Annotated in this window: 52 protein-coding genes and 1 pseudogene (2 of these 53 only partly in view); 32 read left to right on the top strand and 21 right to left on the bottom strand. The window is 71.7% G+C overall.

Features of this window, described 5'->3' with window-relative positions; genetic code table 11:
* The 4 genes from KV394_RS06175 to KV394_RS06160 form a co-directional block, all read left to right on the top strand.
* Positions 1 to 629, top strand: the 3' portion of a protein-coding gene (locus KV394_RS06175; protein WP_247982570.1) for an ROK family transcriptional regulator. Its footprint begins 541 nt before the window's first position; only the last 629 of its 1,170 coding nucleotides appear in the window; its start codon lies off the left edge, out of view; the stop codon is at positions 627 to 629.
* Positions 626 to 1,672: a Gfo/Idh/MocA family protein gene (locus KV394_RS06170; RefSeq protein WP_247982569.1), complete on the top strand. Its 1,047-nt coding sequence runs from the start codon at positions 626 to 628 to the stop codon at positions 1,670 to 1,672. The genes KV394_RS06175 and KV394_RS06170 overlap by 4 nt, the downstream gene beginning before the upstream one ends.
* Positions 1,669 to 2,691 carry a Gfo/Idh/MocA family protein gene (locus KV394_RS06165; RefSeq protein WP_247982568.1) on the top strand — a complete coding sequence of 341 codons (1,023 nt, stop codon included), beginning with the start codon at positions 1,669 to 1,671 and terminating at the stop codon, positions 2,689 to 2,691. Before KV394_RS06170 ends, KV394_RS06165 begins: the two co-directional genes overlap by 4 nt.
* Before the next feature lie 273 nt (positions 2,692 to 2,964).
* The gene (locus KV394_RS06160; protein ID WP_247982567.1) at positions 2,965 to 3,759 is read left to right on the top strand and encodes an SDR family NAD(P)-dependent oxidoreductase; all 795 of its coding nucleotides are present in this window, start codon (positions 2,965 to 2,967) and stop codon (positions 3,757 to 3,759) included.
* A gap of 51 nt (positions 3,760 to 3,810) precedes the next feature.
* Here the strand turns inward: KV394_RS06160 and KV394_RS06155 are convergent, their stop codons facing one another.
* Positions 3,811 to 3,981: a KOW domain-containing RNA-binding protein gene (locus tag KV394_RS06155; protein ID WP_247982566.1), complete on the bottom strand. Its 171-nt coding sequence runs from the start codon at positions 3,979 to 3,981 to the stop codon at positions 3,811 to 3,813.
* A gap of 292 nt (positions 3,982 to 4,273) precedes the next feature.
* Here KV394_RS06155 and KV394_RS06150 point away from each other — a divergent pair, with 292 nt between their 5' ends.
* Positions 4,274 to 5,278 carry a magnesium and cobalt transport protein CorA gene (locus KV394_RS06150; RefSeq protein WP_136030501.1) on the top strand — a complete coding sequence of 335 codons (1,005 nt, stop codon included), beginning with the start codon at positions 4,274 to 4,276 and terminating at the stop codon, positions 5,276 to 5,278.
* Between the two features lie 64 nt (positions 5,279 to 5,342).
* Entirely contained in the window at positions 5,343 to 6,209 is an 867-nt protein-coding gene (locus KV394_RS06145; RefSeq protein WP_136030503.1) for an alpha/beta fold hydrolase, read from the top strand.
* A gap of 9 nt (positions 6,210 to 6,218) precedes the next feature.
* Here the strand turns inward: KV394_RS06145 and KV394_RS06140 are convergent, their stop codons facing one another.
* Positions 6,219 to 6,746, bottom strand: coding sequence for a hypothetical protein (locus KV394_RS06140; RefSeq protein WP_206252051.1), 528 nt, complete (start codon positions 6,744 to 6,746; stop codon positions 6,219 to 6,221).
* A gap of 54 nt (positions 6,747 to 6,800) precedes the next feature.
* Between KV394_RS06140 and KV394_RS06135 the strand changes: the two genes are divergently transcribed.
* Entirely contained in the window at positions 6,801 to 7,532 is a 732-nt protein-coding gene (locus tag KV394_RS06135) for an SGNH/GDSL hydrolase family protein (RefSeq protein WP_247982565.1), read from the top strand.
* Positions 7,533 to 7,612: 80 nt separating this feature from the next.
* Here the strand turns inward: KV394_RS06135 and KV394_RS06130 are convergent, their stop codons facing one another.
* A complete protein-coding gene (locus KV394_RS06130) occupies positions 7,613 to 8,650 on the bottom strand; it encodes a lactonase family protein (RefSeq protein ID WP_247982564.1) in 1,038 nt (345 codons plus the stop codon).
* 133 nt (positions 8,651 to 8,783) lie between these two features.
* Here KV394_RS06130 and KV394_RS06125 point away from each other — a divergent pair, with 133 nt between their 5' ends.
* Genes KV394_RS06125 through KV394_RS06115 form a run of 3 tightly spaced genes read left to right on the top strand, consistent with a single transcriptional unit; the run spans position 8,784 to position 12,298 of the window.
* Complete coding sequence (locus KV394_RS06125; protein WP_247982563.1) at positions 8,784 to 9,524, top strand: Type 1 glutamine amidotransferase-like domain-containing protein; 741 nt, start codon at positions 8,784 to 8,786, stop codon at positions 9,522 to 9,524.
* Positions 9,525 to 9,554: 30 nt separating this feature from the next.
* Positions 9,555 to 10,910 carry an anaerobic C4-dicarboxylate transporter family protein gene (locus KV394_RS06120; RefSeq protein WP_136030513.1) on the top strand — a complete coding sequence of 452 codons (1,356 nt, stop codon included), beginning with the start codon at positions 9,555 to 9,557 and terminating at the stop codon, positions 10,908 to 10,910.
* A 20-nt stretch (positions 10,911 to 10,930) separates the two neighbouring features.
* A complete protein-coding gene (locus KV394_RS06115) occupies positions 10,931 to 12,298 on the top strand; it encodes a threonine/serine exporter family protein (protein WP_136030515.1) in 1,368 nt (455 codons plus the stop codon).
* A gap of 74 nt (positions 12,299 to 12,372) precedes the next feature.
* Here the strand turns inward: KV394_RS06115 and KV394_RS06110 are convergent, their stop codons facing one another.
* From KV394_RS06110 to KV394_RS06100, 3 genes are all read right to left on the bottom strand, one after another.
* On the bottom strand, positions 12,373 to 12,969 hold the full coding sequence (locus tag KV394_RS06110; RefSeq protein ID WP_247982562.1) for a DUF305 domain-containing protein: 597 nt from the start codon (positions 12,967 to 12,969) through the stop codon (positions 12,373 to 12,375).
* Positions 12,970 to 13,042: 73 nt separating this feature from the next.
* The gene (locus tag KV394_RS06105) at positions 13,043 to 13,501 is read right to left on the bottom strand and encodes a DUF6153 family protein (RefSeq protein WP_247982561.1); all 459 of its coding nucleotides are present in this window, start codon (positions 13,499 to 13,501) and stop codon (positions 13,043 to 13,045) included.
* A gap of 43 nt (positions 13,502 to 13,544) precedes the next feature.
* A complete protein-coding gene (locus KV394_RS06100) occupies positions 13,545 to 14,096 on the bottom strand; it encodes an ECF transporter S component (RefSeq protein ID WP_168442881.1) in 552 nt (183 codons plus the stop codon).
* A gap of 116 nt (positions 14,097 to 14,212) precedes the next feature.
* Between KV394_RS06100 and KV394_RS06095 the strand changes: the two genes are divergently transcribed.
* On the top strand, positions 14,213 to 16,753 hold the full coding sequence (locus tag KV394_RS06095; RefSeq protein ID WP_247982560.1) for a LuxR C-terminal-related transcriptional regulator: 2,541 nt from the start codon (positions 14,213 to 14,215) through the stop codon (positions 16,751 to 16,753).
* Between the two features lie 55 nt (positions 16,754 to 16,808).
* Here the strand turns inward: KV394_RS06095 and KV394_RS06090 are convergent, their stop codons facing one another.
* From KV394_RS06090 to KV394_RS06080, 3 genes are all read right to left on the bottom strand, one after another.
* Positions 16,809 to 21,113, bottom strand: a complete 4,305-nt coding sequence (locus KV394_RS06090) for an isopeptide-forming domain-containing fimbrial protein (RefSeq protein WP_247982559.1) — start codon at positions 21,111 to 21,113, stop codon at positions 16,809 to 16,811.
* Positions 21,114 to 21,366: 253 nt separating this feature from the next.
* Positions 21,367 to 23,883, bottom strand: a complete 2,517-nt coding sequence (locus KV394_RS06085; protein ID WP_247982558.1) for an FtsX-like permease family protein — start codon at positions 23,881 to 23,883, stop codon at positions 21,367 to 21,369.
* Positions 23,883 to 24,650 carry an ABC transporter ATP-binding protein gene (locus KV394_RS06080; protein ID WP_247638100.1) on the bottom strand — a complete coding sequence of 256 codons (768 nt, stop codon included), beginning with the start codon at positions 24,648 to 24,650 and terminating at the stop codon, positions 23,883 to 23,885. The genes KV394_RS06085 and KV394_RS06080 overlap by 1 nt, the downstream gene beginning before the upstream one ends.
* 351 nt (positions 24,651 to 25,001) lie before the next feature.
* On the opposite strand from KV394_RS06080, the gene KV394_RS06075 reads away from it, so the two are divergent.
* Positions 25,002 to 25,682, top strand: coding sequence for an Abi family protein (locus tag KV394_RS06075; protein WP_247982557.1), 681 nt, complete (start codon positions 25,002 to 25,004; stop codon positions 25,680 to 25,682).
* A 187-nt stretch (positions 25,683 to 25,869) separates the two neighbouring features.
* Here KV394_RS06075 and KV394_RS06070 read toward each other — a convergent pair whose 3' ends face one another.
* Positions 25,870 to 26,388: a hypothetical protein gene (locus tag KV394_RS06070; RefSeq protein ID WP_247982556.1), complete on the bottom strand. Its 519-nt coding sequence runs from the start codon at positions 26,386 to 26,388 to the stop codon at positions 25,870 to 25,872.
* A gap of 593 nt (positions 26,389 to 26,981) precedes the next feature.
* Between KV394_RS06070 and KV394_RS06065 the strand changes: the two genes are divergently transcribed.
* From KV394_RS06065 to KV394_RS06040, 6 genes are all read left to right on the top strand, one after another.
* A complete protein-coding gene (locus KV394_RS06065) occupies positions 26,982 to 28,214 on the top strand; it encodes a sensor histidine kinase (RefSeq protein WP_247982555.1) in 1,233 nt (410 codons plus the stop codon).
* Positions 28,202 to 28,840, top strand: a complete 639-nt coding sequence (locus KV394_RS06060; RefSeq protein WP_247982554.1) for a LuxR C-terminal-related transcriptional regulator — start codon at positions 28,202 to 28,204, stop codon at positions 28,838 to 28,840. Before KV394_RS06065 ends, KV394_RS06060 begins: the two co-directional genes overlap by 13 nt.
* A gap of 121 nt (positions 28,841 to 28,961) precedes the next feature.
* Complete coding sequence (locus KV394_RS06055) at positions 28,962 to 29,312, top strand: PadR family transcriptional regulator (protein ID WP_136032205.1); 351 nt, start codon at positions 28,962 to 28,964, stop codon at positions 29,310 to 29,312.
* A gap of 1 nt (position 29,313) precedes the next feature.
* Positions 29,314 to 29,682 (top strand): DUF1048 domain-containing protein, encoded by a 369-nt coding sequence (locus tag KV394_RS06050; RefSeq protein ID WP_136032206.1) that lies wholly within the window; start codon positions 29,314 to 29,316, stop codon positions 29,680 to 29,682.
* Positions 29,679 to 30,446, top strand: coding sequence for an ABC transporter ATP-binding protein (locus KV394_RS06045; protein ID WP_136045059.1), 768 nt, complete (start codon positions 29,679 to 29,681; stop codon positions 30,444 to 30,446). The genes KV394_RS06050 and KV394_RS06045 overlap by 4 nt, the downstream gene beginning before the upstream one ends.
* Positions 30,443 to 31,210, top strand: a complete 768-nt coding sequence (locus KV394_RS06040; protein ID WP_136032210.1) for an ABC transporter permease — start codon at positions 30,443 to 30,445, stop codon at positions 31,208 to 31,210. The genes KV394_RS06045 and KV394_RS06040 overlap by 4 nt, the downstream gene beginning before the upstream one ends.
* A gap of 105 nt (positions 31,211 to 31,315) precedes the next feature.
* Here KV394_RS06040 and KV394_RS06035 read toward each other — a convergent pair whose 3' ends face one another.
* Together KV394_RS06035 and KV394_RS06030 are read right to left on the bottom strand one after the other, a co-directional pair.
* Positions 31,316 to 31,678, bottom strand: a complete 363-nt coding sequence (locus KV394_RS06035; RefSeq protein ID WP_136035321.1) for a hypothetical protein — start codon at positions 31,676 to 31,678, stop codon at positions 31,316 to 31,318.
* A complete protein-coding gene (locus KV394_RS06030) occupies positions 31,675 to 32,322 on the bottom strand; it encodes a cutinase family protein (protein ID WP_247982553.1) in 648 nt (215 codons plus the stop codon). The genes KV394_RS06035 and KV394_RS06030 overlap by 4 nt, the downstream gene beginning before the upstream one ends.
* A gap of 339 nt (positions 32,323 to 32,661) precedes the next feature.
* Between KV394_RS06030 and KV394_RS06025 the strand changes: the two are divergent.
* A pseudogene (locus KV394_RS06025) lies at positions 32,662 to 32,772 on the top strand (ABC transporter permease); the annotation flags it as partial.
* Between the two features lie 215 nt (positions 32,773 to 32,987).
* Positions 32,988 to 34,304 carry an alpha/beta hydrolase gene (locus tag KV394_RS06020; RefSeq protein ID WP_247982552.1) on the top strand — a complete coding sequence of 439 codons (1,317 nt, stop codon included), beginning with the start codon at positions 32,988 to 32,990 and terminating at the stop codon, positions 34,302 to 34,304.
* Positions 34,305 to 34,343: 39 nt separating this feature from the next.
* Here the strand turns inward: KV394_RS06020 and KV394_RS06015 are convergent, their stop codons facing one another.
* The 7 genes from KV394_RS06015 to KV394_RS05985 all read right to left on the bottom strand — a co-directional run bounded on the left by KV394_RS06015 (position 34,344) and on the right by KV394_RS05985 (position 42,734).
* Positions 34,344 to 35,819, bottom strand: coding sequence for a lipase maturation factor family protein (locus KV394_RS06015; RefSeq protein ID WP_247982551.1), 1,476 nt, complete (start codon positions 35,817 to 35,819; stop codon positions 34,344 to 34,346).
* A 124-nt stretch (positions 35,820 to 35,943) separates the two neighbouring features.
* Complete coding sequence (gene bsh / locus KV394_RS06010; RefSeq protein ID WP_282187145.1) at positions 35,944 to 36,738, bottom strand: choloylglycine hydrolase; 795 nt, start codon at positions 36,736 to 36,738, stop codon at positions 35,944 to 35,946.
* A gap of 107 nt (positions 36,739 to 36,845) precedes the next feature.
* Positions 36,846 to 37,625, bottom strand: a complete 780-nt coding sequence (locus KV394_RS06005) for a CPBP family intramembrane glutamic endopeptidase (protein ID WP_247982550.1) — start codon at positions 37,623 to 37,625, stop codon at positions 36,846 to 36,848.
* 156 nt (positions 37,626 to 37,781) lie between these two features.
* Positions 37,782 to 38,687 (bottom strand): glycine betaine ABC transporter substrate-binding protein, encoded by a 906-nt coding sequence (locus tag KV394_RS06000; protein ID WP_136045054.1) that lies wholly within the window; start codon positions 38,685 to 38,687, stop codon positions 37,782 to 37,784.
* 244 nt (positions 38,688 to 38,931) lie between these two features.
* Positions 38,932 to 39,900: an ABC transporter permease gene (locus KV394_RS05995; protein WP_247982549.1), complete on the bottom strand. Its 969-nt coding sequence runs from the start codon at positions 39,898 to 39,900 to the stop codon at positions 38,932 to 38,934.
* Positions 39,900 to 41,204, bottom strand: coding sequence for a quaternary amine ABC transporter ATP-binding protein (locus tag KV394_RS05990; RefSeq protein ID WP_136032223.1), 1,305 nt, complete (start codon positions 41,202 to 41,204; stop codon positions 39,900 to 39,902). Before KV394_RS05990 ends, KV394_RS05995 begins: the two co-directional genes overlap by 1 nt.
* 330 nt (positions 41,205 to 41,534) lie before the next feature.
* Positions 41,535 to 42,734, bottom strand: coding sequence for a class I SAM-dependent methyltransferase (locus KV394_RS05985; RefSeq protein WP_247982548.1), 1,200 nt, complete (start codon positions 42,732 to 42,734; stop codon positions 41,535 to 41,537).
* Positions 42,735 to 42,824: 90 nt separating this feature from the next.
* Between KV394_RS05985 and KV394_RS05980 the strand changes: the two genes are divergently transcribed.
* The 7 genes from KV394_RS05980 (at position 42,825) to KV394_RS05950 (ending at position 49,351) form a co-directional block, all read left to right on the top strand.
* Positions 42,825 to 43,811, top strand: a complete 987-nt coding sequence (locus tag KV394_RS05980; RefSeq protein ID WP_247982547.1) for an ABC transporter ATP-binding protein — start codon at positions 42,825 to 42,827, stop codon at positions 43,809 to 43,811.
* Complete coding sequence (locus tag KV394_RS05975; RefSeq protein ID WP_247982847.1) at positions 43,811 to 45,433, top strand: ABC transporter permease; 1,623 nt, start codon at positions 43,811 to 43,813, stop codon at positions 45,431 to 45,433. The genes KV394_RS05980 and KV394_RS05975 overlap by 1 nt, the downstream gene beginning before the upstream one ends.
* Positions 45,434 to 45,437: 4 nt before the next feature.
* A complete protein-coding gene (locus tag KV394_RS05970; RefSeq protein ID WP_247982546.1) occupies positions 45,438 to 45,977 on the top strand; it encodes a GbsR/MarR family transcriptional regulator in 540 nt (179 codons plus the stop codon).
* Between the two features lie 85 nt (positions 45,978 to 46,062).
* Positions 46,063 to 46,452 (top strand): GntR family transcriptional regulator, encoded by a 390-nt coding sequence (locus KV394_RS05965; protein ID WP_247982545.1) that lies wholly within the window; start codon positions 46,063 to 46,065, stop codon positions 46,450 to 46,452.
* Positions 46,449 to 47,363, top strand: coding sequence for an ABC transporter ATP-binding protein (locus KV394_RS05960; RefSeq protein ID WP_136045128.1), 915 nt, complete (start codon positions 46,449 to 46,451; stop codon positions 47,361 to 47,363). The genes KV394_RS05965 and KV394_RS05960 overlap by 4 nt, the downstream gene beginning before the upstream one ends.
* Positions 47,363 to 48,046 (top strand): hypothetical protein, encoded by a 684-nt coding sequence (locus KV394_RS05955; protein ID WP_136032232.1) that lies wholly within the window; start codon positions 47,363 to 47,365, stop codon positions 48,044 to 48,046. The genes KV394_RS05960 and KV394_RS05955 overlap by 1 nt, the downstream gene beginning before the upstream one ends.
* A gap of 171 nt (positions 48,047 to 48,217) precedes the next feature.
* Positions 48,218 to 49,351, top strand: a complete 1,134-nt coding sequence (locus KV394_RS05950; protein WP_240753165.1) for an FUSC family protein — start codon at positions 48,218 to 48,220, stop codon at positions 49,349 to 49,351.
* 103 nt (positions 49,352 to 49,454) lie between these two features.
* Here the strand turns inward: KV394_RS05950 and KV394_RS05945 are convergent, their stop codons facing one another.
* The gene (locus KV394_RS05945; RefSeq protein WP_136036253.1) at positions 49,455 to 50,045 is read right to left on the bottom strand and encodes a winged helix-turn-helix domain-containing protein; all 591 of its coding nucleotides are present in this window, start codon (positions 50,043 to 50,045) and stop codon (positions 49,455 to 49,457) included.
* A 72-nt stretch (positions 50,046 to 50,117) separates the two neighbouring features.
* Between KV394_RS05945 and KV394_RS05940 the strand changes: the two genes are divergently transcribed.
* Positions 50,118 to 51,419, top strand: coding sequence for an MFS transporter (locus KV394_RS05940; protein ID WP_247982544.1), 1,302 nt, complete (start codon positions 50,118 to 50,120; stop codon positions 51,417 to 51,419).
* 18 nt (positions 51,420 to 51,437) lie between these two features.
* On the opposite strand, the gene KV394_RS05935 is transcribed toward KV394_RS05940, so the two are convergent.
* Entirely contained in the window at positions 51,438 to 51,671 is a 234-nt protein-coding gene (locus KV394_RS05935; protein ID WP_247982543.1) for a type II toxin-antitoxin system HicB family antitoxin, read from the bottom strand.
* 464 nt (positions 51,672 to 52,135) lie between these two features.
* On the opposite strand from KV394_RS05935, the gene KV394_RS05930 reads away from it, so the two are divergent.
* The 4 genes in view from KV394_RS05930 to KV394_RS05915 are tightly spaced (at most 45 nt apart) and all read left to right on the top strand, a layout consistent with a single transcriptional unit that may run on beyond the window.
* Positions 52,136 to 52,765: an RNA polymerase sigma factor gene (locus KV394_RS05930; protein WP_247982542.1), complete on the top strand. Its 630-nt coding sequence runs from the start codon at positions 52,136 to 52,138 to the stop codon at positions 52,763 to 52,765.
* Positions 52,762 to 53,217 carry a hypothetical protein gene (locus KV394_RS05925; RefSeq protein WP_206252075.1) on the top strand — a complete coding sequence of 152 codons (456 nt, stop codon included), beginning with the start codon at positions 52,762 to 52,764 and terminating at the stop codon, positions 53,215 to 53,217. The genes KV394_RS05930 and KV394_RS05925 overlap by 4 nt, the downstream gene beginning before the upstream one ends.
* Positions 53,218 to 53,253: 36 nt before the next feature.
* Complete coding sequence (locus KV394_RS05920; protein WP_247982541.1) at positions 53,254 to 54,825, top strand: S8 family peptidase; 1,572 nt, start codon at positions 53,254 to 53,256, stop codon at positions 54,823 to 54,825.
* A gap of 45 nt (positions 54,826 to 54,870) precedes the next feature.
* A protein-coding gene (locus KV394_RS05915; RefSeq protein WP_247982540.1) for a CHAT domain-containing protein crosses the window boundary here: on the top strand, positions 54,871 to 57,029 show its 5' portion. 289 nt of this gene lie beyond the right edge of the window; only the first 2,159 of its 2,448 coding nucleotides appear in the window; the start codon lies at positions 54,871 to 54,873; its stop codon lies beyond the right edge, outside the window.

The following is a 57,029-nucleotide window of genomic DNA, read 5'->3' as shown; positions in this document are numbered from 1 at the left end:
GCCCGGTCGCCGTCGACAACGGCGTGCGTCTCGCCGCGGTCGCGGAACACCACCTCGGGGTCGCGCAGCTCGTCGACGACGTGATCTACCTGTCGGTCGGCAACCGCATCGCGATGGGCCTCATCCTCGGCGGACGCCCCCGCCGCGGCATCCACAACGCGGCGGGCGACATCGGACGCCTGGCCTTCCGCGGACTCAACAGCGAGACCGGGCAGATCCCCTGGCGCACGGCCCCCACCGCCGCGGAGGTGTTCGCCCTCGCGCGGGAGGGCGACCCCGGGGCACGCGAGGAGCTCGACGCGTTCATCGACGAGCTCGCGCACGGCATCGCCACGCTGATCCTCACGGTCGATCCCGCCATGGTCGTCATCGGCGGCGGACTCTCGGCGGCGCACGAGCAGCTGCTCGACCCGCTGCGGGCCGCGCTCCCCAGGCACCTCGGGCTGCCGTTCCAGGTGCCGGTCGCCGAGGCGCGACTGGGCGCGGAAGCCGCAGCGCACGGTGCGGTCGTGCACGCGTTCCAGCGGCACCCCGCCGAGATCTCCGGCATCGACGACATGCCAGCCCCGCCCATCACCCCCCTGCCGCACGAGCCGGTCACCGGCGACGACACCGAGGAGAAGCAGTGAGCACGTTGACAGTCGGACTCATCGGCGCGGGCGGCATCTCCCGCGTGCACGCCGACGCGTGGCGGGCGCTGGGCGTGCGGGGCTACGTGACCTCGCTCGACGGTGCCGAGGAGATCGCCGCGGAGTACGGCTTCGAGCTGGTCGCCGACGTCGACGCGCTGATCGAGCTGGTCGACCTGGTCGACATCGTCACGCCCAGCAGCACGCACGCCGACTTCGCGCTGCGCGCCATCGCCCGCGGTCGCGACGTGATCTGCGAGAAGCCGCTCGCCGCGACCGCCGAGGCCGCCGCAGAGGTGACCGCGGCCGCCGCTCGCGCCGGTGTCCGACTGTTCCCCGCGCACGTCGTGCGGTACATGGGCGAGTACGCGCAGATCAAGGCGGGCATCGAGGCCGGGCGTGTGGGCGAGCTCGCGGTGCAGCGGTTCAGCCGTGCGGGCTCCGCGCCGCAGACCGGGTGGTTCTTCTCCGAGCGGGCGGGCGGCGGCGTGATCCGCGACCTCATGATCCACGACATCGACCAGGCGCTGTGGTTCGCCGGACCGGTCGCCAGCGTCTACGCCGTGCAGAACCCGCCGACGGTGGACGACCGCGTGCCCGCGCCCGTGACCGCGCACGTCGTGCTCACCCACCGCAACGGCGTGCTCAGTCACCTGCACGCGAGCTGGGTGCAGCCCGGCATGCCGTTCCGCACGAGCGTCGAGGTCGCGGGATCGGCGGGCCGTCTGCGGTACGACAGCGCCGAGGACCACACCCTCCGCACCGACGCCGTGGTGCCCGAGGGCGACGCCGACTACCTGCCGCCGATGTCGCCAGAGGAGAGCCCGTACTACGCCGAGATCGCCGACTTCGTGGCCGCGATCCGCGAGGGCCGTGCGGCGCGCGTCGCCCCCGCCGACGGGATCGCCGCGGTCGCGGTCGCCGAGGCCGCCTACGCCTCCATCGCCTCGGGCTCCGCGGTCGCCCTCCCCGGGGAGACCACCGCGGCCGACTCCACCGCTCCCGATCCCGCCGCGCCCGCCACCGAGGAGGCCACCCGATGACCGCCCCCGCCCCGCTGCGCATCGCCGTCCTGTCGTTCGCGCACACGCACGCCCTCAGCTATGTGCACGCGCTGAAGGAGATGCCCGGCGTCGAGCTCATCGCGACCGACCCCGACGGCGCGGCCGCGCCCGACGACGCACCCCGCGGCGCGGAGCTCGCCGCCGAGCTGGGCGTGGCCTACGTCGACACGTACGACGAGGCCTTCGCGTGGAAGCCGGACGCCGTCGTGATCGCGGCCGAGAACTCCCGGCACCGCGCCCTCGTCGAGCGTGCTGCGGCGGCGGGCGTGCACGTGCTGTGCGAGAAGCCGCTGGCCACCACGGTCGAGGATGCGATCGCCATGCGCGACGCGTGCGAGACCGCGGGTGTGCTGCTCATGGTCGCCTATCCCGTGCGGTTCTCCCCCGCGGTGCGCGACGCGATCGCCGAACTGCGCAGCGGACGACTCGGGCGCATCCTCGGCGTGACCGGCATCAACAACGGCAAGCTCCCGCAGGACAGGGCCTGGTTCACCGACCCCGAGCTCGCGGGCGGCGGCGCGCTCGTCGACCACGTCGTCCACTGCGCCGACCTGCTCGACGAGCTGCTCGGCGAGCGAGCGGCGTCCGTGCGCGCCGTGTCGAACCGGATGCTGCACGCGCAGCGCGAGCTGTCGGTGGAGACGGGCGGGCTCGTCACGATCCAGTACCCGGGCGGCGTGGTCGCCACGATCGACTGCTCCTGGAGCTGGCCGATGAGCTCGGCCACGTGGGGCGGCCTCACGCTGCAGGTCGTCGCCGAGCGCGGCACCGTCACCGTGAGCCCGTTCGCGAAGGGCGTCGCCGGGCATGACGCGCACGGTGAGACCTGGAGCCCGGTCGGCGCCGACCTCGACGCGCTGCTGCTGGAGGAGTTCGTGCGTGCCGTGCGCGACGGCCGTCAGCCGCAGCCCGACGCCGGGGTGGGCATCCGCACGGTCGAGATCGTGAAGGCCGCGCAGGCCTCCGCCGCCCGCGACGGCGAGGTCGTGCACCTCTAGCCGGCGCCCACCCGCTCGATGCGGGCTCAGAATCGCGCCTTCAGGGCACCGCACACGCACCTTTTCGACCCTGGCACCACCGCGGCGGACACACCCGCTCGACGCGGGATCGAAACCGTCCCCGCGGAGCCCGCCCCCGGCACCTTTTCGATCCCGGCACACGGCTCACGCCCGGCACCCGGCACCCGGCCCCCGGCACACGGCAGGAGGTACGCGGGCATGGATGGAGGTGCGTCGGTGTTGCAGCAGACAGCACCGACACGGAGGAGCATCATGCGCATCGATCTGACCGGAAAGACCGCCCTCGTCACGGGCTCCACCCAGGGCATCGGCCGCGCCATCGCCACGGCCCTCGCCGACGCCGGGGCCCGCGTGGCGGTCAACGGCCGCAGCGCCGACACGGTCGCGGCGGTGGTCGCCGAGCTGCGGGAGGAGAATCCCGAGCGGAGCCTGGTGCCCGCGCCGGGCGATGTCACCACCGACGACGGCGCCGCGGCGGTGCTCGACACCACGGGCGACGTGGACGTGCTGGTGAACAACCTCGGGATCTTCGGCGCGACCCCGGCACTCGACATCTCCGACGACGAATGGCGCCGCTACTTCGAGGTGAACGTGCTCGCCGCCGTGCGACTCATCCGGACGACGCTGCCGGGCATGATGCAGCGCGGCTGGGGGCGGGTGCTCGACATCGCCAGCGACTCCGCCGTCGTGATCCCCGCGGAGATGATCCACTACGGCATGTCGAAGACGGCGCTGCTCGCGGTGTCGCGCGGCTTCGCGAAGGAGGCGGCGGGCACCGGCGTCACGGTGAACTCGGTGCTCGCGGGGCCCACCCACACGGGCGGCGTGGAGGACTTCGTGTACTCCCTCGTCGACCAGGACCTGCCGTGGGACGAGGCGCAGCGCGAGTTCATGCGCCTGCACCGCCCGCAGTCGCTGCTGCAGCGGCTGATCGAGCCGGAGGAGATCGCGAACATGGTCGCCTATCTCGCCTCGCCGCTCGCGTCGGCCACGACCGGCGCGGCGGTGCGGGTCGACGGCGGCTACATCGACGCGATCGTCCCGTAGCCGCCGCGGCGAGCGGCCCCGATCGGGCTCCGCCGCGACCGGGTCGCCAGGTCAGGGCGCGAAGACGGTCAGATCGCCGGCTGCGTAGTAGTTCTGCGTCATGGCGTCAATGCGCACGAGGTAGCGCTGGCGCTTCTCATCGAACGACACCACGGTGCCCACGGTGCCGGTCATGGGCGATCCGGTGATCTGCACCATGTCTCCGATGGCGAACTCGTTCATGTGTCTCCCTGTCCGGACGGTCGAACCTCCGCCGGGCCCCCGTCCAGGTTCCGGGAGTATGCTGGCACGTCGGGTCGTGTGACCCCCGAGAGTCCGGAAGGCGGTGATGGCGATGTCCGACGATAGTAACGACGCCGCCCTCGCTGCGTCGCGACTCCCTGCGCTCTCGCGTTGACCTCCCGGTCCGCGTCCGCACGTCCTGTTCCGCAGCCGTCGGCGGCGTCTCCCGCCCCCTGACGAATCCGCGCACGGAGCCTCCGCTGCCGTGCGCTCGCGAGAACGGAGCCGCATCATGGCGCTCATCGACAACGGCGTGTACGTCCACGGTCGTCGCGTGGAGACCCCGAGGAACCTGGACGAGACCTACCGCATGCTCGACGCGGCGGGCGGCATCGCCTGGATCGGCCTCTACCGCCCCAGCCCGGCGGAGGTCGAGTCCGTCGCGCGCGAGTTCGACCTGCATCCCCTCGCCGTGGAGGACGCGCTCTCCGGGCATCAGCGCTCGAAGGTGGAGCGCTACGGCGACACCCTGTTCGCGGTGCTGCGCCCGGCCCGCTACCGCGACAAGGAAGAGTCGATCGAGTTCGGCGAGCTGCACCTGTTCGTCGGGCCCGACTTCGTGGTGACCATCCGGCACGCCGAGTCGCCCAACCTCGCCGCCGTGCGCTCCCGCATGGAGGCGAACCCGGAGCTGCTGGCGATGGGACCGGAGGCCGTGCTGTACGCGATCCTCGACGAGGTGGTCGACGGCTACGAGCCGATCGTCGCCGGTCTGCTCAACGACATCGACGAGATCGAGGACCAGCTGTTCGGCGACGGCGCGGACGACAGCGCACTGTCCCGCCGCATCTACGAGCTGTCCCGCGAGGTGATCAACTTCCAGCGCGCCGTGCACCCCCTCAGCGGGATGCTGGAGTGGCTCCGCCGCGGGTCGGAGAAATACCGCATCGACGAGGAGCTGCAGCGGTCGCTGCGCGACGTGCTCGACCACACGATCCGCGTCAACGAGCGGGTGGACTCGTTCCGCGCGATCCTGGAGAACGCCCTCACGGTGCACTCGGCGCTGGTCGCGCGGCGGCAGACCGAGGCGGGCCTGGCGCAGAACGACGAGATCAAGAAGATCTCCTCCTGGGCGGCGATCATCTTCGCCCCCACGCTCGTCGGCACGGTGTACGGCATGAACTTCGACGTGATGCCCGAGCTGCACTGGGCGTTCGGGTACCCGATGGCGATCGGGGCGATGGCGGCGTTCGCGGTGGGCCTGTACGGGGTGTTCAAGTACAAGAAGTGGCTGTGACCGCCCCTGGTGGAACGTCCGTGACGGCACGTACGATCCACGGGGACGCGCGAAGGAGATCCACATGACGCAGCACACCCTGGAACTGCCCGACGTGGATCTCGTGTACGACGTGCACGGCCCGTTGCCCACGGCCGACGGGCGCCGTCCGCTGGTCATGATCGGCCAGCCGATGGACGCCAGCGGGTTCCAGGCCCAGGTGGCGCTCTTCCCCGACCGCACCGTCATCACGTACGACCCGCGCGGCCTGGGGCGCAGCGTGCGGCACGACGGGGGCGTCACCAACGAGCCGGAGACGCAGGCGGAAGACGTGCACGCGCTGATCGAGGCGCTCGGCGCCGGACCGGTCGACCTGTTCGCGAGCAGCGGCGGCGCGGTGACGGCGCTCGCCCTGGTCACCGCCCACCCGCACGACGTGGCCACCCTGGTCGCGCACGAGCCGCCGATCGATGCGGTGCTGCCCGACGCCGAGGCCGCCCGCCGCGCCAGGGCCGCCTACACCCGCGCGTATCAGGACCGCGGCTGGGGCGCCGGGATGGCGGGCTTCCTGGCGATGACCTCGTGGGAGGGCGAGTTCACCGAGGAGTTCCTCGCGCAGCCGCTGCCCGACCCCGCCGCGTTCGGGATGCCCGCCGACGACGACGGATCCCGCGACGATCCGCTGCTGTCGGAGCGGTCGTGGGCGGTCGTCGACTACACGCCAGACATCGCGGCGCTACAGGCGGCACCGACGCGGATCGTGGTGGCGGTGGGCGAGGAGTCGCTGACGGGGTACACCGGACGGACCGCGCTCGCGCTGGCCGAACGGCTGGGCCAGCAGGCGACCGTCTTCCCCAGCCACCACGGCGGCTTCCTGGGCGGGGAGTCCGGTTATGCGGGCCAGCCCGAGGCGTTCGCCGCCACGCTCCGTGAGGTGCTCGACGCGGAATGACGGGGGCGCTCAGTCCTCGTCGGAGCGGCTGATCTCGTCGAGGAGGTCGTCGAGGGTGTCGAACTCCACCGTCTCGGAGCCGTCGAGCGCACGCACCTCGACGCCGTCGACCTCCAACTCCTCGTCGAGCTGCACCAGGATGCGCGACTCCGGGAACTGCTTCGGAGCGACGAACGCGAGCAGCACGGCATCGGCGAACACCACGACCGACGTGGCCTCCAGGTCGTCGCGCAGATCGATCTGCTCGACCACGGGTTCGTCGTCCACCGCGTCGTCGATGTCCGACGCGACCTCGTCGACGATCGCCCGCCACCGCGACTCGTTCACCGACAGCACGCGCTCCAGCGTGGCGACCAGCGCGTCATCGTCGACCTCGTCGTGCTCGTCCAGCTCCGGATCGACGTTCACCGAGACCGTGGCGCCCGCCGCGTCGATCCCGGCGCGGCCGTACACCAGGCCGTTCTCCGCGACGGGGTCGTCGAGCAGACCGGAGTCGGCGATGCGGGCGAGGAGACGGTCGAGCGCAGACGAGGTCATCCGTCCAGTCTCCCGCATCCGGGGTCGCCGTGGTCGGCCGATAGGCTCGGAGCCGTGCCGAACGCCGAATCCCCCGCCCCCGCTTCCGCCACCGCCGACCTCCAGCGCCTCACCGCCGCCCTGGCCGATCCGGCGCCGCTGAACTGGCTGATCACGGGCGACTCGATCACCCACGGGCTGGTGCACACGCAGGGCGGACGCAGCTACCCCGAGCACCTGCACGAGCTCATCCGCGGCGAGCTCGCCCGCGTGCGCGACATCGTGATCAACTCGGCGATCAGCGGCAACCGCATCGCCGACATCCTCGACGACTGGGACCGCCGCGTCGCCTCCTGGAACCCCGACGTGGTGACCCTCATGATCGGCACGAACGATGTGTCGACCGGCGGCGAGCGCCCCGTGCTCTCGGCCGCCGAGTATGCGGAGTCGCTGCGGGAGTTCGTGCGGCGTGCGCGCGACCTCGACGCGGTCGTGGTGCTGCAGACGCCGCCCGCGGTGGACGGCCTCAACGCCCCGGAGCGGTCGCGGATCGCCGAGTTCGCCGAGGCCGTGCGGCGCGTCGCCGCGGAGGAGGACGTGCTCCTGGTCGACCAGTACGCCCGCTACGCCGAGCTGGGGAACGGCGGGGTGCCGTGGGGCCTGATGGGCGACCCGTTCCACCCGAACTCGGCCGGGCACGCGGCGCTCGCACTCGAACTCGCGCGCGCCCTCGGCCTGACGCCCGCGGGCAGCCGCACCCTGCCGCTGCTCGAGGCGCAGGTCGGCGCCGCCCGCCTCAACGCCTGACCCCGAGCCCGCGGGCAGCCGCCCGAGCCACCGGAACCGCCGGCGCCCCGAGCTGCCCGAGCGCTGACCGCAACGTCGGCTCAGCGCCGCGGCGGCAGCGGCTCGATCCAGATCGCGCCGGGCACCCGGGTCTCCGCGGCGACCTCGGCCGTGGGCACCCCGTCGCGCAGGCGCAGCGCCACGACCGCGCCGTCGGCGGAGTGCACCGCCAGCAGGTGCCGGCCGGTGAGCACGAGATGTTCCGGCCGGGAGCCGCCACCGGGCACCTCGGACACGCGCACCAGGCGGTCGCCGTCGATCCGGGCGGTCAGGATCGTGTCGGCGCCGCGGTTCGCGACGTGCACCAGGCCGCGCACGGGATCGTGCACCACCGTGCTGGGCGCGTTCGACCCGCCGGAGCCGTGCGCGGTCGCAGGCAGCACATCGAGCACGCGGCGCTCGGTGACCGAGGCCAGCACGAGCGTCGAGCCCAGCTCGCCCGAGAGCGCGACCCGTCCGCCGCCGAGGTCGGCCACGTGCCGGGGTCCCGTGCCCGCGGGGAGCTCCAGCGGCGCCCGCTCGGCGAGGGTCGTCGGGTCGAGGATGCGCAGCACGTCCGCGCCGAGGTCGGTCACGCCGATGCCGGCGGCGAGCGCGAGGGCGTCGTGGGCGTGCGGGCCGTCCTGTCGTTCGGGGTCGGGTCCACCGCCGGTGAACGCGGCCACTCGGGCGGCCGCGGCGAAGCCGCCGTCCCGGTCGAGGTCGACCACCCCGAGCGCCCCGTTCCCGTACCCGGGGATCAGCAGGCGCCGCGAAGCCGCGTCGAACCGCACCCGGCACGGCAGCTCCACCCCCGGCAGGGCGAGGCTCTGCCGCACGACCCAGTCGGCCGCGCCGTCGCCGGGCCCGCGCGTGAGCCGATGCAACGCGCCCTCGGGGGTGAGGCCCGCGGCGTACAGGGAGCCGGACGGGTGGGCGGCGAGCGCGAACGGCCGGTCGAGCGCGACCGCGGCGCCGCGCGCCTCCCACCGTTCGGTCTCGGGATGCCAGACCAGCGTCCACAGCGCCGGGCGCTCGGACATCGCGCACACCGCGAACTCGCTCGATGCCACCGTGGGCCCTCCCGCCGTCGTCGACACGTCCCCTCCCACTATGGCGTGCGCCGACGGCCGCACCGTCCCTCACGTCGAGCGGGTGAGGAGTGCTGGACGCGCCGGGTCGCGCACCACTATGTTGACGCCTGAGAGCAGCCGTCGAACCGGGGGGTCACCGATGTCACATGTTGTCGCAACCGGAGCCGGGAAGGCCATGATGGAGCGCCGGAACGATCCGACGCACGACTACATCCTGAGACTCACCGGCAAGGACAGACCGCGGGTGCTGTTCGTCGGCACCGCGACGGGCGACGACACCGCCTACATCGTGAGCTTCTACTCCACGTACGACTCCGACCGGTGCGCGCCGCACCACCTGCCGCTGTTCCACCGTGCGGTCGACGACCTCGCCGGGTTCGTGAAGGGCTTCGACGTGATCCACGTGGGCGGCGGCAACACCGCCAACATGCTCGACGTGTGGAAGCGGCAGGGACTCGACGAGATCATGCGCGAGATGTGGGAGGACCCGGCGTCGAACGTGGTGTTCACCGGCGGCAGCGCGGGCGGGATCTGCTGGTTCGAGGGCGGCACGACCGACAGCTACGGCCCCACGCTGCAGGTGCTGCCGGAGGGCCTTGGCTTCCTGCACGGCAGCTTCTGCCCGCACTACGACGCCGAGGACCAGCGCCGGCCGCTGTTCCACGCCTCCCTGCTCAGCGCGGAGCTGTCGACCGGCTACGCGGTGGGCAACCTCCAGTCGCTGCACTTCGAGAACTCCGAGTTCGTGACGGCGATCAGCCCGGTCGACGACCCCCTCGCCCTGCGGGTGGAAGCGGTGGACGGGCGGATCGTCGAGACCGAGCTGCCCGTGCAGGTGCTCACCGGTACCGGGCCCATCGCCACCGGACCCTCCTCCTGACCGGGCCATCCTGATGATCGGGGCATCGTCATGAACGACAACGTCTTCCTCCTCATCGCCCAGCTGATCGTCGTCGTCCTGGCGATCTTCATGGGCACCCGCACCAGCGGGATCGGCCTGGGCGTGTGGGGCCTCGTCGGCGTCGCCGTGCTGGTGTTCGTCTTCGGCGAGGCGCCGGGCAACGCCCCCGTCGACGCGGTGTTCATCGTCATCACCGTGATCACGGCCGCCTCGACCATGCAGGCCGCCGGAGGCATCGACTGGATGGTGTCCGTCGCGGCGAAGGTCATCCGCAAACGCCCCAAGTCGGTGGTGTTCCTCGCCCCCGCGATGTCGTTCCTGTTCACGGTCGGCGCGGGAACGGGCAACATCTTCTATCCGCTGCTGCCGGTGATCTACGACGTGTCGTACCAGCAGAAGATCCGTCCGGAGCGGGCGCTGGCGGTCTCGGCCGTGGCCTCGCAGGTCGGCATCCTGTGCTCCCCCGTGTCGGCTGCGACCGCCTCGATGGTGGTGCTGCTCGCGCCGCAGGGCGTGGACCTCGGCGGGCTGCTGCTCATCATGTGGCCGGCCTCCATCGCGGGACTCCTCGTCGCGGCGCTCGTGATGATGCGCCACGGCAAGGACCTGGAGGACGACCCGGAGTACCAGAAGCGCCTGGCGGACGGGCAGATCAAGCCGCCGGTCGTCGACGCGCACGAGAAGACGCTGCCGAAGACCGCGGTGCTCTCCGCATCGCTGTTCCTCGCGGGCGTCGCGGTGATCGTGTTCTTCGGCCTGTTCGAGAATCTGCGACCGGTGATCGGCACCGATGACGGTGGCGACCCCGTGCGTCTGAGCGTGACCGTCATCATCGAGGTCACCATGGGCATCATCGCCGCCCTCATCTTCGTGTTCTGCAAGGTGAAGGCGGCCGACGTGCCCAAGCAGCCCACGTTCCCCGCCGGCATCGTCGGCGCCATCGCCCTGTTCGGCATCGCGTGGCTGGCGAACACCTTCGTCGCCGCGAACCAGACGCTCATCGTCGATGGACTCGGCTCCGTGGTGTCGGGGTCGTCGGCGTTCCTGGGCGCGCTGCTGTTCGCGCTGGCGCTGTTCGCGGTCGCGATGCTCACCACGAGCCAGTCGAGCGCGACGAACGCGATCGTGCCGATCGGCATCACGATCGGGCTGCCCGCCCCGCTGCTGGTGGGCCTGTGGCCGGCGACCATGGGCATCTACACGCTGCCCGCCAACGGCAGCCAGGTCGCCACGGTCGCGTTCGACCAGACCGGCACGACCAAGATGGGCAAGTTCGTGGTCGACCACTCGTTCCAGCTGCCGAACCTGGTCTACGTCGGCACCGCGATCGTGGTCGGCGTCGCCCTGTCGTTCCTGTTCGCGTGACATGACCGCGGTGGGGTGACATGACCGACGTCGTCGACCGGTCGGCGCTGCGCCAGTTCCTGCTCGGGCTGGCGCAGGGGATGAACGCCTCGGCGGAGTCGGTCGACCGCATCCGCGACACGATCGCCGAGGTGGCGCGCGCGTCCGGCGGCGACGACACCGACTTCGTGGTGCTGCCGACGATCATCATCGTGGAGACGGGCGACGAGGAGGAGGAGCGCGTCGCCATCCGTTCCGCGACCAACGCGTCGTTCCGCTTCGACCAGATCGCGGCACTGTACGAGCTGATCGCGCAGGCCCGCACCGGCGCGGTCGCGCCGCGCGACGGCATCCGGCGGCTCAACGAGATCGGCGCGATGCGACCGCGCCTCGGCTGGTTCACGCGCACGCTCGGGCACGCGATCCTCACCACCGGGCTCGCCCTGCTGCTCGCCCCCACCTGGCAGGGCGCGACCGTCGCGTTCGTGCTCGGTTTCGGGATCGGGCTGCTCAAGCTCGTGCGCTCGCCCACGCTGCAGCTCATCATGCCGATCGCGGCGGCGTTCGTGTGCGCGACCGCGGTGTTCCTGCTCGCGGAGGCCGTGGAGGTCGGCGACCCGATCCGCGTGCTGATCGCCCCGCTGGTCACGTTCCTTCCGGGCGGGGTGCTGACCACCGCGACGGTCGAGCTCGCCGCCGGCCAGATGATCTCCGGGGCGTCGCGGCTGGTCTACGGGTTCGTGCAGCTCGCACTGCTGGCGTTCGGCATCCTCGCCGCGGGTGCCGTGGTGGGGGTGTCGTCCGATTCGTACGAGCCGCTCGATGCCTCCTCGTTCCTGCCGTGGTGGGTGCCGCTGCTGGGGATCCTCGTGTTCGCGCTGGGCAACTACCTCCATTTCTCGGCGCCGCCGTCGACCTTCGGATGGGTGCTGCTCGCGCTCGTGGTCGCCTACGTGGGCCAGTGGGCGGGCACCGAGTTCATCGATCCGGCCGTGGGCGGCTTCGTCGGCGCGCTCGCGGTGACCCCGGTGGTGTTCTGGATCGCGGGGCTGCGGCACGGGGCGCCGTCGCAGCTGACGTTCCTGCCGGCGTTCTGGCTGCTCGTGCCGGGGGCGGCCGGACTGGTCGGACTGACCGAGGCGTTCGCGACCGACAACGGCCTGGCCGACTTCGCCGCCGCCCTCGTGTCGGTCATGTCGATCGCGCTGGGCGTGCTGATCGGCACGGCCCTGTACCGCGTGGTGCACCACGGCGCCGAGGAGTTCGTGCAGTTCGCGGTGGCTCCGCCGCCCGCTCCCGACGACACCCCCGCGCCCACGCTGTGGCAGCGGCTCGCGCACCCGCTGCGACGGGTGGCGCGCCGCGTCGGGAGGGCCGAGCGGACTCCGCCGCGCCCGGATCAGCGATAGCCCTCGCGGCGATGTCCGGCGGCGGGGGACGGGGTGAGCCCCGCGCCGCGCGAGGGCGACGCGGGGCTCTCGCGTCAGAGGCTCGCGAGGATGTCCTTCATCTCCGCGATCTCGGCCGTCTGGGCGTCGACGATGTCCTGCGCGAGCGCCACCGCATCGGCGTTCTCGCCGTCCGCGAGCTGCACCTCCGCCATCTCCACCGCGCCCTCGTGGTGCACGATCATCTGCTCCAGGAACAGCCGCGACGCCTCGGGCCCGGTCGCGGCCTCGAGCGCGGCGAGGTCGTCGTCGCTCATCATGCCGTCGCCGTGGTCCATGGCGCTGGCGTCGGCCGCGTCGACACCCCAGTCGTCGAGCCAGCCCTGCAGCTGCTCGATCTCGGGCCCCTGCGCGGCCGTGATGCGTTCGGCGAGGTCGACCACGCGCGGGTCGACGCCGTCCTTCGCGAGCACGATGTCGGACATCTCGACCGCCTGCTGGTGGTGCACGATCATCATCGACGCGAACATCGCATCCGCGTCGTTCGCCCCGGCGGCCGGGGCGTCACTCGGGGAGTGGTCCATGCCGGAGTGGTCGGCGGGGCCCGCGGGCTCGCTCGACGCGCAGCCGGCGAGCGCGAGCGACCCCGCGATCACGAGGGCGGCCGCGGTACGGGTGGTTCGATTCTTCATGGGTCTCTCTTCTCGGTCTTCTCGATCGGATGGGCGAACGCGGTCGCGGTCGCCCCGGGCGCACGACGGCGCCTCAGGTCCGGCTGATGCAGAGCACGTGAAGAGACGGAGGTCGCGGGATCGGCAGGGTGCCGCGCGCGCGGAGGACGACCGTGGCCGCCGGTGCCGCGAGGGCCGGGGACGCCCGGTGGCGCAGGAGCAGGAGGAGCCCGCCGAGCAGGGCCAGCACGCACGCGGCGGCGCCGTCCGCTCCCCCGGCCGACGGCGCGGCGAGGTCGTGCGACGGCGGGGTGCTGCCCTCGTGGGAGGCGAGCGGCGCGGCGCGGTCGCCGCGGTCGTGGGCCGCGGAGCCCGGGCGGTCGTGGGCGGCGTCGCCGTGGGGCGCCGTCGCGACGACCGCGGCGTGACCGGGGCCGTGCGCCCCGGCGGTGCCGTGCAACCCGAGCGCGTGCATGCCGAGCAGCCCGAGCAGCACTCCGCCCGCGAGCACCACCGCGAGCAGTGCCCCGCGCAGCGCCCGTCGATCGGTCATGCCCCGATACTACCCGCAGGGGGTATAGGTATTCGGGGCATGTTCAGCGGACGACGCCCGCGCGGGCCAGCAGCCTCCGCACCGCGATCACGACCCCGGCGACCGCGACCTCCCCGACCACGCGCGCGGCCAGCGTCGCCACGAGCACCGCGGGCACCAGGTGCTCCGGCGAGAACACCGGCAGCGCGACCAGGAACAGCGCGATCCCCGCGACGGCCCCGGCCGCCAGGATCCGCCCTGCCCCCACCCGAGCGTCGCGCCGCAGCGGGAGCACGAGGTCGAGCACCAGACCGCCGAGCAGGAGCGGGACCAGCCCGAGTGGTCCGATCGGCGACACCGCGACCGTGAGCGCCCCGGCCACGAACGCCGTCAGCGTGGCGGCGCCCGGCGTGCGCGTGACCACGCGCGCCAGGAACGGCAGGGCCGTGTGCACAGCGGCGACCAGGGCGTAGGCCGGGGGCGAGGCGGCCGCGAGCACTCCGGTGACGGGAACGACCGCGAGGAACACGAGCGCCTGGATCGCACCGAGCGCCGCACTCACCAGCAGGGCGCTGGTCGGCACGCGTCGCACCGTCTTCGCCCGCCCGTCCGTCACGTCTCCGAGCCTAGAGGCCACGGCGGCCGGCCGATCACCGGCGTCGCTGCGGCGTCATGTCACCCGCCCGATCGTCATTTCGGAATATTGTGGAGGCGGGGACCTGGGGAGGGGACATGACGGATTCCGTCGCGCGTGAGAGCAGGCATCTGCCGCGCGTCTCGACGAACGTGATCGGGCGACCGCGGCTCAACGCAGCCCTCGAGACGGACACCCCGCTCACGCTGCTCCGCGGGGCATCGGGCTCGGGCAAGACCACCGCGGTGGTCGGCTGGGCGTTCGTCACCTCGTCCCGCGTGGTCTGGCTCACCGTGACCCCCGGGCGTGAGAGCAGCTCCGACCTCGCCCTGGCACTGCTGCGCGCCCTTCGCGAACAGGCGCCAGAGGGCAGGGCTCCCGCAGACCCCCCGACGGAGCCACCCGGAGAGCTGTGGGCCGCGGTCACCGAGCATCTGTGCCCGCTCACGGAGCCGCTGGTGATCGTGCTCGACGACGCCGCCGCGCTCGACCGCGAGAGCGTGTTCGACCTGTGTCGCACGATCGCCGCGCTCCCGCTCGTGCGACTCGTCGTCGCGACCAACCGGCCCAGTCCCTTCGACAGCGCCGGGCTGCGGCTGGTGATCGACACCGCGCTTCTCGGCCCGCAGGAGCTCATGTTCGACCACGACGAGATCCGCGCGATGCTCGACCCCGCCGTCGACGATGACACGGTCCAGGCGATCCAGGAGGCGACGGGCGGCTTCCCCGCGGCCGTCCGGGCGGCGGCCCTGCACGGGGGCGGGTCGGCCGTCGTCGAGGCGGCATCCGCGACGATCGAGGACTACCTCCGGGCTCGCATCGAGCGGGACGACTTCGCCGAGCGGACCCTGGACGATCTAGTCCGGCTCAGCATCACCGACGCCGTCGACACCCCCCTCGCTGCCGCACTGACGGGCAACCCCGACATCGTCCACGCCCTCGAGGAATCCGAGGTGTTCGGCTTCGGGCACTGGGAGCCCGGTGAGCCCCGCCTGTTCCGCCTGGCCCCGCACGCCCGCACCCTGCTGCGCCGCGAGCTCCGCCGCACACACCCGGCCGAGATCCCCCGGTTGCGGCGCCTCGCGGTGGAGGGCGCCGTGCGGCGGGGCGCTCCGTTCGAGGGGCTGCGTCTGGCCGTGGAGGAGGACGACCTCGCCCTCGCGGCACACGTGATCATGTCGGGATGGAGCCACCTGCTCGACCACGACGGCAGGGCGGTCGTGCGACTGCTCGGCGACCTCCCGATCGCACGCCTCAAGCAGGAGCCGCTCGTGGCGATGCTCCTCGGCATCTGCCTCAACGCCAACCGGCTGCGCCGCCTGCGCGGACTCCAGCTCCTGCGCCTGGCGGTCTCGGCAGCGAACGGGCGGAAGACCCGCCTCTCGGCGACCGAGCGCCTCTTCATCTGGACGGCCGAGAGCGCGGCCCTGCGGGTCATCGGCATGCCCGACCGGGCGGGACAGGTCGCGGCCCGTGCCCTCGCGCTGTTCACGGAGACCCCCGAGAGCGAGTGGCACCGCTACGCCCGGGAGATGCCGCTGCTGTGCACCCACCTCGCGCTGTCGCTGTACTACGGAGGCCGCCGCGAACAGGCGGTGGGGCTCTTGGAGGAGGCCGCGGCTCTCGCCGGTGCGCAGGGCACCGGCAACGGGTTCCACGCCATGAGCCTGCTCGCCGGGATCCACGCCAGGGCCGGAGACCTCCCCGAGGCGCGGCACTTCGTCGGCCTCCTCCGCGACGGCGGTCACAGCCAAGAGCTGCTCGACGGCTACCGCGGCACGTTCTACCGCGTGGCCGAGGCGATGCTCGCGGTCGAGGACGGCGACCTCCACGCCGCGAAACAGCACGTGCGGGCGTTCCTCCCCCACCGGGCGACGAGCGAGCACTGGACGACCATGGCCGCCGTGGAGGCGTGGATCGCGCTGCACGACGGCGACGCCGCGGGCGGGCTCGAACGCCTGGAGTCCTTCGCCAGGATGCGGGGACGCGAGGGCGCAACACCCCACGCACGCCAGGCCCTCAGCCGCCCGCGGATCCTGCTGCACCTCGCGCTCGGCGACGTCCGGGCCGCCCGCAGCATCAAGCAGCGCGACGCGCCGGGCGACCGCTTCGCGACGCTGCTGGAACGCGCCAGGGTGGCCCTGGTCGACGGTCGTGCGCCGGAGGCGGTGCGCATGCTGGCGCAGACGCGGCTCCAGCCGACCACGTCTCGCGAGCGCGCGGAGGCCGCGGCCGTGCAGAGCGCCGCCCTGCACCGCGTGACCCCGGCCGCCGCGCAGCCGACCACCGACGCGCTGGCCGCGCAGCTCGCCGACCGGGAGCTGCGGACCCCGATCGCCCTGCTCGGCGCCGAGGACTTCGCGGCCGTGCGCGCCGACCTGGCCCCCCTCGGCGGCGCGCCCCTGCCCACGCGTTCCGCGCTGCCGTCGTTCGCGACGCGGCCGCGACTGTCGTCCCGCGAGCAGGTCGTGCTGCACGCCCTCACCTCGGGGGCGGCGCTGCCGGACATCGCCGCCGAGCTGAGCGTGTCGCCGAACACCCTCAAGACCCAGCTGCGCAGCATCTACCGCAAGCTCGACGCGGCCAATCGCACCGAGGCGCTGGAGCAGGCCGCCCGGCACGGACTGCTCCCCGACTGATCCCGAGGGCCCCCGGCCGCGCGTGGGGCGGCGGCCGGGAGCCGGCGGGGGGTCGTCAGGCCTGCATGCGACGCCGGCGCACGATCAGCAGCGCGGCTCCGGCGAGCAGCAGGGCGATCGCGAGCATCAGCACCCAGGGCGCCAGCTGTCCGCCGGTGACGGCGAGCGGCGTCAGCACCCGGTTCTCGGTCGTGCCGGCGGGCGGGGTGATCGTCTCCCCTCCGGGCGGCGTGGCCGAGGCGACGGCCACGTTCCGCAGCGAGGCGCCTGCCGCGTCGGCGTGCACGGTCACGGCGTAGGTGATCACGACGCTCTCCCCCTCCGCGAGACTGCCCGTCCAGCGCAGCGCCGTCCCGTCGATCACGGGGGCGGCCACCTCGCGGTCACCCACCGTGGCCGTCGCCGTGCCGCGCAGGTCGGCGTGCCGCAGCACTCCGGCCAGGTCGTCCCGCACGACCACCTCGTCCAGCCCGGTCTCGCCGGTGTTGGTGCCGGTGAGCGTGTAGGTCACGACGCTTCCCGTCGCCACGGCCGTGCCCGAACCGGGGTCCGAGGTCTTCGCGAACGTGAAGCCGGGGGTGCCGACCGGGTTCTCCGTGGTCGTCGGCGGGGGCGTGATCACCGCGCCGCCCGGAGGCGTCGCCGTGCCCTCGACCGTGTTGGCGATGGTCGCACCGCCCGCGTCTGCGTGCACGGTCACCGAGTAGGTGATGGTGACGCGCTGGCCGACCGCGAGGTCGCCCGTCCACGTCAGCTCGTCGCCGGCCACGACCGGGGCGGGCGCGACGCCGTCGACCACGGTGGCCGTCGCGTCGCCGTTGTAGTCGGCGTGCGCGAGCACGCCCGACAGGTCGTCGTCGATGCTCACGGGCGCCAGAGCCGTCTCACCCGTGTTCACGCCGGTCACGGTGTACGTGATGACGCTGCCCGGGTCGACGCGGGTGCCGTCCGCGGGGTCGGCGGTCTTGCGCAGCTCGAAGCCGGGCGCGTTGACCGGGTGCTCGGTCGTGGCGGGCGGCGTCTCGATCGGCGGCACGCCCCCGGGCGGGGTCGCGGAGCCGGAGGCCCGGTTCGCCAGCACGGTGCCGCCCGCGTCGGCCGCCACGGTCACGGAGTACGTGAGGGTGACGGTCGCACCCACCGGCAGTCCACCGCTCCACGACAACCGGTCGCCCGCCACGGTGGGAGCCGTGGCCGGGACGCCGTCGATCGTGGCGGTCGCATCGCCGGTGAACGCGGCGTGGGCGAGCACCTCGGACAGGTCGTCCGTGATCGCGACGGGGTCGAGCGCCGTCTCACCCGTGTTCACACCTGTCACCGTGTAGGTGATGACCGCGCCGGGGTCGACCGCGGTGCCCGTCGCCGGGTCCGCGCTCTTCGACAGCGAGAAGCCCGGACGGTTCACCGGCGTGGTCGTGGTGCCGGGAGGCGGCGTGATGACGGAGCCGCCGGGCGGCGTGGCCGACGCGGTCGCCACGTTCTCGATCACGGTGCCGACGCCTTCTGCGGTCACAGTCACGGAGTAGGTGACGGTCACGGTCTCCCCAACCGCGAGCGACCCGCTCCAGGCGAGTGTCGCGCCGTCGACGGTCACGGCACCCGCGGACGCGCCGCCGATGGTCGCGACAGCGTCGCCGTTGTACGCCGCCGAGGGCAGCACGCCGGACAGGTCGTCCGTGATCGCGACCGGGTCGAGCACGGTCTCGCCGGTGTTCGCGGCGGTCAGCGTGTAGGTCAGCACGGTGCCGGGGTCGACGGCGGTGCCCGTGGCGGGGTCGACCGTCTTCGCGAACGTGAAGCCGGGCTCGTTCACCGGGTGCTCCGTGGTGGCGGGCGGCGGCGTGATCGGCGTGCCAGGCGTGGTCGGGCTGCCGGGGTCGCTCGGATCCGTGGGGATGAGCGGGGTCGCGGCGCCGGTGGCGGTGTTGGCGATGAGCTCGCCGCCCGCGGTGGCGTCGACCGTGACCGAGTAGGTGATCACCACGTCCTGCCCCGGGAGCAGTCGGCCGCTCCAGTTCAGCGTTCCGTCGGCCACGCGGACGTCGCCGCGGGTCGCGGTCGCATCGTCGTTCGAGCTCGCGTGGGCCAGCACGTCGCGCAGGTCGTCCGTGATCGTCGCCGGGTCGAGCACGGTGTCGCCCGTGTTGGTGCCCGTGACGGTGTACGTGATCACGCTGCCCGGGTCGACGCGGGTGCCCGACGCGGGGTCGGCCGTCTTCGAGATCGTGAAGCCGGAGCCGAGCACGGGGTGCTCCGTGGTGGAGGTCGGCGGGACGATCGGCTCACCGGGCACCAGCGGGCCGGTCGGGTCGCCGGGGTCGGGCGTGACCGGGGTGCCGGAGCCCGCGACGGTGTTGCGGAGGATCTCGCCCGAGGCGTCCTCTCCCACGGTCACGGAGTAGGTCACGGTCACGGTCTGCCCGGGCTGGAGGGCCCCGGTCCAGGCGAGGGTGCTGCCGGTGAGGGTCGCGCCGCCCGTGGTCAGGGTCGTGCCGTCGATCGCGGTCGTGAGGTCGTCGTTGTACGCGGCGTGGGCGAGCACGCCGGAGAGGTCGTCCGTGAGCGAGGCGGGGTCGAGCGGAGTCGCGCCGGTGTTGGTGCCGGTCACGGTGTACTGGATGGTCTGGCCGGGCTCGACCGTGCTGCCCGAGGCGGGCGACGAGGTCTTGACGAGCTCGAAGCCGGCGACGGGGTGCTCGGTCGTGACGGCCGGGGGGACGATCGGGTCGAAGCCGCCGGGGGGCGTGCCCGACGCGGTGACGCTGTTGGCGATGCGCTCGCCCTCCGCGCCCTCGTCGACGATCACCGAGTAGGTCACGGTCAGCACCTGGCCGGGCTCGAGCGCACCGTTCCAGGCGAGCTCGTCGCCCGTGACGGTCGCGGCGCCCGAGGTCACCGGGTCGCCGTCGATCGCGGTCGCCACGTCGCCCTGGTAGGTCGCGACGGCGCGCACGCCGGACAGGTCGTCGCTCACGGTCACCGGGTCGAGGCGCGTGTTGCCGGTGTTCTCCGCCTCGACCGTGTAGGTGACGCGCTGCCCCGCGGTCACGGCGGTGCCGTTCGCGGGATCCGAGGTCTTGCGCAGGGCCAGGCCGGGTGCGAGGCGCAGGTTCGTGTACGTGCAGGTGACGTCGGTGCCCAGCGGACCGGATGGCTGGGTGACCTGGCCGTCGGCGGTCACCGCGACCGGGGTCGTCGAGCCGTCGGGGTTGACCTGCACGCAGACCAGGGACGCGTCGTAGCGGGTCGGGTCGGTCGTGCCGGCAGGCGACTCGGAGAGCTGGAAGGCGTCGCCCTGGTTGGTGAACACCGGACCCGCGTAGTCGGGCTGCAGGCCGGGTTGCGCGCCACGTGTCGTGGCATCGGTCTGCGGCACCTGGTAGCCGGTGGGCGACTGCACGCGCAGCGCGAACTGGTCGGTGTCGGCCTGGCGCCCGTTCGGGAGGTCCTTCTTGAGCGTGAGGGTGTTGGGGAACGTGCAGCTGGCCATGTCGGTGGGTCCGAAGTTCCCCAGCGACGTGGTGTTCACGGTCGCCCCACGGGGCAGGTCCACCTCGATGATGCGGTTGCCGCCGCCGGACACCGACACGAAGATGTGCCCGAGGTTGCCGAACGCGATGCCGTTGCCCTGCACGCCCGCGCCCATGTCGTGCACCTGCTTGGCGTCGATCGTGGCGGTGCTCGGCTGCAGCGTGCTCGGCAGGTCGGACGAGTAGATGTAGTTGTCGGCCACGAGCACGAGCTGACCGGAGGCGCTGAAGGCCATGTCGCCGTTGGCGCCGAACGCGCTGCTGCCGGTGGTCGGGCGCAGCGTGCCGACCTGCACGTAGGTCTGCGGGGTGACGTTCTCGTTCCACGCGTACAGGTTGATGGCGCCGTTGATCGTGCCGCTGGCGAAGTAGTACACGCCGGTGACGGGGTGCACGGCGCCGCGCAGGACCGAGGAGTTGAGCGAGAACGAGGTGCGCGTGGTGGTGTCGGTCACGCGGTCGTGCTTCGCGAGCATCTTGCTGCCGGCGGCGTTCGTGACGGTGTACGCGTAGCGTCCGTTGGACGAGAGCCCGAGCGCGTTGTTGGAGTGGTTCGCGCCGAGGTTGATGCTGCTGAGCGTGCCGCCGTCGCCGGGGGCGCCGCCCTGCTCGTTCACCGCGAACTCGCGCACCTCGGAGGTGCTCTGCACGTACACCGCTCCCGGCGTGCAGAGGAACGGCTCGGCTGCTGCGGCCGGCGCCGCGGTGAGCGTGCCGCCCACCACGATCATCGACGAGGCGACGAGCGCGGTGCTCACCACACCGCCGATCAGCTTCCTGGTCCGGCTCCAGCGGCTCGGCCGCTGCTCACGGGCATCACGGAATCCCACGACTTCACTCCCCATCCATCGCTGTCCGCGGCGCGTGCGCGCACACGGAAGCCCCGCCCCCTCAGGCGACCGCCGAGCACCATCGGGTATGGCGTACTCGGTCCGGGCCTCCGCCAGACTGCCCGGGTGCGCAGCTCCGTCCCGGCCGGACCGGGAGAATTCACCCCGCCTTTTCACCCCACCCGGCGGGCGGATCCCCCTCGCCCGATGCTGACGGGGACGCCCGCCGCGCGGACGCCCCCGTCAGGCCGCACTACTCGCGCGAACCGATCTCCTCGATCGGCCGACGCCGCAGCGCCGCGCCCGTCGCGACGCGGAGGGCGACCAGCGCCAGCGCCCCCATGCCGCCGATGATCGCGAGCGAGCCGAGGACCGGCATCGCGGGGACCGGCTGTCCGGAGATGCCGTAGCTCATCCCCATCAGCGGCGGGATCGCCACGAGCACGCCGAACACCATCGAGATCGCGGCGACGAGGATCGCCTCGACCCGCATGGTGGCACGCACCTGGCCGCGGGTCGCCCCGATCAGCTGCAGCAGCGCCAGCTCGCGCGAGCGCTCACCGGTCGCCATCACGAGGGTGTTCACCACGGCGATCGCGATGTACCCGAGGATCACCAGCAGCGCGACGAGGTTCACCCAGCCCTGCTGCGAGACCGCATCCGCCCCGGTGGCCTTCTGCCCGGACGCGGGTGCGACGAGCAGCCCGCCCGCCGCGAGCGCATCGGCCGTCTGTGCCGCGTCGCCCTCCACGGACACGAGGGCGAACGCGTCGAGCCCCGCGGAGGTGTGGGCGCGCACGTGCGCGGCGTCCATGGTGAGGGCGCCGAAGCCGAGGCCCCGCTCGTAGACCGCGACCACGGTGGCCTCCAGCGCTGTGCCGTCGCCCATCGTCCCGGTGACCGTGTCGCCCAGGCCGACCCCGAGGGTGTGTGCGGTGTCGACGCTCACGGCGATGGCACGGCCGCCGTCGAGTGCCGCCAGCGCCCCCTCCTGCACCTGCAGGTCGAGCAGCCCGTCCACGGTCGCGGGGTCGACGCCCTGCAGCACGTACTCGGTGCGCTCGAGCTGGCCCTCGATGTCGCGCGAGTCGATTACGGCCGCGCTGAGCGCCACGCCCGAGGCCCCGGTCACCCCCGGTGCCCCCCGCAGCGCCTCGACCGTCGCGGGCGAGAGTCCCACGGGCGCGGACACCCGCAGTTCCGCGGTGACGCCGTCGCGGGCCTGCTGCGCCGCCTCGTCCGCGACGATCGCCGGTCCGCCGATCTGCACCAGTCCCAGCCCGATGCCGAGCGCGATGGGGAGGATCGCGGCCGCCAGCCGTCGACTGCCCGCCGCCGTGTTGGCGGCGGCGAGGAAGCCCGCCGCCGAGAGACGACGCAGCAGCGGGCCGACCAGCCGCACGCAGACCGCGACCAGCCACGGGCCGAGCAGCCCCAGCGCGACGATCAGCATCAGGGCGGCACCCGCCGAGGCGCCGACGGCCGCATCCCCGCGCACCACGAGCGGCACGGTCGAGACCGAGACCCCGGCGGCGGCGAACACGATCCCGGCGATGATGCGCGGCAGGCCGATGGGTCCCGGCCCGGTCGACGACTCGCGCAGCGCCTCGATGGGGTCCAGGCGCGCGGGGCGCCGCGCCGCGATCCGGGCCGCGCCCCACGCCGCGCCGAGCACCAGCAGCAGAGCACCGGCCGCGGGGATCGGGCTCACGGCGAGCGCGAAGTCGCCCGGGATCACCCCTCCGGCCACGAACGCGGTCTGCAGCACCGTCGAGAGCAGGTAGCCCGGAGCCAGGCCGAGCACCGCGGCGACCGCGGCGACCGCGAGCACCTCGCGGGCGATCAGCGCGTGCACCTGCTGCGGTGTCGCGCCCACCGCCCGGAGCAGCGCGTACTCCCGCCGTCGCGCCTGCACCGACAGCGACAGCGTGCCCGCCACGATGAACAGCGCCACGAGGATGCACGTGCCGACGAAGGCGCTGCCGATCGCGACGAGCATCGTGCGGGCGGCGCCGGAGTCGAGGAACTCCACGTCGCCGCGGGCGTCGCCGGTGCGGGCGACCACCCCGGGCAGGGTCTCGCCGATGCCGGTCGCCACGGCCTCCGCGTCCTCGCCCTCCACGAACACACCGAGCACCTGCGGGGCGCCGCCGTGCGGGTCGAGCTCGGCGATGCGGTCGCCCGTGAGGAACACGGCCGCCCCGCGCTCGGGCGGCACGGGCGCGGTCACCACGCCCACGACGCGGTAGTCCGCCGGCACGCCGCCGTGCGCGAGGGAGAGGGTGTCGCCCACCGCGTGCCCGGAGTCCGCGGTGACCACGACCTCCTCGGCCTCGGCGGGCTCGCGGCCGTCGCTGAGCGTGAAGCCCGTGAGCGCCGACGCCGCCCAGGGGTGCGCCTCCACGACCGCCGTCGGGTCCGGGGCTCCGGAGGCGGCGAGGGGTACGGTCACGTCGGCGACCACGGCCTCGACCCCGGGCAGCTCCGCGATCTCGCGGGCGGCGTCGGCGGGCAGCGGCGCACGCTCGCGCAGTGCCACGGGCAGGTCCTCCGGCACGTCGACCTGCTGCGCGGCGCCCACCACGACCTCGGCTGCCGTGTAGCGCTGCGGGGCGAGGCCGCCGCGGATGCCCGACTCCACGAGCACGCCGAGCCCGGTGACCAGGGCGCTCGCGACGAAGATCGCCACGAACACTCCGGCGAGGCTGCGCCGGTGGTGGCGCAGGTCGGCGCGGACGAGCCGTCCGAGGCCGAGCGACGCGGCGGCCATCACCACTCCCCGAGCGTGCTCATGCGGGCGGTGATCTCCTGCGCGGTGGCGCCGTCGAGGTGTCCCGCGAACGCGCCGTCGGCGAGGAAGACCACCCGGTCCGCGTGCGAGGCGACGACGGGGTCGTGCGTGACGACGACCACGGTCTGGTGCAGTTCCCGCGCGGTGTGGGCGAGCAGGTCGAGCACCTGGGCACCCGTGCGCGAGTCGAGCGCGCCGGTCGGCTCGTCGCCGAACACCACGTGCGGGCGGGTGATGAGCGCGCGGGCGATGGCCACCCGCTGCTGCTGGCCGCCGGAGAGCTCGGCGGGTCGGCGGTGGCGTCGGTCCGCGAGCCCCACCGCGTCGAGCAGTGTCTCGAGCCACCGGTGGTCGATGGCGCGTCCGCCCAGCCGCAGCGGGAGGGTGATGTTGTCCTCCACGGTCAGCGCGGGCAGCAGGTTGTACGCCTGGAACACGAAGCCGACGTGGTCGCGGCGGAACGTCGTGAGCTGGCGCGCCTTCAGGGCGGAGATCTCGGTGCCGCCGAGGTGGACGGTGCCGCTGGTCGGGCGATCGAGCCCCGCTGCACTGTGCAGCAGCGTGCTCTTGCCCGAGCCGGACGGCCCCATGATCGCCGTGAAGGAGCCCTTCGCGATGGCCAGGTTCACGCCGCGGAGAGCGGTGACGCGCGCGGCGCCGGAGCCGTACGTCTTGACGAGTCCGGAGAGGCGGAGCGCCTCGGTCGGTGCCGCCTCGACGAGCGGCGCAGGGGGTGTGGTGGTCATGCTTCGACGCTAGGAACACCGAGCGGGCGGCCCCATCCCGCCCGGTCCCCGATCGATGGTGGAGCTGGCTATACCGTGCCGCGCTGCGCGTGGGTTACGGATCAGCAGGTTCCGCGGGCTCGATAATCGGGGGAGAGGCAACACCGCCAGGGCCTCGCCGATCGCCTGCCATCGAGCGCAGTCCTCTTCGCTGAGCGGCTTGTCGGGATGCCCGCCCAACTACGTGCCCTCCCCGCGCAGATTGCGCCTTGGCGGACAGTGGCGTAGTGTTTCCTAGGTAAGCCCCGTGCTGACCGCTGGTTCTTCGGAACCATGTCGCCGGGGCTCTGTTCTTTTTGCCATGATGGTCGCGTGAGTGACCTCTGGATTGATGCCTGGCTTGGAGCCGCACGGTTCCAGCGTTACGTCGATGAGTGCAGTGGAGACCGCACGCGGGCTCTGGCGTTGTATGAGTGGAATGTGGCGCTTGGCCAGTCGATGATGCACGACATCGCTCACTTCGAGGTCGCCCTCAGGAACGCATATGATGCGGCCATCTCAGCGTCCTGGCCATATCGGACCCACTGGCTGCTGCACCCCGATTCGCCCGCGGTGATGCCTATCTGGCGCACGCGCGATGTCAAGGGCATCAAGCGCGGATCAGACGTCAATTTCCTCAACAGGAAGAACGTGGACGATGCGATCAAACGCTGTGGATTCGGAAAAGCGACACCGGGAAAGGTCCTTGCCGAGCTGACGTTCGGTTTCTGGCGGCAGTTCACGACAAAGTCGATGGAGAAGACTGTGTGGGTCCCGTATCTGCATAAGGCATTCCCGCGGGGAACCTCACGATCTGCGGTGGACATTGATATCGCGGCGGTCAACTCGCTCCGGAATCGCATCGCACACCATGAGCCCCTGTTCACTCCCACCCTCGATCCAATCGCGGTGCACAGGCAGATGATGCATTGCCTCCTGCTGATCGCTCCAGACGTTCACGCCCACGTCAGCCAGACCTCACGCGTTCACGTAGTCTTCGCAGCGAAGCCGTAATAGCGAGTGCGGCGGGAGACTATCGAGCGCGACCCCGGACGTGTCTAGCCATTGCCTCCGCCGCGAAAGTCGAGTAGCACGGTGCGCTGATCGATCTTCACAACCGGCACTGCGGTTCGGGCGTCCGCTCGGCCACCGCGAGGGCGTTCATGGCGGGGTACGCGGCTTGGTCGAGACCCACCCCTTCCTAGAACAAGCCCCGGTCACCGCGGCGCGCCGAGATGGCAGCGCGTGCCGCCTCGAGGCTCCCTTCTGCGGGGAGTTCGTGAACATCCGAATCAACACCCTCGTCGCGTGGTGTGGCGCCTTCCACGTCGTAGGCGAAAAACCACCGCGAGTACTGATAAAACGTCGGGCTTTGACGCACTTTCAGCGCATGCATGCGCTCGGAGAGCTCGCGCCAGTCATCTCGGAGTTCGGGTGTAGCAGCGAAGCGCACGACGAGGGTGAGACGAGCCCCCTGATTCCACTCTGCGTGATCATCTCGGTGAATGTGCGAGCGAGCGTGCTTGTAGTGCGGGTTCGTCGAGGGGTTCCCGAAGCGGTACCACAGCCCTCGTTCGATCACGCCTTCGCGATGCAGCTTGACGGCTGCTCGCGAATACGACTGACGATTCACATCTGACATTGCAAGCCCTTCGCGGGTAAACCACGTGAGGGGCGGGACCGTCTCAGAGGAATAATGCCTGTTCAGAGAGTCAATCATCCGTCTCTGCACTCGACCATGACCCCGCGACATGGCCTAAGTGTTGCATGAATACCATGGTGCTGTCGGTTCGCTGTCTCAGGCTTGTACATATGGAAGAGGCCCGCTCCTGCGGGAACAGGAAACGGGCCGGTGTCTTCCGATCGCCAACGGATAGCGGATGGAGTCGACAGTGAAGAGTGTAGATGGCAGACCGAGAGCCAACCAGTCCCCTGGTCACAAGCGAGGGTTGCATGGTCGCTTCGATGTGCGCGTGCGGATCAACCTGGAGGTAGCGGCCGTGCTGGGGATCGCTGCAGCGATTTTTCTTCCGCTGGTGCGTTGATCGCCCGACATTGCGGCCCGCGAGGTGCCCACCAGGATGGTGTCTCCGCGCTGAGGCGCCACTCCCCCCGTGTCGACGGGTCACGCAACTGCACTCCGGAGAGGCGGAGGGCCTCGGTGGGTGCCGCCTCGACGTGCGGCGCAGGGGGTGTGGTGGTCATGCTTCGACGCTAGGAACACCGAGCGGGCGGCCCCATCCCGCCCGGTCCCCGATCGATGGTGGAGCTGGCTATACCGTGCCGCGCACTCTGCTCCGGCAGACTGGCAGGGTGAAGGACGGATGGGGGCGCCGGTGGCTGCGCGACGCCGGGTATCTGGGCGTCGAGCTCGGGGCGTCGGTCGTCTCCCTCGGGCTGTTCTGCGTGATCCTGGTGCTGTTGCCGCTCATGCTCATCACGGGCGGCGTGCTGCTGATGCCGCAGGCCGTGCAGGTGCTGCACCGGTGGAGCGACGTGAACCGGCGGCGCATCGGGCGGCGGCGGGGCGAGGAGCTTCCGCCGCTCGCGCGCACGCTGCCCCGCGGCTCGACGATCGATGAGCGGCTGCGCTTCGCCTTCTCGCGCGCCACGGCCCGCGACGCCCTGTGGCTCACGGTGCACGCGTTCCCCGTGATGTGGCTGTCGCTGCTCACGCTCGCGCTTCCCGTCTCGGCCGTGAACACGCTCGCCGTCACGTGGTACTGGCAGTTCGCGCCGGCCGACGACCCGGTGGGTTCGCCGTATCCGGTCACGTCGTGGGAGCTCGCGTGGACCATGCCGCTGGTGGCCCTCGGCTACGCGATCGCCGCGGCGTTCCTGGTGCCGGCGGTCGCCCGCCTGGTGGCGTTCGTGTCGGCGAAGCTGCTGGCGACGCCCGCGCGGTCGCGGCTGGCGGCCCGGGTGGACGCGCTGACGCTGAGCCGGGCGGCGGCGCTGGACGCGCACGCGGCCGAGTTGCGCCGCATCGAGCGCGACCTGCACGACGGGGCGCAGAACCGGCTGGTGAACGTGGTGATGATGCTGGGGATCGCGGAGCGTGCGCAGGAGACGGGCGGCGACGTCGGAGAGCCGCTGCGGCGGGCGCAGGATGCCGCGGCCGACGCCCTCGCCGGTCTGCGGCGCACCGTGCACGACATCTATCCGCCGATCCTCGACGAGCTGGGCCTGGAGGGCGCGCTCGCGTCGCTCGCCGGGCGCAGCGTGGTGCCGTGCGCGCTGGAGACCGCCGGGGTGGGCCGGGTGCCGGCGGCGGTGGAGTCGGCGAGCTACTTCGTCGTGGCGGAGGCGCTGACCAACGTGAACAAGTACGCCGCGGCGACGCGCGCCACGGTGCGGGTCGAGCGGGAGGGCGAGCTGCTGTTGATCGCGGTGGAGGACGACGGCGTCGGCGGGGCGGTCGAGAGGCCGGGTGGGGGTCTCGCCGGGATCCGTCGCCGGATCGAGGCCTTCGAGGGCACGCTCGACGTGACGAGCCCGGCCGGCGGGCCGACCGTGCTGAGGACGGAGCTGCCGTGCGGATCGTGATCGCGGAGGACGACACTCTGCTGCGGGAGGGGCTGGCGCTGCTGCTGCGCAGCGAGGGCTTCGACGTGATCGGTGCCGTGCCCGACGCCGAGGGCTTCCTCGCGCTGCTCGACGATGCCGATGCGGCGGTGCTCGATGTGCGGATGCCGCCGACCTTCACGAGCGAGGGCCTCAAGGCGGCCGCCGAGGCGCGGGCCCGCCGTCCCGGCTTCCCGGTGCTGGTGCTGTCCGCCTACGTGGAGGATCGCTACGCGGGGGAACTGCTCGCCGCGGGAGCCGACGGTCTGGGCTACCTGCTGAAGGAGCGGGTGGGCAAGGTCGCGGCGTTCGTCGACGCGCTGCGCCGCGTGGCCGCCGGGGGCACCGTGATGGACCCCGAGGTGATCTCGCAGCTGCTCAGCCGCCGTCGCGCCGACGACCCCGTACAGACCCTCACCCCGCGCGAGCGCGAGGTGCTGGGCCTCATGGCCGAGGGGCTCGACAACACCACGATCGCCGAGCGGCTGTTCGTCACGGAGACCGCCGTGAGCAGGCACATCGGCAACATCTTCGCCAAGCTCGGCCTCTCGTCGAGCGACAGCGGGCATCGCCGCGTCCTCGCTGTGCTCGCCTACCTGCGCAGCTGACCCCGTCGCACCTCTCCGAAGAAGTTCGGTATTCGGTGTTGCTAAGTACCGGTACTCAGTGTTACTTTGTACCGGTACCCAGCAACACTGAGTACTGAACCGAGAAGGAGAGGGGGACCACATGGGCAAGCAGATGACCGAGATGCTCAAGGGCACCCTGGAGGGCATCGTGCTGGCCCTCCTCGCCGAGCAGCCGGCCTACGGCTACGAGATCACCACGCGCCTGCGCGACCACGGCTTCACCGACACCGCCGAGGGCACCGTCTACGCCCTGCTGGTGCGCATCGAGCAGAAGAAGCTCGTCGACGTCGAGAAGGTGCCGAGCGAGAAGGGCCCGCCCCGCAAGGTGTACACCCTGAACGCCGCGGGCCGGCAGGAGCTGGAGGAGTTCTGGACCACCTGGAACTTCCTCACGACACACATCGAACGACTGAACACCACTCACACGAACACCCCCAGCGAGGAGAACTGACATGGCCGCCAAGTGGATCGAAGCGCTCACCGGATCGCTCGAGCAGAAGAAGCAGTACAAGCAGGCGAAGGCGCGGATCGAGGCTCTGCCCGAGCCGTACCGCACGGTCGCCAACGCCCAGCACCGCTACACGATGTACTACGGGGGGATCACCGACGGCGACACGCTCGTGCAGATCTTCCTCGACCTCGCCGACCTGTGGGAGCGCGCCGCGATCGACGGCACCCCGATCGACGACATCATCGGCGCCGACCCGGTCGAGTTCGCCGAGACCTACGCCGAGGCCTACGGGGGCACCCAGTGGGTCGACAAGGAGCGCGCCCGGCTGACCAAGGCCGTCGAGGACGCGAAGAAGAAGGAGCAGTCATGACGAACACCGCCCTCTCGGTGCGAGGCATCGAGAAGTCCTACAAAGACCTGCACGTGCTGCGCGGCGTCGACTTCGAGGTGGAGCGGGGATCGATCTTCGCCCTCCTCGGGTCGAACGGTGCCGGCAAGACCACGATGGTGCGGATCCTCTCCACGCTGCTGAAGGCCGACGCCGGCACGGCGACCGTGCAGGGCGTCGACGTCGCCGCGAACCCCCTCGGCGTCCGCGAGAAGATCAGCCTCACCGGGCAGTTCGCCGCGGTCGACGAGATCCTCACCGGGCGCGAGAACCTCGTGCTGGTCGCGAAGCTGCGGCACCTGCCCGACCCGGGCGGGGTCGCCGACCGCCTGCTGGCCACCTTCCGCCTGACGGACGCCGGTGGCCGCAAGGTCGGCACCTACTCGGGCGGCATGCGGCGGCGGCTCGACATCGCGATGAGCCTGGTCGGCGACCCCGAGGTGATCTACCTCGACGAGCCGACCACGGGCCTCGACCCCGAGGCGCGCATCGAGGTGTGGGACGTCGTGAAGCAGCTGGCGCACAGCGGCACCACGGTGCTGCTCACCACGCAGTACCTCGACGAGGCGGAGCAGCTGGCCGACCGGATCGCGATCCTGCACGAGGGCCGCATCATCGCGAACGACACCCTCGCCGGGCTGAAGCAGCTGCTCCCGCCCGCACAGGTCGAGTACGTCGAGAAGCAGCCCACCCTCGAGGAGATCTTCCTCACCCTGATCGGACCCTCACGAAAGGACGCAGCATGAGCACGCACTTCGCCGCCGACACGGCGACCCTCACCGGCCGCTCCATGCGGCACATCTTCCGCAGTCCCGACACGATCATCACCACCGCGGTCACCCCGATCGCGCTGATGCTCCTGTTCGTGTACGTCTTCGGCGGCGCGCTCCAGCAGAGCACCGGCACCGACAACTACGTGAACTACCTGCTGCCGGGCATCCTGCTCATCGCGATCGCGTCGGGCATCGCCTACACCGCGTTCCGGCTGTTCACCGACATGCAGAGCGGCATCTTCGAGCGGTTCCACTCCATGCCGATCGCCCGATCGAGCGTGCTGTGGGCCCACGTGCTGACGTCGCTCACGGCGAACGCGATCACCCTCGCGATCATCTTCGGCGTCGGCTTCCTGATGGGCTTCCGCACCGGGGCGAGCGTGTGGGCCTGGCTCGGAGTGATCGGCATCCTGATGCTGTTCACCCTCGCGCTGACGTGGCTGGCGATCATCGCCGGGCTGAACGCCAAGACGGTCGACGGGGCGAGCGCGTTCTCGTATCCGCTGATCTTCCTGCCGTTCATCAGCTCCGCCTTCGTGCCGACCGACACCATGCCCGCACCCGTGCAGTGGTTCGCCGACAACCAGCCGGTCACCTCGATCGTCAACACCATCCAGGCGCTGTTCGCCGAGCAGCCCGTCGGCGATGACATCTGGATCGCCCTCGCCTGGTGCGTCGGCATCCTGGTGGTCGCCTACGTGTTCGCGATCATCTCCTACCGGAAGAAGGTCAGCTGATCGTCGTCAAGCGGAACGGAACGCTCCGTCCGGGGTCTCGCACCCCGGCCGGGGCGTTTCGCTGCGCTCGGCCGCACGGTATGGCAGGCAGAGATCTTCTTCACATCATGGGGAAACCGGGTACGCGGAGACCATGAGCACGGACGCGACAGTGATCACGGCAAGACTCAGACCGATCGCCACACCACCGATCACATGCGGCGAGGCCCTCTTGATGAGTGCGATGACGAGCATGGCCACCTCGATGAGCGTGATCACGAGGAGAGCCGCCTTCGTGCCGTCGATCACGACGTTGGCGACATCGTCTCTGCATGAGAACGCGCACCCGTCCCCTCGCATCGCAGTGAGAAAGACGAGAAGCACGCCGCCGCCGGCAACCACGATCTGAGCCGCCGCCCAGAGTCCCGCAGCGACGTACCGTCGCCGTGGGACGCGCGGGAACCGCGCCTGACTGCGGGGCTCGGTCACGAGAAGTCCGTCATCATGTGTTGGACGAACGCTCGCGGATCGGACATGTAGCTCTTATAAGAGCTATGGATCCGACTGTCAATCGGCGCCCCCGCCTGGCAAGCCCAATCCTTGGCGTAGCAGTACGAACGGATCTTCGGCACCCACTGGGGATTCGGACTGGTGCTTCCTTGCGGCCATCCCCAGGACCGGTACTCGGATGCAAGAAAGTCCAAGCTGGCTTGCCCTCGCGGGAAGATCCCCTGTCCAGTCTTCGCAGAGTCGGGAGAGTTCCAGATCTGGCCAGCTTTCCACGTCGGATCGCCCCAGACCACCACTGCACGGACCATCGAACGCGCCCGAGCGGACAACGTGGGGTAGAAACCACCGCCGAACTTGATCTCGGACCCTGGTGCGAGCGCGGTGAGGATGACCTGTGCCCCTTGAGAATGCCCGGCCAGCACCACCGCCGGCGGGCTGGCGCAATGAGAGGCCATCCACTCGAGCTCCGCTTGGAGCGCCTGTACCCCCGCGGTGATGCTCTGCGGGTAGCCGCCACCATCCGAGGCAGGGTAATTGAGACCTTCGACGTAGAGACCGTATTCGTTCCACGGGTCACTCGGAAGCAGATAGGTCGCGGTGAACTGTCCAACGACGTCGCCCATTCCTCCATTGGTCCACCCGTGACCTGCTTGGCTGTTTCCCGCACCCGCAGGTGCCGAAGTCCCACGAACGCCGATCATCACGGCCCAAGCACATTGATTCGTGGTGTTCGTCGCGCTTGCGCTCAACCCGCCACTCAGCACAGCCGCAGCGGCTAGAGCTCCGATGACGATTGAAGACTTCAACTTTCGCGCCCCCCAGCGCCTCTTCCGGTGACTGTTCACAGTTCAACGCCCTTCTTCAATCGGATTGAATAACCGCTCCAGGGTCTCGACTGGACAAGCTCCGGATCAATGGAAGGCCGGGCTCCTACGCCGGAATTTCGGAACAAAGCACCTGGCGCCGAGCAGCCCGTCGGCGATGACATCTGGATCGCCCTCGCCTGGTGCGTCGGCATCCTCGTGGTCGCCTACGTGTTCGCGATCATCTCCTACCGGAAGAAGGTCAGCTGATCGTCGCCAAGCGGAACGGAACGCTCCGTCCGGGGTCTCGCACCCCGGCCGGGGCGTTTCGCTGCACTCGGCCGCACGACCGATATGAAGCACTCGAAACGGTCGGGGGGAGTGGGCGCTTCTTCTTACGATGATCGCCATGGCGTGTGCTTCTCCCCTCGATACGGACGATCCGAGCGACCGGGCGAGCATCGCCCCCACGGGGCGCTCCTGACATGGAAGCGCTCCTCCAGATCCAGATCCTCGGCGGGCCCGTCCCGATCGTCGTGTTCGCGCTCGCCGCCGTCTGTGCGCTGTATCTGCTGCTCCGCCGTCCGACCCGGCGGCGCCTGCTCACCTCCGCGATCGGCCTCCTCGCCGGTACCGCGGTGGCCCTGGGGGTGTACGCCCTCGCGAACCGGACGAAGGCGTTCGGCGGAGACCTCACGCTCCAGGTGCTGGGGCTTCTGATCGCCACGTGCGCCGCGATCGGGCTGGCGATCGTGAACCTGTGGGACTCGCGGTGGTGGCGCCAGGTCGTCGCCGCCGTGTCCATCCCGGTGTTCGCGCTCGCCGGCGGCATCGGCATCAACGCGTTCTACGGCCTCGACAAGACGGTCGCCGACGCGCTCGGCATCGTCGTCTCGAAGCCCATCGACCTGCCGAACGCCGATACCGGCGATGCTCCTCCGCCGGATCGCCCGCTGTACGAGTCGTGGCAGCCGCCGGCGGACATGCCCGCCCAGGGGAAGGTCGGCACGGTCACGATCCCCGGCGCGGCCTCGGGGTTCCAGGCCCGGCAGGCCGGCCTGTACCTGCCCCCGGCTGCGCAGGTGAAGAACCCGCCTCTGCTGCCCGTGATGGTGTTCATGCTCGGCTACCCCGGCACGCCGAACCCCGAGATGATCACCCCGACGCTCGACAGGTTCGCCGCCGAGCACCGAGGACTCGCGCCGATCGTGATCATCGCGGATCAGATCGGCAACGGTCGCGACCCTGCCTGCGCGGACTCCTCGACCTACGGCAACGCCGAGACCTACATCCGGAAAGACGTGCCGGCGTGGATCCGGCAGAACCTGCACGTCGGCACGCAGCCGAAGGGATGGGTGCTCGGCGGGTACTCCAACGGCGGCGTGTGCGCCGTGAAGTACACGGCGCTCGATCCGGCGGCCTGGGGCACCCTCGTGGCCGTCTCACCGGAGGAATTCCCCGGCGTGGAGTATGCCGACCGGGTGCGCGCCGATGTCTACGGTGGCGACGCCGCAGCCTTCGAGGCCGACAAGCCGGCGGCGATCCTCGCCAGGAACACGGGTCGGTACGCGGGTGTCACCGCCGCCGTGACGACCGGCACGGAGGACGGCGGCTTCGGCCCCGGAACGCGACGCCTCGCCGACGCCGCCACGGCCGCCGGCATGAACGTCACCCTCACCGAGATCCCCGGGGCCGGGCACACCGGCGACGCGCTCGCCCTCGGATTGGCGGCAGGGCTGAACACGGTCGCCCCCTCGCTCGGCCTCGCGCCTCCTGCTCCCCCGCCGTCGCCCACCCCCTGAACCCGCCCCGTGCGCCCGTGACCCCACGACGCCCGATCCTCAGCGCAGGCCGAGCGGACCGAGGATCACACGGCGACCGCTGCGCACCCACACGGCACCGTCGGCGCGATGCTCCGCGCGGGTCGCGAAACGGTACCGGTACGACACCGCCCGCACCCATCGCGGCCTCTCGCCGTGGAACGGGTCGACGCGCAGCATCCGCAGGGTCGGGCCGTCGGCCTCGAGCAGTCGCAGCAGGAACACCGTGAACCAGTCGTCCAGCGAGTGCCCGAGCGGCAGGAACCACATCAGCCAGTCCAGCCGCAGGTGGTACGGGGCGAACTGCCGCGGCACGCGCCGCACGTCTCCGGGCTTGCCGCGGAACCCGTACTCGCGCCAGTGCACCCCCTCCTCGTCGTCCGACCCCTCCACCACGATCTCGATGCGTTCCCGCGTCACCGTGCCGAAGGCGCCGTAGGCGTTGGCGAGCTGCCACCGGTGGAAACTCGCGTTCATCAGCTGCCGCCGCGCGAACAGGTTCCGCACGGCCGGCACGCTCAGCACCACGAACAGCACGCCGACGGCCGAGGTCACCACGACCCACCACAGCGGCATCCCCGACACGGTCCAGGGCAGCGCCGTCTCGGGTGACCGCTCGGCCGCGCCCACCCCCGGCAGCCCGATCGCCGAGAAGCCGAGCACGATCGTCGCCGCGTTCAGCCACGCGAAGTTGCCGGTGAGCACGAGCCACAGCTGGGTCGCGATCACGACACCGCCGGCGACCGCGCCGACGATCTGCGGCACCGGCCCCGGCACCCACAGCGACAGGACGGGAGCGAACAGGAAGAACGGCACGACCAGCTGCGTGACGTGGTTACCGATGACCTCCAGCCTGTGGAACCACCGCGGCAGAAGGTGCGCCTGGCGGCTGAGCGGGCCCGGCATCGGCTGCGTCTCGTGGTGGAACGTCATGGCGGTGAGGTCGCGCCACTCGCGCCCGCCGCGGATCTTGATCATCCCGGCACCGAACTCCAGGCGGAACAGCAGCCACCAGAACAGCACGATCACCACGACCGGCGGCGGCTGGTCGTTCGACCCCAGGAACGCCGCCAGGAACCCGGCCTCGAGCAGCAGCATCTCCCACCCGAAGGAATAGAACGTCTGCCCGATGCTCACGACCGACATGTACCCGAACCACAGCGCGAGGAAGCACACCATCGGCAGCCACGGCGGCCCGAGCTGCGGCACCCCCGCGACCAGCAGCACGCCCACCGCGATCCCGGCCCACGACAGCGCCACGAGCCGCCGGTCGGTGTAGCACCAGCGCGTGAACAGCGTGGGGTGCAGCAGCTTCCGTCGCTCGCTCTTCTGCGCGACCCAGTCGAGCAGGGTCGGGGCGGGCAGCAGTCCGTGCTCGCCGAGCAGGGCGCGGAACTGGTTGAGCGTGGAGACGAACGCGACCACGTACAGCGCCGCGATGCCCCGCTGCAGGACCTCGCGGGCGAACCCGAAGTCGACCGCCGCGAACCCGTCCACGGCCACAGGCTACGCCGGCCGCCGCACGCCGGTCAGGGGGTTGCGTCCGTCGTTCGAGGGCTGCGCTCCCTGCTCAGGCCCCGGCCGCTGAGCGAGCGCATCGAGACGACGGGCCCGAGGCGCCTCAGTTCTGCATCGCGATCTGCTGCCCCTCGACGAGCGGGTGCACGGCGAGCGCGGTGCCGTCGAGGTCTTCACGGTGCATGTCGACCCCGGTGATCTGACTGTTCTCGTACGTCGTGTAGTAGTAGACGCCCCGGTCGGTGTTGCAGCAGGACGAGTAGATCGTGATCTCGTACTTCTCCTCGTCGCCCACCTGCACGCACCCGCGCTGCTGGGCGACGGAGCCGAGGATCTGGAAGAACTGGCTCAGCGACTCCGACTCGGTGGTGCCGCAGACCGAGTTCATGCGGGTGAACACCGCCTTGATGAAGCGCGACGACGACGACAGGTCGCCGGGCAGCCCGATCCCGCCCATGCCGCGGCTGTACAGGTCGAGCGACTGATCCGGCGCGAACGTGTTGTCGGGCTGGCGGCGCGTGAGGTGCCGGTAGTCGTTCAGGCGGAAGCTCTGGATGTCGAACGTGGGGTTGTTCGTGAGCACGCCCCACGGGTTGTCGTACACCTTCAGTCCGTCACGCACGCTCTCCACCACGATCGAGGCGGTCCGGTCGGCGATGATCCAGTGCAGCGGCGACAGCGGGAACTCCGCGCTGAAGGAGATGTCGACGAGGCTCACGGATCGCAGCGCGTCCTTCACCTGGGCGACGGTCTCGAACTGCCCGAGCACCCAGGGGATGAACTCGAACGGGGTGATCTCCGTGCCGCCCGATCCCTCCGCGGGGTAGAAGGCGTTGTCGGGGAAGTTGAGTCCGGCCATGCTCAGGCCCTTCTCGTTCGTGCCGTCAGTCCCGTGCACATGGTTCCCTCTCCCGTTGCCGGGGCCCGGTCGGGTCCGCGAACGGTCATGGTCGCACCCTCTCCCGCGGAGCGTAAGGGGGGTGCCACCCGCGGCGGACGAGTGCTCTACGGTGTCGCGGTGCGCTCGTCGGCGCCGCGGATCACGAACGCGACGCCCACCAGCGCCACCACCACCGCGACGATCTCCAGCACAGGGCCCAGCCCGGCCAGCGTTCCTGCGGCGCCGTGCCCGACCGCGAACGTCGAGAAGTCCCAGAACCCGTGCAGCACCATGGCCCAGATCAGGCTGCCGGTCACGCGGCGCAGGACGTAGAAGATGGTGCCGGCGCCGAAGGCGAGGAACACCTGCTGCAGCGTGGGGGCGAGGGGCTGCCCGCTGAGCGCGTTGATGAGGTGCATGAGTCCGAACAGCGCGGAGGTCAGCAGCCACACCCACACCTCGGACAGGCGGCTGCGCAGCCCGACGAGCAGCAGTCCGCGCGTGGTCAGCTCCTCGGTGAAGCCGACCAGCAGCAGGACGATCGACGCGGCGAAGAAGGCGCCGTCGTAGGAGGCCCAGTCGGTGGAGGCGAGGTTCACGCCCAGGGCCACCGCCATCAGCACCGGGGCGATGATCGGCCAGCGATGCGCGGCGCGCGTCCGCTCGAACAGGGCGGGACGCCACCACCCGAGCAGGCTCGTCGTGATCGCCAGGAGCACCGCTCCGACGATGAGGGACAGGCCGGCGCCCAGGAAGAGGTCGCGTCCGCTGTCGCCGAGGGACGTGTAGGGAATGCCGGTCGCCTGCTGCACGGTGAAGACGACAGCGACGTACGCCAGGTAGATGACGAGGCCGATCCAGATCCGCGGCCGGACGCGGAGGGGTGTGGTGCTCTCGGTGGCCATCTCGTCCTCGGGTGTCGCGTGCCGGGTGGGGTTCGGGTTCAGTGAAGCGCACGCCGACCCGCCAGCGCAATCGCGAAGGCAAGCCCCGGCCGGGGGGAGACGTCGAAGGGAGGGCCCCCGGACGGGAGCCCTCCCTTCGTGCAGAGACGGGTCAGCTCAGCTGACGGTCCAGTCGAACTGGTCGCCGTACTTCTCCAGCCACGCGTCGACCGCGTCGGCTTCCTTGCCCTCGCCGTACTCGTTGACCACGAGGTCTTCGAGCGCACCGTACTGCTCGTCGTCGAGCTTGATCTTCTCGATCAGCTCGGCCGCCTCCGGGAACTCCTCGGCGAAGCCCTTGGTGCCGAGGAAGTGCAGGCCCTCGGCCTCGCCCATCGCGCCCTTCGGGTCTTCGAGGTCCTTCACGGGGAAGGCGTCGTTGGCCCAGAACGGACGCCACAGCGTGACGACGATGTCCTCCTGCTTGTCGGTCGCGGTCTTCAGCTCGGTCAGCATCGCCGCGGTCGATGACGTCACCAGCTCGTACTCGCCGTCGAGCCCGTACTCGGGCATCATCTTCTGCGTCTGCGCGGTGAGGCCGGCGCCCGGCTCGATGCCGTAGATCTTGCCGTCGAAGTCCGCCCCCTTGCCCGCCAGGTCTTCGATCGAGGTGAGATCGGAGTACTCCGGCACCGCCAGGGTGAGCTTGGCGTTGTCGTAGTACGCGCCGAGGTCTTCGATGTCGTCGCCGTACTTCTTCATGTACTCGGCGTGCGTGAGCTCGGGCCAGGCCGACGGGTACATGTCGACATCGCCCTGCGCGAGACCCGTGTAGAGGGGACCCGCCTCGGTGAGCGTCTTCATCTCGACCGTGTAACCGATCTTCTCCAGCTGGTCCTGCAGGAGGTACGCGGTGCTGAGGCCGTCGGTCCAGGAGGGCAGGAAGCCGAGGGTGATGGTGCCCTTGTCGTCGGCGTCGCCGCCGCCCGCGCTGGTGCCACCGGCTCCGTCGCCGCTGCATCCGGCGAGGGTGAGCGCTGCTGCGGCGCCCAGGGCGGTGAGGGTCAGGATCTTCTTCTTCATGTGCTTCTCTCTCTTGCGTTCCGTATGTGATTTCAGGAGTGCGGACGAGCCGCGGGACAGCGGGACGGAGCGCCTCCGCCCCGACGCCCCTTTCCGATCCCGCACCCGTGGGTGGGCGGCGTGCGGGACGGAAAACGGGCCGGAACCCGCCTCCGCAGGCCCCTTTCCGACCCCGCACCCGCGCGTGGGCGGAGGCGGGGGGCGCGTGGGCGGGGGCGGGGCGGGACGTCGCGGTGGGGTGGGGTCAGGCGCGAGTGAGCTCGGGCTCGACAGCGTCGGACGACGCGGGGGTCGCGGCGGTGGAGGTCGCGGCGGCGGCGCGCGCAGCGCCCGAACCCGCGCCCGACCGGCGGCGCTTCCACAGGCCCCACAGCGACGAGCGGTTCTCGCCCGGGGCCCCCAGCGCGGCGGTGACCCGGTCGAGGAAGACCGCGATCAGCACGACGCCCAGACCGGCCTCGACGCCCTTCGGGATGTTGATCGTCGAGATCGCCTCGACCACCATCTTCCCGAGGCCGTCCGCTCCCGCCATACCGGCGATCACGGCCATCGACAGCGCGAGCATGATCACCTGGTTGACGCCGGCCATGATGGTCGGCATCGCCAGGGGCAGCTGGATGCCGCGGAGGATCTGGCCGGGGGTGGCGCCGAACGCATGCCCGGCCTCCACGGTCTCGGAGTCGACGCCGCGGATGCCCAGCTCGGTCAGGCGCACGCCGGGAGGCAGCGCGAAGATCACGGTCGCCACGAGTCCCGGCACCACGCCGATGCCGAAGAACACGATCGCGGGGATCAGGTACACGAACGCGGGCATGGTCTGCATGAAGTCGAGCACCGGCTTCAGGGCCGCCCGGACCGTGGCGTTGCGCGCCGACCAGATGCCCAGCGGCACCGCGATCAGCACGGCCACGATCGCCGCGACGAGCACCAGGGCGAGGGTCTGCATCGCGGGCACCCACAGGTCCATCGCCACGATCAGCAGGAACGACACAGCCGTGCCGATCGCGAGCTTCCACGACCGCACGACCCAGGCGAGCAGGGCGGCGATCACGATGATCACGGCGAAGTGCGGGGTGAGCAGCAGCCGGGTGAGGCCGTCCACGAGGAAGCTCACCACGAACGACACCACGTCGAGCAGACCGTCGAGGTTCGCGGTGATCCAGTCGACACCGGCGGCGACCCAGTCGCCCAGGGGGATGCGGAATCCGTCCATCAGCGCACCTCCTCCGTCTCCGGTGTCGTGGGCAGCGGCTCGGCCGTCCACCCGTCGTCGAGCACCGCGTCGATCTCGGCCTGCGGCATGGGCGTCATCGGCAGCAGGATCTCTTCGGTCGAGCCGGGGCCGGGGCCGAGGGCGGCGAGCAGGGTCACGCGGGGGATCACGCCCGCCAGTCGCCCGTCGGCGTCGGTCACGGCCAGGGGCAGCGGCGACTCCACCGCGGGCACGAACAGGTTCATGAGCACGTCGTCCTCGCGCACGCTCTGCAGCACGGGCTTGATCACGGAGTCGAGTCGCGTCACCCCCTGCCGCACGAGCTTCACCGCATCGCGGTCGGTGACCACACCGAGCAGCTGGCGGTCCTTGCCGACCACGTAGGTGGCCGACATGTAGGCGTCGCGCATCTGGCGCAGGGCCGTGCGCGGGCCGGCGGTCTCGGCGACCACGGGGCGCGGGCGCTCCATGACGTTCGCGGCGGTGAGCACGCGGGCACGGTCCACGTCCTGCACGAACTGCTCGACGTAGTCGTTCGCGGGATCCATCAGGATGTCCTCCGGCGTGCCGATCTGCACGATGCGCCCGTCGCGCATCACGGCGATCCGGTCGCCGAGGAACATGGCCTCGTTGAGGTCGTGCGTGATGAAGACGATGGTCTTGTGCAGCTTCTGCTGGAGCTCCAGCAGCTGCTCCTGCATCTCGCGGCGGATCAGCGGGTCGAGCGCGCTGAACGCCTCGTCCATCAGCAGGATGTCGCTGTCGGCGGCGAGCGCGCGGGCGATGCCGACGCGCTGCTGCATGCCGCCGGAGAGCTCGGACGGCAGCTTGTCGCCCTGGCCCTCGAGGCCCACGAGCGCGAGGATCTCCTCGGCCTTCGCCTGCCGCTCGGCCGCCGCGACGCCCTTGAGCTCGAGCGGGTAGGCCACGTTCGCGGCCACCGTGCGGTGCGGCAGCAGGGCGAAGTGCTGGAAGACCATCGAGATGCGGTCGCGGCGGATCTCACGCAGACGACCCGCGGGGATGCCCGTGATGGTGTCGCCGCCGACCGTGACGGTGCCGTCGGTGATGTCGTGCAGGCCGTTGAGCATGCGGATGATGGTGGACTTGCCCGATCCGGACAGGCCCATGATGACGAAGATCTCACCGCGGTTCACGGTGAAGCTGGCGTCGATGACGGCGGCGGTGCCCGCGTCGGCGACGGCCGCGCGGCTCTCACCCGCCTTCAGTCGGCGGACGGCGGCGTTCGGATTCCTCCCGAACACCTTGTACAGATGGCGCGCTTCGAGTGCGATGTCGGACACGTTTCCCCTGCGGCTCGGCCTCGGGTGGCTGAGCCTGCTTCGGTCACGTCCGGGTGATCCTCACGAGGCCGTTCGACATCATCGCTGTGGCGGCGCGGGCGGTGGATTTCGGATCCGCCGCAGAGAGGACCGACCGTACGCCCACGCCTCTTCGCAGCACAGCTCATCGAAAGAAGGACGTGGTCGCGGACTGGTCTTCGGGCCGTCAGGCCCACAGACCAACGTAACGAAATGGCCGGTCAGGGACAAATCCTGGGCCGGGAACGTGCCCGGGTTTCCGGTGCTGACCGGGGGATAGTACGAGCGTCTAGCAATCTCGGCGACGGGGGTTCACGGGCGTCGCACACTGCGCGTCACGGTGAACTTCGGGGTGCGTCGGAGCTGCTCCGTCCGCCCGATCAGTCGCGTCAGCTCGGGGCGGTACGCGAGGCCGGAGTTGTACACCGTGAACAGCTCGCCGCCCGGCCGGAGCAGTCGCGCGGCGGCCTCGAACAGCCGCGTCGCGGCCCCCGTGTGCACGCTGCTGCCGAGGTGGAACGGCGGGTTCAGCAGCACCACGTCGAACGCCCCGTCGGACAGGTCGGATCCGGCGTCGTCGTGGGTCACGGTGACGCGGTCGGTGACGCCGTTCGCGGCCACGGTCGCCCGGGTCGAGGCCACGGCTGCGGCCGAGCGATCGGTCGCGGTCACCGCGTCCCCGGGGTGCGCGAGGGCCCAGGACACCGCGAGCGCGCCCGTGCCGCAGCCGAGGTCGAGCACACGGCGCGGATCCTGGGCGTTCACGGCTCCGGAGAAACCCTCGTTCTCCGGCAGTTCCGGCGGGGATGCAGCCCCGGGGCGAGCGGTTCTCCGGCGTTGTGAACCGTCGAGCGCGAGCGCCTCGAGCAGCACGCGCGTGCCGATGTCGAGGCGGGGTCCGGCGAACGCGCCGCCGTGCGCGACCAGGGCGAGGCCGTCGTGCGCGGCCCGCACGGGGAAGGGCGGCTGCGCGGGGACGGCCAGCGGCTGCGACGCCACGAGCAGCCGCGACTTGCGCTCGGCCCGCTGCGGCTGCACGTCCCCGAAGCTCCGCCGCAGCACCTCGTTCTGCGCCAGGGTCATGTGCTTGACGCGACCCCCGGCCACGAGCACCGCGTCGGGCGCGGCCCAGCGGGCGACCGCATCCGCGATCTGCTCCAGTTCCGCGAGGGCCTTGGGTAGCTGCAGCAGCACGAGCCGTGCCCCGCGCAGCAGCGTCTCGTCGAGCTCGTGCGTCGTGAATCCGTCGAGTCCCAGCTCCTCCGCGTTGCGGGCGAGGGCGCGGCGCCCGGTCGCGAGGTCCTGGTGCGCCCGGATCCCCCGGAGCCCGGACGCCACGAGCGGCAGGGTGATCGCGCCGTACTCGTCCCCGATCACGGCGGTCTCGGCACCGGTGATCCCGCTGTCGAGCGCCCGTGACGCGAGCAGCAGGTCGGTGGCGTCGTGCGCCTGGAGGTTCTCGGCCTCGACGTCGGGCCAGCGGCGCAGGCGGGCGTAGGGGAACTCCGGCACCAGCCCACTGTACGCGGGCGCCGTAAGGATTCCGCATGCGTCCGCTTCACCGGATTCACAAGTTCGTGAAGCGGGCGTACGCTCCCGCGCATGAGCACCGTGATCGCCACCCAGAGCCTCACCAAGCTCTACGGGCACGTGCACGCCCTCGACGGTCTCGACCTGAGCGTCGAGTCCGGTCAGGTGCACGGATTCCTCGGGCCGAACGGCGCCGGCAAGTCCACCACGATCCGCATCCTCCTGGGCCTCGCCCGCCGCACCGGGGGCGCGGTGACCGTGTTCGGCGAGGACCCGTGGCGTCGGGCCGTCGAGCTGCATCGGCGCATCGCCTCCGTGCCGGGCGACGTGAGCCTGTGGCCCAACCTCTCCGGGGGCGAGGCCATCGACCTGCTCGCCCGGCTGCGCGGAGCCCGCACGCACGACGCCGCCTACCGGCGCGAGAAGGCCCGGCTGCTGGAGGCCTTCCAGTTCGACCCGCGGAAGAAGGGCCGCGCGTACTCGAAGGGCAACCGCCAGAAGGTGGCGCTGATCGCGGCCTTCGCCGTGCCGGCCGACCTGCTCATCCTCGACGAGCCGACCAGCGGGCTCGACCCGCTCATGGCGGTGATCTTCCAGCGCGAGGTCGCGCGGGCCCACGAGAACGGCGCGACCGTGCTGCTGTCGAGCCACATCATGAGCGAGGTCGAGCAGCTGTGCGACCGCGTGTCGATCATCCGCGCCGGGCGCATCGTCGAGACCGGCACGCTCGCCGACCTGCGGCACCTCACCCGCAGCGACGTGTCGTTCACGGCCCCGGGTGTCCCGCTCGACCGCGTCGCCGCGATCCCCGAGGTGCACGACGCCACGGCGCACGACGACCGCTTCCGTCTCACCGTCGACAGCGACCGCACCGCCGCGGTGCTGCCCGCCCTCGCCACGCTCGGGATCTCCGACCTCCGCGTGGCTCCGCCCTCGCTCGAGGAGCTGTTCCTGCGGCACTACGGCGACGACCTCGCGACGCTCGAGGCGGCCGAGGACGGCGGGTCCGACGCGGCGCCGTCCACCCGGCGCTCCCGCCACGCGAAGGGTCGTGCGTGATGGACCGCTTCGGGGTGCTGCTGCGCCAGCGCATCCGCCGCGACCGGGTGCAGGTGCCGCTGTGGATCCTCGGGACGGCGCTGATGGCGTTCGCGGGGTATGCGGGCGTCACGCAGTCGTACTCGACCCTGGCCGACCGGCAGAACATCCTGGCCGCGGCGCTCGCGAACCCGGTGATCCTGATGTTCCGCGGCCTGCCGTCCGGCACCTCGGAGGGCGCGTTCCTCGCCTTCGAGATCCTGCCGTGGCTGGCGATGCTGGCGGCCCTCATGAGCACGTTCCTCGCGGTGCGGCACACCCGGGGTGACGAGGAGTCGGGGCGCGCCGAGCTCGTGTGGGCGACGCCCGCCGGACGGCACCTTCCCACCGTCGCGACGATCGTGCACGGCCTCCTCGCCAACGTCGTGCTGGGCGCGCTGACCGCGGTGGCCCTGCTCGCGACCGGGCTGCCCGTCGCCGGTTCGCTGCTCTCCGGCGCCGCGGCCGCCTCCTGCGGCGTCGCCTTCCTCGGGATCGCCCTGCTCGCGGCGCAGCTGCTGCGCACGTCGCGCGGCGCGAACTCCGCGGCGGTGTGGGTGCTCGTGGCCGCCTTCCTGCTCCGGGGCATCGGCAACGCCGCCGGGACCCCGAACGACGAGCTGACCGCGATCGCGAGCGCCTGGCCTGCGTGGCTGTCGCCGTTCGGCTGGGCGGAGCAGACGCGTCCGTACGACGTCGATGCGGCTTGGCCCGCGGTCCTGGGACTGGCGCTCGGCCTCGTCCTGGCCGCCGGGGCCCTGGCACTGCAGGGCCTGCGCGATGTGGACGCGGGCTTCGTGGCCGAACGCCCCGGCCGTTCCGCGGCGCGGCCCGCCCTCTCGTCGCCGCACGCGCTGGTGTGGCGACTCACCTCGGGCGCGGTCGTGGGGTGGGCGGTCGGCGGACTGCTCACCGGGCTGCTCGCCACGACCCTGGGCGGCGTGGTCGACCAGATCGCGGGCGAGAATCCCGCCGTGACCGACATCCTGGAGAAGATCGGCGGCGCGACCGGCGGGCTCGACGAGGTCGTGGTGACCGTGTTCTTCACGCTGCTGGGCATCCTCGCGGCCTGCTGCGCGGTGCAGACCGTGGTGCGCGCGCGGCAGGAGGAGGCGCGGGGCACGGTCGAGCTCGTGCTCTCGACCCCCACCGGACGGGTGCGCTGGCTGGCCGACCACGTGATCGTCGGCGTGGGCGCGGTGCTCATCGTGGTCGCCGCCGCCGTGCTGGGTGGCTGGCTCGGCGTGTGGTCGCGCGACGGCGACACCGAGCTGTATCGCATCGTGGCCGTGGCGGGCGCGGGACAGGCGGTCGCGGCGGTGGTGTTCGTGGCGCTCACGGCCCTCGTGTTCGTGGTGCTGCCGCGCGCGACCATCCCCGTGGCGTGGATCCTGGTCCTGCTCGCGGCGCTGCTCGGCATGTTCGGCCCGCTGTTCGGGCTGCCGGACTGGACCGCGAACCTCTCCCCGTTCGCGGTGACCCCGGTGGTCGACGGCGACGGCGTCGACGTGCGCGGGCTGTGGTGGCTCGTGCTCGTGGTCGCCGGGGCCACGGCGGGCGCCCTGGCCCTCATGCGTCGGCGCGAGCTCGCGACGGGCGGGTAGTGCGATGACGCGGGCACCGGGCGGGGAGGCCGCGAACGCCGACGACGGGTCGGACGCGACGGCGGGCGATGCCGAGCCGCAGCGCGAGCACCGGGGCGTGGAACCGGCGGAGCAGGCGGCGGCGATGCTCACGGCGGCGGGGATGCCGCGGATGCCGGCGCGCGTGATGATGGCCCTGGTCGCGGCGCCCGAGGGCGGGTACACCGCGGCGGAGCTGGCCGAGCGGCTCGGCGTCTCCCCCGCGGCGGTGTCGGGGGCGGTGCGCTACCTGCAGCAGCTGCACTTCATCCAGCGGCGCCCGCGGCCGGGTGAGCGCCGTGACCGGTACGCGTTCATGCACGATCCCTTCTACCGCTCGATCGTGGGCAACCTTCCCGTGTACGCGCGGCTCGCGGAGTACATCGACGACATCGCGGGCGCACACGGCGACGATCCCGACGCGCAGGCGCGGGCGGTCGAGCTGGCCGCGTTCTTCCGGTTCCTGTCCGCGCGCATGGGGCAGATCGTGGAGGAGTGGCACGAGTCGCGGCACGACCGGAGCTGATCGTCGCGATCCCGAGGGTTGACACGCGCGTGGGTTACATGGTTACTTAGTCGAGTAAGTAACCCACCAACCCAGCGGAGGACTTGTGATCGAAGAAGGCAAGCCGCTCTTCCTCCAGATCGCCGAGCAGATCGAGGACTCGATCCTCGACGACTCACTCGCCGAGGAGGCGCAGGCCCCTTCCACGAACGAGCTCGCCGCGTTCTACCGCATCAACCCCGCCACGGCGGCGAAGGGAGTCGCGATGCTCACCGACAAGGGAGTGCTCCACAAGCGCCGAGGCATCGGCATGTTCGTCTCGGAAGGCGCCAGGGACCTGCTCCTCGGCGAGCGCCGCGCGGCCTTCGCCGACCGCTACATCGACCCGCTCCTCGCGGAGGCCCGCACGCTGGGCCTCGGCGCGGAAGACCTCGCGGACCTGCTCCGGCAGCGCGCCGCACACACCCCCACCCCAGAAGGGAAGAACCCCGCATGACCGCCGTCATCGAGGTGCAGAACCTCACCAAGCGCTACAAGGAGAAGAGGGCGCTCGACAACGTCTCGCTCGCCCTCGAAGGGGGCTCGATCTACGGGCTCCTCGGCCGCAACGGTGCCGGGAAGACGACCCTCATGTCGATCCTCACGGCCCAGAACTTCGAATCATCCGGCACCGTGAAGGTGTTCGGCGAGCACCCGTACGAGAACGCACACGTGCTCGGCCGCATCTGCTTCGTGCGCGAGAGCCAGAAGTACCCGGACGACGCCTACCCGAAGCACGCGTTCAAGGCCGCGAGCCTGTTCTTCCCGAACTGGGACCAGGCGTTCGCCGACGAGCTGATCGCGGAGTTCCAGCTGCCGATGAAGCAGACCATCAAGAAGCTGTCGCGTGGACAGCTCTCGGCGGTCGGCGTGATCATCGGACTCGCCTCGCGCGCCGAGATCACCTTCTTCGACGAGCCGTACCTCGGGCTCGACGCGGTCGCCCGGCAGATCTTCTACGACCGCCTGGTGGAGGACTACTCGGAGCACCCGCGCACCATCATCCTGTCCTCGCACCTGATCGACGAGGTGTCGAACCTCATCGAGAAGGTCATCGTGATCGACAACGGACGGATCCTGCTGAACGAGGACACCGATGCCGTGCGCGACCGCGCGGTGACCGTGGTGGGCGAGGCCGCGAAGGTCGACGCCTGGGCGGAGGGCCGCGAGATCCTGCACCGCGACGAGCTCGGCCGCGTGGCCTCGGTCACCGTCATGGGCCGGCTCTCGCCCGAGGAGCGCTCCGCGGTCGTCGCCGCGGGCCTCGACCTCACGCCGGTGTCGCTGCAGCAGCTCGTCGTCCGGCTCACCCAGAAGAACGACGCCGCCGCCGACAGAGCCGGTGCGGTGAAGGAGGAGGTCCGCTGATGCGCACGTTCAACGTCATCCGCCTGCAGCTGATCAACAAGGGCACCTTCATCTGGTACCCGCTCATGATCCTCGGCGCGGCCACGATCATCTCGATCCTGATCTACGCGATGATCCCCGTCGACACCCCCAAGTACGGCGGGGGCGGCCAGGCGCCGCTCTGGTACTTCTTCGCGGTGGGCATGTCGGCGATGACCCTCACGTTCCCGTTCTCGCAGGCGATGAGCATCACGCGCCGGGAGTTCTTCTTCGGCACGATGCTGACGGCCATCCTCGGCAGCGCGATCATGGGCGTGCTCTTCCTGATCGGCGGCGGCATCGAGATGCTCACCGACGGCTGGGGGGTCAACGGCTACCTGTTCTACCTGCCGTGGCTGTGGGACGCGGGACCCCTGGGCGCCTTCGTGGTGTTCTTCACGCTCGCCCTGTTCTTCTTCGTGGTCGGCTTCACCGGCGCGACGATCTACAAGAGCTGGGGTCAGCTGGTGCTGCTGATCGTGAGCATCGGCCTGGGGCTCATCCTGGTGGGGCTGGTGTTCCTCGCGACACGGCTCGACCTGTGGAACCACGTCGGCGCGACGATCATGGACCTCGGCGCCCTCGGCCTGGCCGTGTGGGGCCTGGTGATCACCGCCGTCCTGACCGTCGTCTCGTTCCTCGCCTTCCGGCGGACCATCCCCTGATCGGATCACCCGGCACGAGGGATGCCGCGGCCGCGCACTCGGTGCGGGCCGCGGCATCCGTGCGTCCGGGCACTACCCGCAGACCGCAGCGGAGGCAACCCCACTCCTCCGCCGTCCGTTCGCGCGTAACGTCCAGGAGCAGAACCCGCCCGCCCGAAGAGAGAGGATGCCGTGACGCCCGAGGAACGCCGCCTCCGCGACCACCCGCGCCTGCGCCTGCGCGAACGCCGGTCGTACCTCTCGCGCACCCTGCGCGATGCCGTGCGACCGCCGCGGCTGCTGCTCGTGGCGAAGACGGCGCTCGCGGTCGGGCTCGCGTGGGCCGTCGCGCCGCACATGCCGGGCGTCACCGACGAGTATCCGTACTACGCGCCGCTCGGTGCTCTGGTGAGCATGTACCCGACGCTGATGGGCTCGATGCGATCGAGCCTGCAGACGCTGTTCGGGCTCGCCGCGGGCATCGGCCTGGCCGCCCTGATCGTGCTCACCGTCGGTCCGACGTGGTGGACCATCCCGCTCGTGGTGGGTCTGGGCGTGCTGCTGTCGGGCACGGGATGGTTCGGCGCCGGACGCGAGTACGTGCCGATGGCCGCGCTGTTCGTGCTGATCATCGGGGGACAGAACGCCGACGACTACTCGGTGGGGTACCTGGCGCAGATGGCCGTCGGCGTGGTGATCGGGCTCCTGGTGAACGTGCTGATCGCGCCCGCACCGCTCGCCGCGGCGGCTGCGTCGAGAGTGGAGTCCTTCCGCACGCAGCTGGGCGAGCACCTGCACGACATCGGATACGCGGTGTCGGAGTCGTGGCCGCCGGAGACCGCGCAGTGGGCGGAGGACGCGGCGTCCCTCGCCGAGACCACCGCCGATCTGCGGGCGGCGCTGACCGAGGCCGACGAGAGCGTGCGGTACAACCCACGCGCGCGACGCCGGCACGTGGGGACAGCGCACATCCACGAGGACCTCTCGACGCTCGACCGCATCGCCCACCTGATCCGCGACATCGCCGATGCGACCGCCGACACCATCTGGGACCGGCCCGCCGCCATCCCGCTCGACCCCGCGCTGCCCGAGCCCCTGTCGGCGGCCTGTCACGCGGTGGCCGACGTGATCGCCGAACCCGATCCCGGATCCAGCGAGGCGCACCGCCGGCGGGGTGAGGCCGCGCGGGCGATCCGCCTGCTGCTGGAGCGTGTGGACGACCGCACGTTCGACGCGCGCAGCACGATGGGTCCCGGCGTGCTGACGGCGATGCACCTGCGGAGGATCCTGATCCTCAGCGGCGAGCGCCCGGACGGCGACGCGTGAGCGAGGGCGATGCGTGAGCCAGGGCGACGGGTGAGTCAGGGCGACGGGTGAGTCAGGGCGACGGGTGAGTCAGGGCGACGGGTGAGTCAGGGCGACGGGTGAGTCAGATGGTGTCGTCGGCGACGACGATGTCGAGCTGCCAGTAGCGACCGTCGGGGTCTGTGGCGTCGTGCGCATCGTCGGCCGCCGACAGCACGTCGTTGACCTGGCGCATCACGTCTTCGAACTCGGCCTCGGTCAGGCGGATCGTGCGCTGCACGAACGACGCGTGTACCTCGGTCGTGCGGCCGGCGACGTACTCGGGGCTCCAGGCGAGTACGCGGCGCACCAGCTCGCCGTGCTCCTCCGCCAGGGCGGCGACCACCGCGCCGCCGAGCGCCTCATCGGCCACCGGGTTCTGCGGGTCGCCGAGGTTGAGGGCGCGCTTGCGTCCGGTCCAGACCCGGTCGCGGCGGTCGCGCGCGCGGTCGGGGGCCTCCTCGATGAGTCCGGCGTCGGCGAGCACCCGGAGGTGGAAGCTCGCGCTGTTCGCGGGAACGCCGAGCTCGGCGGCGATGTCGGCGGCCCGCAGGTGCTCGCGGCGCGCGATGAGGCGCAGGATCCGGCGGCGCAGCGGATGCGAGTAGGCCTTCAGCATCGCCGAGGTCATGAAGACGGCGTCGTCGCCCGCGCTCGTCCCCGCGTCGTCGGCCATGCCCCGATCCTACCGGCGGACAATTGCGCACCTCTAGTTGCGCAATTTATGTTGCGCATCTATGGTCGAGCCATGACCACCGCCACCACCCCCCACCGCCTGTGGCGCAACACCCGCTACCTCACCTGGCTCGTGAGCGACACCAGCAAGGGGCTCGCCGCCTCCCTGTTCGGCTTCGCCGTCCCGCTCCTGGCACTCCTCATCACGAACGACCCCGCGCAGGCGGGCATCATCGGCGCCGCCGGACTCGTCGCCCGCGTGCTGCTCACGCTCGCCGGGGGCGTGCTCGCCGACCGCCACCGGCGCATCGTCCTCATGCTGCTCGGCTCCCTGCTGGGCATCGTCCTCGCGGGCGCCTTCACTCTGCTCGCGATCGGCGACGCCCTCACCTTCACGTCACTGCTCGTGATCGACGTGCTGCTCGCCGCCCGCAGCGGCCTGTTCGACGTGGCCGGCGAGAGCGCGCTCAAGGAGATCGTGCCCGACGAGGCGATGGGCCGCGCCCAGGCCGCGAACCAGGGCAGGGACGCGGCGCTCCAGCTCGCCGGCGGCCCGCTGGGCGGACTGCTCCTCGGCCTCGGCGGCTGGGTGGTCGGTGCGGTCATGACGCTGTGCCACGCCGTCGCCGCGGTGACCGCCTGGATGCTGCGGCGCCAGACGCGACGGGCGGGGATCGCCGACACCGGAGCCGAGGACGACGCCGCGCCGGCGGACGAGCCGGCCCCCCGTCCCCACGCGGGGCGCGAGCTGCGGGAAGGCTTCACGTGGCTGCTCTCCCGCCGCGACCTCGGTGGCGTGATGATCATCCTCACCATCGTGAACCTCGGGTTCAACGCGGCCATCACGACCGTCGTCTACGCGCTGCAGCAGGCGGGACACTCCGAGCTGCTGATCGGCACCCTGAGCGCGGTGATCGGCGCGGTCATGCTGGTCGGGGCCGTGCTGGCGCCGCTGCTCGTGCCGCGCGTCCCCGCGGGCATCCTCACGGTGGGCGGCCTCGCCGTCGTCGCGCTCGGCGCCGTCGCCCTGACCACGGTGCGCGAGCCCTGGGCGATCGCGGTGGTGCTCGGCGCGTCGGTCCTGCTGCTCCCCGCGCTGAACGCCGCCCTCCTCGGCTACTTCATGGTCGCGACACCCTCGCGGCTGCTCGGCCGCGCGAACAGTGCCATCGGGGTGCTCGCGATGGGAGCGATGCCCCTGGCCCCGCTGATCGCCGGGTTCGGGCTCTCCTGGCTCGGCCGCGAGGGCACGATCCTCGTCTGCGCCGGCCTGTGCCTGGTCGCGGCCGCGCTCGCGCTCGGCAATCGCGCGCTGCGTGCCCTCCCGGTCGAGGCGCGGTGGGCCGAGCACGCGGCCACCTTCGCGGCCGAGTAGCGCGAGGGTGGGCGGGAGTCAGGCGCCGATCAGTCGACTGACGGCCAAGCGGTTGAGCGACACGTGCTGCTCCGCCGCGTCGATCGCCAGCCGGCGGTGCGCCTCCGGTGTGAGCCGAACCAGGAACTTGCCGGAGTAGGAGCGGTCGGAGATGGCCACGGGCGGCTCCTCCCCGTTCGCCGTCATGTCGTCGAGCACATCGGCGACGAGCTGTCGGATACCCCGGAACGCGTCGCCCTGGTCCTCAGACACCCAGGACAGCGAAGGCAACTCGGCAACCGTGCCGACATACGCGGCGTCCTCCGGGGACCATCGAACGCGGTATGCGTAGTGGTCAGGCTTCACCGTCGGCATGTCCCGCTCCCTTCAGTCTGTCGATCGCCGCCAAGACCTGCCGGGCCTGGTAGGCCTTCGCCGCTCCGTGATCGCTCTGGATGTTCACCCGCGGGTCTCCTGCCCAAGGCATTCGATACACGCGATGGGAGGTGCCGCGCTGCCGCGGCTCTCCGAAGTGATGATCGCAAACCCTCACAAGGGTCGGCGAATCGCACGCCTTGCGGTTGCGCCCGCATGCGTGCAACGACGTCTTCCATAGAGCCCATGATCGTGGATGGTATCAATAACGATACCATCCACGATCCGGCTGTGGAAAGCCCGCCCTCATGTATCACCGGGCTCTTGCCGTGCTCCTGGTAGGTGTGATCACAATGGGCTTCATGATCGACGGTGCCTCCGGCGCCGCCCCCCTCGATCCTGCATCCGACGACGGCCGGGCACGGTGGGAACGTGCCGCTGACCTGTTCGGCGCATGGCGCGAAGGCGACGGCCGCGCGATGGATGGGCTCGTGCGACTGCTGTCGCCCGTGCTCTGGCACGTCGTCCGCGCCTACGGGCTCGAACGCACCCTCGCGGAAGACGTGGTACAGACCACGTGGCTGCGGCTCGTCCGCGGTCACGGCTCGATCGCCGACCCACGCGCCGTGTCGGCCTGGCTCACCACGACCGCCCGCCGCGAGGCGTGGAAGGCCGCGAAGGCCAACGGCCGCATCGACACGACCGAGGCCGACGACCTCGACACCCTCCTGCCCGAACAGGCCTCGGCCGAGGACCACGCGACGCTCGGCGACGAGAACCGCCGACTCTGGCTCGCCGTGCGCCGCCTGACCGAGCGGTGCCAGCGCCTGCTCCGCGTGATCGCCTTCGACGACCGCCCCGACTACGCCCGCCTCGCGACCGACCTCGGCATGCCCGTCGGCAGCATCGGGCCGACCCGCAGCCGGTGCCTCGCCAAGCTGCGCGACCTGCTCGACGCCCCGGCGCCGCACACCGGAGGGGGACGCTCATGAGCGATCACGACGACGCCCGCCTGTTCGCGCGCCTGCGCACCGTGTGGGACGAGGTCGACCCAGTGCCGGCCGGACTGATCGACCGCATGGTCGCCGCGGTCGCCGCCGACGGGCTCAACCGCGAGTACGCGCTGCTGACCCTCGTGGAGGGGCAGCTCGGCGCCGTGCGGGGAGACGCCGACGCGCTCACGCTGCAGTTCAGCGACGGCACCACGAGCATCCTGCTGCACGTGACCACCACCGCGTCCGGACGGCGCCGCGTCGACGGCTGGGTCGACACCACCGCCGCGCGGATCGTGCTGGCCCAGGGCGACCGCACGCGCACCACGACGCCCGCGGAGACCGGGCGCTTCCAGTTCGACGACGTCCCGCCCGGGCTCAGCCGCGTGCGGCTGACCACGCTCGACGGCGACGAGGAACGCACGCTGGAGACCCCGCAGTTCGAGCTGTGACGGCGGGCGATGGAGCCCGCACGGAGAGGATGACCGATGGAGCAGCCCCAGGGATGGACGTGGCAGGACCGCGCGGAGGGATCGATCCGCCGCGGCACCGCTCTCGACCCGAGCACGGAACCCGTGGACGGCATCCGCGCCTTCCCCACCGCGTACCTGCCCGAACGCCTGCTGATCACGCGCACCGTCGGTGACCAGGAGGCATACGACCGCGAGGTGCGCACGCTGCGCGACGCCGCCGACACCTTCGGCTGGCGGCTCGAGATCGAATCGGCGGAGCGCGAGGTCGGCGGCGACGAGCTGGTACCGGGCGTCGCCGGGTTCTTGCGCGCGCGCCTGACCACGCCCGACGAGCCGGCCAGGGGCGAGTCGCCCGTGGCGCCGGACGCCTGGCGGGTGCTGCAGCGGGCACGGCGCCTGTCGCGGTCGACCATGCCGCGCACGAGCCTCGAGCACGTGCTGTCGATCGACCCCGTCGGCCTCAACCCCTTCACGCGCACGAACCCGTTCACCCGCACCAACCCGTTCACCCGCACCAACCCCGTGCGCGGCGCCGGTGCGGGCACCGGCGGCAGCGACGACTACCTGGAGCCGGGCCGCGGGGCACGGCAGCCCGTCTCGTGGCTGGGGCCCGCCCCGGTGCGCGCCGCGGCGCCGAAGCGCGGACGACGCCCGGTCGTCGCGGTGCTCGACACGGGCTGCGGCGAGCACGCCTGGCTGCCGTCCGACATCGTCACGCGGCACATCGAGCTCGACGGCGTCCCGGTCGGGCTCACCGACGACGCCGACCCCGAACGCTACCCCGACCTGTACGGCCAGCTCGACGGCGAGATCGACGCGGTGGCCGGGCACGGCACGTTCATCTCCGGGATCGTGCGGCAGACCGCACCCGACGCCGACATCCTGTCGATCCGGGTGGCCGGCGCGCTCGGAGTGGTCGACGAGAGCACCCTGCTGGAGACCGTGGCGCAGGTGGTGGAGCTGCTGCGCCGGCACCGGGAGGACCCGAAGACGGGCTTCCCCATCGACGTGCTCAACCTGTCGCTCAGCTACTACCACGAGACCCCGACCGACGGGCTGTTCAGCCGCACGCTGTACGAGCTGCTGGCGAAGGCGCGCGAGCTCGGCTGCGTGGTCGTGTGCTCGGCCGGCAACGACGCGATCGACCGGCCGTCCTTCCCGGCGTCGCTGTGGCCGTGGCCGGGAGCCGACAACGGGCTGCCCGCCGACAAGGGCGCCCCGCACGTGGCCGTCGGCGCCCTCAACCCGTCGTCGCGCTCGGTCGCGCTGTTCTCCAACGTCGGGCCCTGGGTGCACGTGTACGCCCCGGGCGCGGCGGTCGTCAGCACGTCGCCCGCGTTCGTCGGCGGTGCCCAGGCGGCGACCAGGGCCGACGTCGACGGACTGGTGCGTGAGACCCTCGACCCCGACGACTACCGGGGCGGCTTCGCGGTCTGGAGCGGCACGTCGTTCGCAGCGCCGTACCTCGCCGGTCGCATCGCGGCGGAGCTCGGGGCCGTCCCGGTGGCGGGCGCGACCCCGGCCGCGGCGGCGAAGGCCGTGTCCGCCGTGCTCGCCGAGCTCCCCGACCCGCACGACCGCGGCTGACCCGTACTCTTCCCCACCGGGGTCGCGGCACGGCATCCTGGACGGATGCCCCTGTCCGCGAGCGAGCTGCATCGGCGCGGCGTCGACGCGGCGAACACGCGACGGTTCGCGCAGGCCCGCCGTGCCCTCGACGCCGCAGCCGCGCGCACCGACGACCCCGAGTTGCGCGCCCGGATCGACGGCACCCGCGCCTACGTGCTGACGCAGACCGGTGACCCCGCGGCCGCCGAGGAACTGTGCCGGGCGGCCCTCGCGCGCGCGGGACTGCAGCCCGAGACGGTGGCGCTGCTCGGCGGCCAGCTCGGCACCCTGCTCATGCACCGCGGACGACTGCCCGAGGCCGAGGCCGAGCTCTCCCGCGCCATCGACGCGCTCTCCGCCGCGGAGGCCGAGAGCACCGAGCTCGCGAACTGCCTGATGAACCGCTCGGTCGTGCGCATGCAGCGCCACGAGCTCGACGCGTGCGTCGCCGACCTCCGCCGCGCCCTCGCCGTGTATCAGGCGCATGACGCCCGCGGCCCGGTCGCCGAGGCCACGCACAACCTGGGCTATGCGGCGCTGCTGGGCGGCGACCTCGTGGGCGCCCTCGCGCTCATGACCCGCTCCCGCCCCGCCCTGGCGGAGGCGAGCGACCTGGCCGCCGCGATCGCCGACCTCGATCGGGCCGAGGTGCTCCGCGACGCGGGCCTGACGACCGAGGCGGAGGTGCTGCTCGGGCGGGTGGCCGTGCAGTTCGGGGCGCAGCGCATGCGGCAGGCGCGCGGCGAGGCGGAGTTCCACCTGGCGCGGTCACTGCTGCGCCATGATCCCGCGGCCGCCGAACGCGCGGCACGTCTGGCCGCCCGACGGTTCACCGCCCTCGCGACACCGGGGTGGACGGCGCGGGCCGAGGCCGTGCGACTGGAGGCACGGCAGCGCGCCCACCCCGACCGGGCGATCCCGGCCGAGGAGTTCGAGCGTGTCGCCCGTGACCTCGACCGCAGCGGATTCCGCACCGAGGCGACGGCGCTGCGCCTGGCCGCACGGCGCGACGGAGCTGGGCGGCTGCCCCGCATCGCCGCGTCCGCCCCCACGCCCCTGCGGCTGCGCGTCCACGAGGTGCGGGCAGCGAGGGCCCTGCACCGAGGCCGTGACCGGGCGGCGCTGCGGGCCGCGGGCGAGGGCCTCGACCTGCTGTCGTCGTGGCAGCAGTCGTTCGGCGCGCTCGACCTGCAGGCCTCGGTCGCGATGCACGCGAGCGACCTCGTGTTCACCGGGCTCACGGCGGCGGCGCGCCTCGGCGACCCGGAGACCCTGTTCGAGTGGTCGGAGCGGGCGCGTCACCTCAGCCAGCAGGTCGCGCCGGTGCGGCCCCCGCACGACGCGGACCTGGCGGCGGACCTGGCGGAGCTGCGGATGCTGCGGGCAGAGCTCGCGGGTGCCGACTGGACGACCGACGCGCGGGTGCGGATGCTGCGCGACCGGGTGCGCGAGAGGCAGTGGACGGCGACCGGCTCCGGCGCCGCGCGTGAGCGGCTCGGCCTGGCGGCGGCGTCTGCACTCCTCCCGCGCGACACCGCGGTGTTCTCCTACGTCTTCACCGGCTCCGAGCTGCACGCCGTGGCGGTGACCGAGGGCCGGGCGCGCATCGTGGAGCTGGACTGGCCGCGGGTGCGGGCGGCGCTCGACGGGCTGCGGGCCGACCTCGACATGGCCGCTCTCACCCGCGGCGGTGCGATGGGTGCGGTTACGCAGCGGTCCCTCGTCGCGCGGCTGGAGCTGCTCGACGCGGGGCTGCTCGCACCGCTGCGGCGGGCCGTGCCGCGGGCGTCGCGCGTGGCGATCACGGTGCCCGGCATCCTCGGGGGCGTGCCGTGGGCCATGCTGCCCGGCATGCGCGGGTTGCCGTTCACGCTCGTCACGTCGGTGTCGCGGTGGCTCGGAGCCGACCGGGCACCGCGCGCCGCGTCGCCCGTCGTGGGCTTCGCCGCCGGTCCTCGCGTGCGCCGCGCGGGCGAGGAGGTGCAGCGTGCGGCCTCGGCCTGGACGGACCGTGCCTCGACGCGCGTGTACGAGGGTGCGGAGGCGACGGTGGGTGCGGTGACGGCCCTCGCGGGCGACGCGGAGCTGCTGCACATCGCGGCGCACGGACGGCACGCGGTCGACAACCCCCTGTTCTCCGGGTTCGAGCTGAGCGACGGCACGCTGTTCGGCTACGACGTGGA

The sequence above is a fragment of the Microbacterium sufflavum genome, assembly GCF_023101165.1.
Taxonomy (GTDB): Bacteria; Actinomycetota; Actinomycetes; order Actinomycetales; family Microbacteriaceae; genus Microbacterium; species Microbacterium sufflavum.
This window is presented reverse-complemented; position numbering and strand designations above follow the sequence as displayed.

Coding starts and splice junctions, on each gene's coding strand:
- KV394_RS06165 (WP_247982568.1), top strand. CDS start 1,669: ATGACCGCCCCCGCCCCGCTGCGCATCGCCGTCCTGTCGTTCGCGCAC.
- KV394_RS06160 (WP_247982567.1), top strand. CDS start 2,965: ATGCGCATCGATCTGACCGGAAAGACCGCCCTCGTCACGGGCTCCACC.
- KV394_RS06155 (WP_247982566.1), bottom strand. CDS start 3,981: ATGAACGAGTTCGCCATCGGAGACATGGTGCAGATCACCGGATCGCCC.
- KV394_RS06150 (WP_136030501.1), top strand. CDS start 4,274: ATGGCGCTCATCGACAACGGCGTGTACGTCCACGGTCGTCGCGTGGAG.
- KV394_RS06145 (WP_136030503.1), top strand. CDS start 5,343: ATGACGCAGCACACCCTGGAACTGCCCGACGTGGATCTCGTGTACGAC.
- KV394_RS06140 (WP_206252051.1), bottom strand. CDS start 6,746: ATGACCTCGTCTGCGCTCGACCGTCTCCTCGCCCGCATCGCCGACTCC.
- KV394_RS06125 (WP_247982563.1), top strand. CDS start 8,784: ATGTCACATGTTGTCGCAACCGGAGCCGGGAAGGCCATGATGGAGCGC.
- KV394_RS06120 (WP_136030513.1), top strand. CDS start 9,555: ATGAACGACAACGTCTTCCTCCTCATCGCCCAGCTGATCGTCGTCGTC.
- KV394_RS06115 (WP_136030515.1), top strand. CDS start 10,931: ATGACCGACGTCGTCGACCGGTCGGCGCTGCGCCAGTTCCTGCTCGGG.
- KV394_RS06110 (WP_247982562.1), bottom strand. CDS start 12,969: ATGAAGAATCGAACCACCCGTACCGCGGCCGCCCTCGTGATCGCGGGG.
- KV394_RS06105 (WP_247982561.1), bottom strand. CDS start 13,501: ATGACCGATCGACGGGCGCTGCGCGGGGCACTGCTCGCGGTGGTGCTC.
- KV394_RS06095 (WP_247982560.1), top strand. CDS start 14,213: ATGACGGATTCCGTCGCGCGTGAGAGCAGGCATCTGCCGCGCGTCTCG.
- KV394_RS06085 (WP_247982558.1), bottom strand. CDS start 23,883: ATGGCCGCCGCGTCGCTCGGCCTCGGACGGCTCGTCCGCGCCGACCTG.
- KV394_RS06080 (WP_247638100.1), bottom strand. CDS start 24,650: ATGACCACCACACCCCCTGCGCCGCTCGTCGAGGCGGCACCGACCGAG.
- KV394_RS06070 (WP_247982556.1), bottom strand. CDS start 26,388: ATGATTGACTCTCTGAACAGGCATTATTCCTCTGAGACGGTCCCGCCC.
- KV394_RS06055 (WP_136032205.1), top strand. CDS start 28,962: ATGGGCAAGCAGATGACCGAGATGCTCAAGGGCACCCTGGAGGGCATC.
- KV394_RS06050 (WP_136032206.1), top strand. CDS start 29,314: ATGGCCGCCAAGTGGATCGAAGCGCTCACCGGATCGCTCGAGCAGAAG.
- KV394_RS06045 (WP_136045059.1), top strand. CDS start 29,679: ATGACGAACACCGCCCTCTCGGTGCGAGGCATCGAGAAGTCCTACAAA.
- KV394_RS06040 (WP_136032210.1), top strand. CDS start 30,443: ATGAGCACGCACTTCGCCGCCGACACGGCGACCCTCACCGGCCGCTCC.
- KV394_RS06030 (WP_247982553.1), bottom strand. CDS start 32,322: ATGGGCGACGTCGTTGGACAGTTCACCGCGACCTATCTGCTTCCGAGT.
- KV394_RS06020 (WP_247982552.1), top strand. CDS start 32,988: ATGGAAGCGCTCCTCCAGATCCAGATCCTCGGCGGGCCCGTCCCGATC.
- KV394_RS06005 (WP_247982550.1), bottom strand. CDS start 37,625: ATGGCCACCGAGAGCACCACACCCCTCCGCGTCCGGCCGCGGATCTGG.
- KV394_RS06000 (WP_136045054.1), bottom strand. CDS start 38,687: ATGAAGAAGAAGATCCTGACCCTCACCGCCCTGGGCGCCGCAGCAGCG.
- KV394_RS05995 (WP_247982549.1), bottom strand. CDS start 39,900: ATGGACGGATTCCGCATCCCCCTGGGCGACTGGGTCGCCGCCGGTGTC.
- KV394_RS05980 (WP_247982547.1), top strand. CDS start 42,825: ATGAGCACCGTGATCGCCACCCAGAGCCTCACCAAGCTCTACGGGCAC.
- KV394_RS05975 (WP_247982847.1), top strand. CDS start 43,811: ATGGACCGCTTCGGGGTGCTGCTGCGCCAGCGCATCCGCCGCGACCGG.
- KV394_RS05970 (WP_247982546.1), top strand. CDS start 45,438: ATGACGCGGGCACCGGGCGGGGAGGCCGCGAACGCCGACGACGGGTCG.
- KV394_RS05960 (WP_136045128.1), top strand. CDS start 46,449: ATGACCGCCGTCATCGAGGTGCAGAACCTCACCAAGCGCTACAAGGAG.
- KV394_RS05955 (WP_136032232.1), top strand. CDS start 47,363: ATGCGCACGTTCAACGTCATCCGCCTGCAGCTGATCAACAAGGGCACC.
- KV394_RS05945 (WP_136036253.1), bottom strand. CDS start 50,045: ATGGCCGACGACGCGGGGACGAGCGCGGGCGACGACGCCGTCTTCATG.
- KV394_RS05940 (WP_247982544.1), top strand. CDS start 50,118: ATGACCACCGCCACCACCCCCCACCGCCTGTGGCGCAACACCCGCTAC.
- KV394_RS05930 (WP_247982542.1), top strand. CDS start 52,136: ATGATCGACGGTGCCTCCGGCGCCGCCCCCCTCGATCCTGCATCCGAC.
- KV394_RS05925 (WP_206252075.1), top strand. CDS start 52,762: ATGAGCGATCACGACGACGCCCGCCTGTTCGCGCGCCTGCGCACCGTG.
- KV394_RS05920 (WP_247982541.1), top strand. CDS start 53,254: ATGGAGCAGCCCCAGGGATGGACGTGGCAGGACCGCGCGGAGGGATCG.